General features: G+C 59.4%; 53 protein-coding genes, 6 tRNA genes and 1 pseudogene (1 of these 60 only partly in view). 35 read left to right on the forward strand and 25 right to left on the reverse strand.

Annotated elements, in window-relative coordinates; genetic code table 11:
- Nucleotides 1-207: 207 nt before the first annotated feature.
- Genes ACF8GF_RS18990 through ACF8GF_RS19000 form a run of 3 tightly spaced genes read left to right on the forward strand, consistent with a single transcriptional unit; the run spans nt 208 to nt 3,770 of the window.
- Nucleotides 208-867, forward strand: coding sequence for a paraquat-inducible protein A (locus tag ACF8GF_RS18990; RefSeq protein WP_209968147.1), 660 nt, complete (start codon nt 208-210; stop codon nt 865-867).
- On the forward strand, nt 854-1,477 hold the full coding sequence (locus tag ACF8GF_RS18995; protein WP_176685736.1) for a paraquat-inducible protein A: 624 nt from the start codon (nt 854-856) through the stop codon (nt 1,475-1,477). Before ACF8GF_RS18990 ends, ACF8GF_RS18995 begins: the two co-directional genes overlap by 14 nt.
- Nucleotides 1,470-3,770 (forward strand): MlaD family protein, encoded by a 2,301-nt coding sequence (locus ACF8GF_RS19000; protein ID WP_392488355.1) that lies wholly within the window; start codon nt 1,470-1,472, stop codon nt 3,768-3,770. Before ACF8GF_RS18995 ends, ACF8GF_RS19000 begins: the two co-directional genes overlap by 8 nt.
- A 247-nt stretch (nt 3,771-4,017) precedes the next feature.
- On the opposite strand, the gene rpsT is transcribed toward ACF8GF_RS19000, so the two are convergent.
- On the reverse strand, nt 4,018-4,296 hold the full coding sequence (gene rpsT / locus ACF8GF_RS19005; RefSeq protein ID WP_003247625.1) for a 30S ribosomal protein S20: 279 nt from the start codon (nt 4,294-4,296) through the stop codon (nt 4,018-4,020).
- Nucleotides 4,297-4,546: 250 nt separating this feature from the next.
- On the opposite strand from rpsT, the gene murJ reads away from it, so the two are divergent.
- The 6 genes from murJ (at nt 4,547) to ispH (ending at nt 11,882) form a co-directional block, all read left to right on the forward strand.
- Nucleotides 4,547-6,085: a murein biosynthesis integral membrane protein MurJ gene (gene murJ / locus ACF8GF_RS19010; protein ID WP_129933645.1), complete on the forward strand. Its 1,539-nt coding sequence runs from the start codon at nt 4,547-4,549 to the stop codon at nt 6,083-6,085.
- Between the two features lie 118 nt (nt 6,086-6,203).
- Complete coding sequence (ribF, locus tag ACF8GF_RS19015) at nt 6,204-7,154, forward strand: bifunctional riboflavin kinase/FAD synthetase (protein WP_392488356.1); 951 nt, start codon at nt 6,204-6,206, stop codon at nt 7,152-7,154.
- Nucleotides 7,151-9,982 (forward strand): isoleucine--tRNA ligase, encoded by a 2,832-nt coding sequence (gene ileS, locus ACF8GF_RS19020; protein ID WP_176685738.1) that lies wholly within the window; start codon nt 7,151-7,153, stop codon nt 9,980-9,982. The genes ribF and ileS overlap by 4 nt, the downstream gene beginning before the upstream one ends.
- A complete protein-coding gene (lspA, locus tag ACF8GF_RS19025; RefSeq protein ID WP_176685739.1) occupies nt 9,975-10,490 on the forward strand; it encodes a signal peptidase II in 516 nt (171 codons plus the stop codon). Before ileS ends, lspA begins: the two co-directional genes overlap by 8 nt.
- Nucleotides 10,483-10,920, forward strand: a complete 438-nt coding sequence (gene fkpB, locus ACF8GF_RS19030) for an FKBP-type peptidyl-prolyl cis-trans isomerase (RefSeq protein ID WP_010951871.1) — start codon at nt 10,483-10,485, stop codon at nt 10,918-10,920. The genes lspA and fkpB overlap by 8 nt, the downstream gene beginning before the upstream one ends.
- A 14-nt stretch (nt 10,921-10,934) precedes the next feature.
- Nucleotides 10,935-11,882 carry a 4-hydroxy-3-methylbut-2-enyl diphosphate reductase gene (gene ispH, locus ACF8GF_RS19035; protein ID WP_010951872.1) on the forward strand — a complete coding sequence of 316 codons (948 nt, stop codon included), beginning with the start codon at nt 10,935-10,937 and terminating at the stop codon, nt 11,880-11,882.
- Between the two features lie 76 nt (nt 11,883-11,958).
- Here ispH and ACF8GF_RS19040 read toward each other — a convergent pair whose 3' ends face one another.
- Nucleotides 11,959-12,441: a GspH/FimT family pseudopilin gene (locus ACF8GF_RS19040; protein WP_392461580.1), complete on the reverse strand. Its 483-nt coding sequence runs from the start codon at nt 12,439-12,441 to the stop codon at nt 11,959-11,961.
- A 109-nt stretch (nt 12,442-12,550) separates the two neighbouring features.
- Here ACF8GF_RS19040 and ACF8GF_RS19045 point away from each other — a divergent pair, with 109 nt between their 5' ends.
- Genes ACF8GF_RS19045 through thiO form a run of 5 tightly spaced genes read left to right on the forward strand, consistent with a single transcriptional unit; the run spans nt 12,551 to nt 15,378 of the window.
- Complete coding sequence (locus ACF8GF_RS19045; RefSeq protein WP_014589583.1) at nt 12,551-12,733, forward strand: prepilin-type N-terminal cleavage/methylation domain-containing protein; 183 nt, start codon at nt 12,551-12,553, stop codon at nt 12,731-12,733.
- A complete protein-coding gene (locus ACF8GF_RS19050; protein ID WP_392461579.1) occupies nt 12,730-13,374 on the forward strand; it encodes a PilW family protein in 645 nt (214 codons plus the stop codon). Before ACF8GF_RS19045 ends, ACF8GF_RS19050 begins: the two co-directional genes overlap by 4 nt.
- Nucleotides 13,371-13,835, forward strand: a complete 465-nt coding sequence (locus tag ACF8GF_RS19055) for a hypothetical protein (RefSeq protein ID WP_176685742.1) — start codon at nt 13,371-13,373, stop codon at nt 13,833-13,835. The genes ACF8GF_RS19050 and ACF8GF_RS19055 overlap by 4 nt, the downstream gene beginning before the upstream one ends.
- A 1-nt stretch (nt 13,836) precedes the next feature.
- Nucleotides 13,837-14,226 carry a type IV pilin protein gene (locus ACF8GF_RS19060; RefSeq protein ID WP_392488357.1) on the forward strand — a complete coding sequence of 130 codons (390 nt, stop codon included), beginning with the start codon at nt 13,837-13,839 and terminating at the stop codon, nt 14,224-14,226.
- A 54-nt stretch (nt 14,227-14,280) separates the two neighbouring features.
- Entirely contained in the window at nt 14,281-15,378 is a 1,098-nt protein-coding gene (gene thiO / locus ACF8GF_RS19065) for a glycine oxidase ThiO (protein WP_176685744.1), read from the forward strand.
- 144 nt (nt 15,379-15,522) lie between these two features.
- On the opposite strand, the gene ACF8GF_RS19070 is transcribed toward thiO, so the two are convergent.
- From ACF8GF_RS19070 to ACF8GF_RS19115, 10 genes are all read right to left on the reverse strand, one after another.
- The gene (locus ACF8GF_RS19070; protein ID WP_339444552.1) at nt 15,523-16,932 is read right to left on the reverse strand and encodes an amidase; all 1,410 of its coding nucleotides are present in this window, start codon (nt 16,930-16,932) and stop codon (nt 15,523-15,525) included.
- 1 nt (nt 16,933) lies between these two features.
- On the reverse strand, nt 16,934-18,211 hold the full coding sequence (locus ACF8GF_RS19075) for a Zn-dependent hydrolase (protein WP_392461573.1): 1,278 nt from the start codon (nt 18,209-18,211) through the stop codon (nt 16,934-16,936).
- A 152-nt stretch (nt 18,212-18,363) separates the two neighbouring features.
- Nucleotides 18,364-19,059, reverse strand: coding sequence for an ABC transporter ATP-binding protein (locus tag ACF8GF_RS19080; RefSeq protein ID WP_012051120.1), 696 nt, complete (start codon nt 19,057-19,059; stop codon nt 18,364-18,366).
- Nucleotides 19,059-19,811, reverse strand: a complete 753-nt coding sequence (locus tag ACF8GF_RS19085) for an ABC transporter ATP-binding protein (RefSeq protein WP_176685540.1) — start codon at nt 19,809-19,811, stop codon at nt 19,059-19,061. The genes ACF8GF_RS19080 and ACF8GF_RS19085 overlap by 1 nt, the downstream gene beginning before the upstream one ends.
- A complete protein-coding gene (locus ACF8GF_RS19090) occupies nt 19,811-20,830 on the reverse strand; it encodes a branched-chain amino acid ABC transporter permease (protein ID WP_176685541.1) in 1,020 nt (339 codons plus the stop codon). The genes ACF8GF_RS19085 and ACF8GF_RS19090 overlap by 1 nt, the downstream gene beginning before the upstream one ends.
- Nucleotide 20,831: 1 nt before the next feature.
- Entirely contained in the window at nt 20,832-21,692 is an 861-nt protein-coding gene (locus tag ACF8GF_RS19095) for a branched-chain amino acid ABC transporter permease (RefSeq protein ID WP_176685542.1), read from the reverse strand.
- A gap of 65 nt (nt 21,693-21,757) precedes the next feature.
- The gene (locus ACF8GF_RS19100; RefSeq protein ID WP_003247562.1) at nt 21,758-22,960 is read right to left on the reverse strand and encodes an ABC transporter substrate-binding protein; all 1,203 of its coding nucleotides are present in this window, start codon (nt 22,958-22,960) and stop codon (nt 21,758-21,760) included.
- 90 nt (nt 22,961-23,050) lie between these two features.
- Nucleotides 23,051-23,815 carry a FadR/GntR family transcriptional regulator gene (locus tag ACF8GF_RS19105; RefSeq protein ID WP_020192253.1) on the reverse strand — a complete coding sequence of 255 codons (765 nt, stop codon included), beginning with the start codon at nt 23,813-23,815 and terminating at the stop codon, nt 23,051-23,053.
- A gap of 267 nt (nt 23,816-24,082) precedes the next feature.
- Nucleotides 24,083-24,313, reverse strand: a complete 231-nt coding sequence (locus tag ACF8GF_RS19110) for a PP0621 family protein (RefSeq protein WP_014589594.1) — start codon at nt 24,311-24,313, stop codon at nt 24,083-24,085.
- Between the two features lie 92 nt (nt 24,314-24,405).
- Nucleotides 24,406-25,425: an outer membrane protein assembly factor BamD gene (locus ACF8GF_RS19115; protein ID WP_004577276.1), complete on the reverse strand. Its 1,020-nt coding sequence runs from the start codon at nt 25,423-25,425 to the stop codon at nt 24,406-24,408.
- 147 nt (nt 25,426-25,572) lie between these two features.
- Here ACF8GF_RS19115 and rluD point away from each other — a divergent pair, with 147 nt between their 5' ends.
- The 8 genes from rluD (at nt 25,573) to ACF8GF_RS19155 (ending at nt 30,891) form a co-directional block, all read left to right on the forward strand.
- Entirely contained in the window at nt 25,573-26,535 is a 963-nt protein-coding gene (gene rluD / locus ACF8GF_RS19120; protein ID WP_003247554.1) for a 23S rRNA pseudouridine(1911/1915/1917) synthase RluD, read from the forward strand.
- Entirely contained in the window at nt 26,532-27,272 is a 741-nt protein-coding gene (gene pgeF / locus ACF8GF_RS19125; protein WP_176685544.1) for a peptidoglycan editing factor PgeF, read from the forward strand. The genes rluD and pgeF overlap by 4 nt, the downstream gene beginning before the upstream one ends.
- A gap of 248 nt (nt 27,273-27,520) precedes the next feature.
- On the forward strand, nt 27,521-30,085 hold the full coding sequence (gene clpB, locus ACF8GF_RS19130; RefSeq protein WP_176685545.1) for an ATP-dependent chaperone ClpB: 2,565 nt from the start codon (nt 27,521-27,523) through the stop codon (nt 30,083-30,085).
- 362 nt (nt 30,086-30,447) lie between these two features.
- Nucleotides 30,448-30,523 (forward strand) — tRNA-Asn (locus ACF8GF_RS19135).
- 4 nt (nt 30,524-30,527) lie between these two features.
- Nucleotides 30,528-30,604, forward strand: a tRNA-Pro gene (locus tag ACF8GF_RS19140).
- A 6-nt stretch (nt 30,605-30,610) separates the two neighbouring features.
- Nucleotides 30,611-30,686, forward strand: a tRNA-Lys gene (locus tag ACF8GF_RS19145).
- A gap of 47 nt (nt 30,687-30,733) precedes the next feature.
- Nucleotides 30,734-30,810, forward strand: a tRNA-Pro gene (locus ACF8GF_RS19150).
- Nucleotides 30,811-30,815: 5 nt separating this feature from the next.
- A tRNA-Lys gene (locus ACF8GF_RS19155) sits at nt 30,816-30,891 on the forward strand.
- Nucleotides 30,892-31,078: 187 nt separating this feature from the next.
- On the opposite strand, the gene ACF8GF_RS19160 is transcribed toward ACF8GF_RS19155, so the two are convergent.
- From ACF8GF_RS19160 to ACF8GF_RS19175, 4 genes are all read right to left on the reverse strand, one after another.
- A complete protein-coding gene (locus tag ACF8GF_RS19160; protein WP_176685546.1) occupies nt 31,079-32,374 on the reverse strand; it encodes an NAD(P)/FAD-dependent oxidoreductase in 1,296 nt (431 codons plus the stop codon).
- A gap of 84 nt (nt 32,375-32,458) precedes the next feature.
- Nucleotides 32,459-32,632, reverse strand: a complete 174-nt coding sequence (locus ACF8GF_RS19165; protein ID WP_176685547.1) for a DUF3094 family protein — start codon at nt 32,630-32,632, stop codon at nt 32,459-32,461.
- A 132-nt stretch (nt 32,633-32,764) separates the two neighbouring features.
- The gene (locus ACF8GF_RS19170; protein ID WP_003247546.1) at nt 32,765-33,394 is read right to left on the reverse strand and encodes a DUF1780 domain-containing protein; all 630 of its coding nucleotides are present in this window, start codon (nt 33,392-33,394) and stop codon (nt 32,765-32,767) included.
- Nucleotides 33,395-33,449: 55 nt separating this feature from the next.
- Nucleotides 33,450-33,881, reverse strand: coding sequence for a hypothetical protein (locus ACF8GF_RS19175; RefSeq protein ID WP_209968122.1), 432 nt, complete (start codon nt 33,879-33,881; stop codon nt 33,450-33,452).
- An 86-nt stretch (nt 33,882-33,967) separates the two neighbouring features.
- Between ACF8GF_RS19175 and ACF8GF_RS19180 the strand changes: the two genes are divergently transcribed.
- Entirely contained in the window at nt 33,968-34,675 is a 708-nt protein-coding gene (locus tag ACF8GF_RS19180; protein ID WP_176685548.1) for an energy-coupling factor ABC transporter permease, read from the forward strand.
- A 193-nt stretch (nt 34,676-34,868) separates the two neighbouring features.
- Here the strand turns inward: ACF8GF_RS19180 and yacG are convergent, their stop codons facing one another.
- The 4 genes from yacG to ACF8GF_RS19200 are packed head-to-tail and all read right to left on the reverse strand — an operon-like array spanning nt 34,869 to nt 37,766.
- A complete protein-coding gene (yacG, locus tag ACF8GF_RS19185; protein WP_010951889.1) occupies nt 34,869-35,069 on the reverse strand; it encodes a DNA gyrase inhibitor YacG in 201 nt (66 codons plus the stop codon).
- A complete protein-coding gene (coaE, locus tag ACF8GF_RS19190; protein ID WP_004575721.1) occupies nt 35,066-35,689 on the reverse strand; it encodes a dephospho-CoA kinase in 624 nt (207 codons plus the stop codon). The genes yacG and coaE overlap by 4 nt, the downstream gene beginning before the upstream one ends.
- Nucleotides 35,689-36,555, reverse strand: a complete 867-nt coding sequence (locus ACF8GF_RS19195) for an A24 family peptidase (protein WP_176685549.1) — start codon at nt 36,553-36,555, stop codon at nt 35,689-35,691. Before ACF8GF_RS19195 ends, coaE begins: the two co-directional genes overlap by 1 nt.
- A gap of 2 nt (nt 36,556-36,557) precedes the next feature.
- Nucleotides 36,558-37,766, reverse strand: coding sequence for a type II secretion system F family protein (locus ACF8GF_RS19200; RefSeq protein ID WP_274149604.1), 1,209 nt, complete (start codon nt 37,764-37,766; stop codon nt 36,558-36,560).
- 216 nt (nt 37,767-37,982) lie between these two features.
- On the opposite strand from ACF8GF_RS19200, the gene ACF8GF_RS19205 reads away from it, so the two are divergent.
- From ACF8GF_RS19205 to ACF8GF_RS19250, 10 genes are all read left to right on the forward strand, one after another.
- Complete coding sequence (locus ACF8GF_RS19205) at nt 37,983-38,393, forward strand: pilin (protein WP_392460845.1); 411 nt, start codon at nt 37,983-37,985, stop codon at nt 38,391-38,393.
- A 71-nt stretch (nt 38,394-38,464) separates the two neighbouring features.
- A tRNA-Thr gene (locus ACF8GF_RS19210) sits at nt 38,465-38,540 on the forward strand.
- A gap of 161 nt (nt 38,541-38,701) precedes the next feature.
- Entirely contained in the window at nt 38,702-39,997 is a 1,296-nt protein-coding gene (locus ACF8GF_RS19215; protein WP_275966844.1) for an integrase arm-type DNA-binding domain-containing protein, read from the forward strand.
- Nucleotides 39,998-40,287: 290 nt separating this feature from the next.
- Nucleotides 40,288-41,244 carry a hypothetical protein gene (locus ACF8GF_RS19220; protein ID WP_108191150.1) on the forward strand — a complete coding sequence of 319 codons (957 nt, stop codon included), beginning with the start codon at nt 40,288-40,290 and terminating at the stop codon, nt 41,242-41,244.
- A gap of 46 nt (nt 41,245-41,290) precedes the next feature.
- Entirely contained in the window at nt 41,291-41,560 is a 270-nt protein-coding gene (locus ACF8GF_RS19225; protein WP_375135886.1) for a helix-turn-helix transcriptional regulator, read from the forward strand.
- The gene (locus tag ACF8GF_RS19230) at nt 41,557-42,150 is read left to right on the forward strand and encodes a hypothetical protein (RefSeq protein ID WP_108191148.1); all 594 of its coding nucleotides are present in this window, start codon (nt 41,557-41,559) and stop codon (nt 42,148-42,150) included. Before ACF8GF_RS19225 ends, ACF8GF_RS19230 begins: the two co-directional genes overlap by 4 nt.
- Nucleotides 42,151-42,702: 552 nt before the next feature.
- On the forward strand, nt 42,703-42,984 hold the full coding sequence (locus ACF8GF_RS19235) for a hypothetical protein (RefSeq protein ID WP_258229826.1): 282 nt from the start codon (nt 42,703-42,705) through the stop codon (nt 42,982-42,984).
- The gene (locus tag ACF8GF_RS19240) at nt 42,981-43,265 is read left to right on the forward strand and encodes a DUF3077 domain-containing protein (RefSeq protein WP_108191147.1); all 285 of its coding nucleotides are present in this window, start codon (nt 42,981-42,983) and stop codon (nt 43,263-43,265) included. Before ACF8GF_RS19235 ends, ACF8GF_RS19240 begins: the two co-directional genes overlap by 4 nt.
- Nucleotides 43,262-46,162 carry a DUF927 domain-containing protein gene (locus ACF8GF_RS19245; protein WP_392488358.1) on the forward strand — a complete coding sequence of 967 codons (2,901 nt, stop codon included), beginning with the start codon at nt 43,262-43,264 and terminating at the stop codon, nt 46,160-46,162. Before ACF8GF_RS19240 ends, ACF8GF_RS19245 begins: the two co-directional genes overlap by 4 nt.
- Before the next feature lie 88 nt (nt 46,163-46,250).
- Nucleotides 46,251-47,129: a hypothetical protein gene (locus ACF8GF_RS19250; protein WP_392488359.1), complete on the forward strand. Its 879-nt coding sequence runs from the start codon at nt 46,251-46,253 to the stop codon at nt 47,127-47,129.
- A gap of 137 nt (nt 47,130-47,266) precedes the next feature.
- On the opposite strand, the gene ACF8GF_RS19255 is transcribed toward ACF8GF_RS19250, so the two are convergent.
- From ACF8GF_RS19255 to ACF8GF_RS19270, 4 genes are all read right to left on the reverse strand, one after another.
- Nucleotides 47,267-49,651, reverse strand: coding sequence for a DUF4238 domain-containing protein (locus tag ACF8GF_RS19255; RefSeq protein WP_392488360.1), 2,385 nt, complete (start codon nt 49,649-49,651; stop codon nt 47,267-47,269).
- Nucleotides 49,652-50,165: 514 nt separating this feature from the next.
- A complete protein-coding gene (locus tag ACF8GF_RS19260) occupies nt 50,166-50,906 on the reverse strand; it encodes a hypothetical protein (protein WP_392488361.1) in 741 nt (246 codons plus the stop codon).
- A gap of 78 nt (nt 50,907-50,984) precedes the next feature.
- Complete coding sequence (locus tag ACF8GF_RS19265) at nt 50,985-51,212, reverse strand: hypothetical protein (protein WP_392488362.1); 228 nt, start codon at nt 51,210-51,212, stop codon at nt 50,985-50,987.
- Between the two features lie 452 nt (nt 51,213-51,664).
- Entirely contained in the window at nt 51,665-52,183 is a 519-nt protein-coding gene (locus ACF8GF_RS19270) for a helix-turn-helix domain-containing protein (RefSeq protein ID WP_392488363.1), read from the reverse strand.
- A 307-nt stretch (nt 52,184-52,490) separates the two neighbouring features.
- Between ACF8GF_RS19270 and ACF8GF_RS19275 the strand changes: the two genes are divergently transcribed.
- Complete coding sequence (locus tag ACF8GF_RS19275; protein ID WP_392488364.1) at nt 52,491-52,961, forward strand: hypothetical protein; 471 nt, start codon at nt 52,491-52,493, stop codon at nt 52,959-52,961.
- Between the two features lie 734 nt (nt 52,962-53,695).
- Here ACF8GF_RS19275 and ACF8GF_RS19280 read toward each other — a convergent pair.
- Nucleotides 53,696-55,105, reverse strand: a complete 1,410-nt coding sequence (locus ACF8GF_RS19280) for a hypothetical protein (protein WP_392488365.1) — start codon at nt 55,103-55,105, stop codon at nt 53,696-53,698.
- 481 nt (nt 55,106-55,586) lie between these two features.
- On the opposite strand from ACF8GF_RS19280, the pseudogene ACF8GF_RS19285 reads away from it, so the two are divergent.
- Nucleotides 55,587-55,707, forward strand: a pseudogene (locus ACF8GF_RS19285) (Fic family protein); its annotated part runs 17 nt beyond the window's last position; the annotation flags it as partial.

Raw genomic sequence — 55,707 nt, forward strand, 5'->3', positions numbered from 1 at the left:
GGGCCAAAAAATCTGGCCCTGCTCGAATCCCGGGAGCAGGCAGCTTCGTAGATGGCGCCGGCGTTGCCGGTGTTCGCGGGTAAACCCGTTCCTACAGGGAAGGGTGCAACGCCAGGCAGGGGCGCATACCCTCCAGGCCAACGTCGCCTCCCATAATTCGAGCCAGAACACTAGAATAGCCCCCACGCACCTATTCAGAAGCGCCCTATGTCCAATTCTGTCGAACCTGAAACCCTGGCCCAGCTGCCGTTGGACGAGCTTGTCGCCTGCCATGAATGCGACCTGCTGCTGCGCAAGCCAGTGCTGCAGCACGATGAGAAGGCCCAATGCCCGCGCTGCGGCTACGAGCTCTATGCCCACCGGCACAATGTGGTCAATCGCAGCCTGGCCCTGGTACTGGCGGCCCTTTTGCTGTTCGTGCCGGCTAATTTTCTGCCGATCATGCAGTTGCACCTGCTTGGTCAGACTTCGGACGATACCGTCTGGAGTGGCGTGCTCGGCTTGTACAACTCGGGAATGCGCGGTGTTGCCGTGGTGGTGTTGCTCTGCAGCATGGTCATTCCACTGGCGAAACTGCTCTGCCAACTGGCCGTCCTGTTGAGCATCCGCCTGAACTTCGGGCGTGACTACGGCCTGGTCTTCTACCGCATCTATCACCACCTGCGTGACTGGGGCATGCTCGAGGTCTATTTCATGGGGGTGCTGGTGGCCATCGTCAAACTGGTGGATCTGGCCGAACTCACCGTGGGCCTGGGGCTGTTCTGTTTCATCAGTCTGTTATTGATCCAGGTGTGGCTCGAGGTGGTGATGTCGCCCCACCAGATCTGGAGTGCGTTATCAGGGGAGGACCTGCATGCGGGCGATTGACGCAGGCATTCTTGTCTGCAATGAGTGTCACGAACTGAACAGGCGAGAGGACGGCAGTACTTCGCAAACCTGCACACGCTGCGGCGCTATTGTGCATGCACGCCGGCCGAACAGTATCGTGCGAACATGGGCGTTGCTGATTGCGGCGTCGATCCTTTACATCCCGGCCAACATACTGCCGATCATGACCGTGAGTACCCTCGGTCAGGGCAGTCCGGACACCATCATGTCCGGTGTCATCACCCTGCTCAAGCACGGCATGGTGCCCATTGCGGCTGTGGTGTTCATTGCCAGTATCCTGGTCCCCACCTTCAAGCTGGTGGGCATCGGCCTGCTGTTGTACTCCGTTCAGCGGCGGCAACCGCTTTCAGCCCGACAGCGGATATTGATGTACCGCTTCATCGAATTCATTGGGCGCTGGTCCATGCTGGACATCTTCGTCATTGCCATCCTGGTGGCAGTGGTGAATTTTGGCCGAATAGCCAGTGTCGAAGCCAACCTGGGCGCTGTCGCCTTCGCAACTGTGGTGATCCTGACAATGCTTGCCGCTTTAACTTTCGATCCCCGACTGATTTGGGATAACACGGAGTCGGATGACGACCATGAGTGACCTGCCAACGGCTAAAACCCGCCCAGCCTCGAACTGGTCGGCCATCTGGATCCTGCCTTTGATTGCACTGATGATCGGTGGCTGGCTCGCGTGGCAGGCCTACCGCGACGCTGGCGTGGAAATTGAAGTCCGCTTCGAGTCGGGAGAGGGTATCGTCGCCAACAAGACCGAGGTCATCTACAAGGGGATGCCAGTTGGCAAGGTGAAAAGCCTGGTGCTCGACGCCAAGGGCGACACGCAGGGGGTGATCGCCACCATCGAGATGAACAAAGCCGCCGAGCCCCATCTGAACAAAGGCACGCGTTTCTGGCTGGTGAAGCCGAGTGTCAGTCTGGCCGGTATATCTGGCCTTGAAACACTGGTGTCGGGTAACTACATCGCCGTTAGTCCGGGGGAGGGGGAGCGTACCAAGCGCTTCATTGCATTGGAGGTGGCGCCACCGCTCTCGGACTCGGAACCAGGCCTGCACCTGACCCTCAAGGCCGACAGGCTGGGCTCGCTCAACCGGGACAGCCCGGTGTTCTACAAGCAGATTCAGGTTGGCCGGGTGAAAAGCTACCGCCTGTCCGAGGACCAGAGCACCGTAGAGGTGAAAGTCTTCATCGAGCCGGCCTACGCCAGCCTGGTGCGTAAGCACACGCGTTTCTGGAACGCCAGCGGTGTCAGCATCGATGCTTCACTTTCGGGTGTGAAAGTGCGCAGTGAGTCGTTGTCGAGCATTGTGGCGGGTGGTATCGCCTTCGCCACGCCGGAGTACCGCAAGGACAGCCCACCCACCGATCCGAGCCTGCCGTTCCGCCTGTACGAGGACTTCGATGCCGCCCAGGCGGGTATCCGGGTAAAAGTGAAGCTGAACGATTATGAGGGGCTGCAGGCGGGTCGCACGCCCGTCATGTACAAAGGCATCCAGGTGGGCTCGCTGAAAGCCCTGAAGATGGAAGACAACCTGGCCAGCGCTTCGGCTGAGCTGACACTCGACCCGCTGGCCGAGGACTACCTGGTAGAGGGGACGCAGTTCTGGGTGGTCAAGCCGTCGATTTCCCTGGCGGGAATCACTGGCCTGGAAGCGCTGGTCAAAGGTAACTACATCGCCATTCGTCCAGGTGAGAAGGGCGCACGGCCAGAGCGTGAGTTCGAGGCGCGTGCCAAGGCGCCGCCGCTCGACCTCAAGGCGCCGGGCCTGCACATGGTGTTGTTCGCCGACACCTTGGGTTCGCTGGAAATCGGCAGCCCGGTGATGTATCGCCAGGTGAAGGTGGGTAGCGTGCAGAGCTATCAGTTCGCCCGTAACAGCAGCCGCATCCTGATCGGTGTGCATATCGAGAAGGAGTACGAGACGCTGGTCAATGGTTCGTCGCGCTTCTGGAATGTCAGTGGGATCACCCTGACCGGCGGCCTGTCGGGCATCAAGATCAAGAGTGAGTCGCTGCAAACACTGATGGCCGGCGGTATTGCGTTCGATACGCCACGGCCCGATGTACCGCTGAAGCGACACATTCCACGCTTCCGCCTGCATGACAGCCAGGAAGCGGTAAACCGTGCGGGTACGTTGATCACCATCCGTGTAGAGCGTGCCGATGGCCTGAAGCCGGGCACGGCCATCCGCTTCCGCGGCCTGGATGTGGGCAGTATCGAGAGCGTCGACCTCACCGATGACCTGCAGGCGGTGCTGCTGCGGGCGCGGATTACCGAAGCGGCGGATCGTATTGCCCGTGCCGGTACGCAGTTCTGGGTGGTCAAGCCGGCCCTGGGCCTGGTGCGCACTGAAAACCTCGACACCTTGATTGGTGGGCAGTACCTGGAAGTGCAGCCTGCAGCGAAGAACCGTGGGCCACAGCGCGACTTCATCGCTTTGGCCGACGCCCCGCAGGTAGCAGGGCCAGAGGTTGGCCTGCCATTGACGCTCAGTGCGCCACGCCGCGGCTCGATCAAGCCGGGTGTGCCGGTTACTTATCGTGAGGTCAAGGTGGGCAAGGTGACAGGCTTCGAGCTGGGCCAGAGCGCTGACCGCGTGCTGATTCATATCCTCATCGAGCCGCGCTATGCCGCCTTGGTGCGCAGCGGTAGCCGCTTCTGGAACAGCAGTGGTTTCGGTTTCGACTGGGGGCTGTTCAAGGGGGCTACAGTGCATACCGAGTCGGTGGAAACCCTGGTCGATGGCGGTATCGCCTTCGCAACGCCAGATGGCGAGCAGATGGGTAACCCGGCACGGCCGCGGCAGACCTTTGCCTTGTTCGACAAGGCCGAGGATGAATGGCTGCAGTGGGCACCGAAGATTCAGATTGCCAAGTGATTTAAAAGTAGGGCCGCCAAGCGCGGCCCCGCTTTTTTGTGGGAGCGGCCTTGCGTCGCGAAAGGGGCGCGTAGCGGCCCCTCGGTTTCAGCGCAGAAGCTGAGATTGCCGGGGCTGCTCCGCGGCCCTTTCGCGACACAAGGCCGCTCCCACAGAGATCGAGTCCCACATGGAGCTGTGCCTGCAAGCATAAATCGCAGGCAACAAAAAGCCGACCCTAGGGTCGGCTTTTCGACTTGCACGTCGCTTAGGCAGCTGCAGCTTCTTTCAGCGCCTTGATGTGGCCATTCAGACGGCCTTTGTGACGAGCAGCCTTGTTCTTGTGGATGATACCCTTGTCGGCCATACGGTCGATTACAGGTACAGCCAGAACGTAAGCGGCTTGCGCTTTTTCGGCGTCTTTTGCGTCGATGGCTTTGACTACATTCTTGATGTAGGTGCGAACCATGGAACGCAGGCTGGCGTTGTGGCTGCGACGCTTCTCAGCCTGTTTTGCACGTTTCTTGGCGGAAGGTGTGTTGGCCACCGTCGAGCTCCTCGAAAGACTTTAGGTAAATAGCAAACAAAATAGGCCGCGAATCATGCCGATCAGTCGAGCGGATGTCAAGGCCACCTGCAAGGTTCCGCCGAGCGGTGCGCCAACAGGTAGGAAAGATTCCTTTCTGCTGCGCGACCTGTACACTCGGGAATTTTTGGCTCCCCTGCGAAGGCGCGGGAGTATCGCACATTCGGACGCTGTCTGGCAGCGTCCTCTGTCATTGGCGTGAATCTTTTCGATGAACCTGCTCAAATCCCTGGCTGCAGTAAGCTCGATCACCATGATTTCGCGGGTGCTGGGCTTTGTTCGCGACACCATCCTGGCCCGTATCTTCGGTGCTGGTGTCGCTACCGACGCCTTCTTCATCGCGTTCAAACTGCCCAACCTGTTGCGGCGCATCTTCGCCGAAGGTGCATTCTCCCAGGCCTTCGTGCCGATTCTGGCCGAGTACAAGACCCAGCAGGGCGAGGAGGCGACGCGAACCTTCATTGCCTATGTCAGCGGCCTTCTGACCCTGGTGCTGGCCCTGGTGACCGCCATCGGCATCCTCGCTGCACCGTGGGTGGTGTGGGCGACTGCCCCGGGTTTTGTCGACAGCACCGAAAAATACGAGCTGACCACCGACCTGTTGCGGGTGACGTTTCCTTATATATTCCTGATCTCGCTGTCTTCCCTGGCCGGCGCGATCCTCAATACCTGGAACCGCTTTTCGGTGCCGGCCTTTACGCCCACCCTGCTGAACGTGGCGATGATCGCCTTCGCCGTGTTGCTGACGCCGTACTTCAACCCGCCAATCATGGCGTTGGCCTGGGGCGTGCTGGCGGGTGGCCTGGCGCAGTTGCTGTACCAGCTGCCAGCGCTGAAGAAGATCGGCATGCTCGTGCTGCCGCGTCTGAATCTCAAGGACGCAGGTGTGTGGCGGGTACTGAAGCAGATGCTGCCGGCGATCCTGGGGGTGTCGGTGAGCCAGATCTCGCTGATCATCAACACCATCTTTGCCTCCTTCCTGGTGGCCGGCTCGGTGTCGTGGATGTACTACGCCGACCGCCTCATGGAGCTGCCTTCGGGCGTGCTGGGCGTGGCCCTGGGCACCATCCTGCTGCCCACCCTGGCCAAGACCTACGCCAACAAGGATCGCGAGGAGTACTCCCGGATTCTCGACTGGGGCCTGCGCCTGTGCTTCTTGCTGGTGCTGCCCTGCACACTGGCTTTGGCCATTCTTGCCGAACCGCTGACCGTTGCTTTGTTTCAATATGGCAAGTTCAGCGCGTTTGATGCGGCAATGACCCAGCGAGCGCTGATCGCCTATTCCGTGGGCTTGCTGGCGATCATTCTGATCAAGGTACTGGCACCTGGCTTCTACGCGCAGCAGAATATCCGCACGCCGGTGAAGATCGCAGTCTTTACCCTGGTCTGCACCCAGCTGTTCAACCTTGCCCTGGTCGGCCCGCTTGCACATGCCGGCCTGGCATTGGCGATCAGCCTCGGTGCCTGCCTGAATGCCGGTTTGCTGTTCTGGAAGCTGCGCAGTCAGCAGCTGTTCGAGCCTCAGCCAGGCTGGGCAGTGTTCCTGCTCAAGCTTGTGTTGGCGGTGGCACTGATGTCGGCAGTACTGCTGGCGGGCATGCATTATATGCCGGCCTGGGAGCAGGGCATCATGCTTGAGCGCTTCCTGCGGCTTGGGGCGCTGATCCTGGCGGGTGTCGTGACGTATTTTGGCTGCCTGTACCTGTGCGGCTTCCGGCCCCGGCATTTCGCTCGCAAGGCCTTGCACTGAGGCTTTGGGCGGGTCAGGCGTCGGTTTTTCGCATTCCACGCCGCCCTTGGGCGCTGCTGCCTGTCACCAGCGCCCGGGTGTGGTTATAATCGGCCACTTTATGAGCAAGAAGCGCGTTATGCAGCTGGTTCGAGGTCTTCACAACCTGCGCCCCGAGCACCGGGGCTGTGTCGCCACCATTGGCAACTTCGACGGGGTTCACCGCGGCCACCAGGCAATCCTGGCGCGCCTGCGCGAGCGCGGTCAGGCCTTGGGCCTGCCGACCTGCGTGGTGATCTTCGAACCGCAACCACGCGAGTACTTCGCACCCGATACCGCGCCGGCACGCCTGGCTCGGCTGCGCGACAAGATCGAGCTGCTGGCGACCGAAGGCATCGACCGGGTGCTGTGCCTGGCGTTCAACCAGCGTCTGAGCAAGCTCAGCGCCGATGCCTTCGTCAAGGCCATTCTGGTCGACGGTCTGGGCGTGCGTCATCTCGAAGTGGGCGATGACTTCCGCTTCGGCTGCGATCGCGCTGGCGACTTCGCTTTCCTGGTCGAGGCCGGCAACGCGTACGGCTTTACCGTCGAGGCCGCCAACACGGTCATCCAGGATGGCCTGCGGGTCAGCAGCACCGAAGTGCGCAAGGCCTTGTCCGAGGGCGACTTCGAGCTGGCCGAACACCTGCTGGGCCGCCCGTACCGCATTACAGGCCGCGTGCTGCACGGCCAGAAGCTGGCCCGCCAGCTCGGCACACCAACCGCCAACATCCAGCTCAAGCGCCGCCGCGTGCCGCTGTCCGGGGTATACCTGGCCAGCATCGTGATCGACGGCAAGTCTTGGCCGGGTGTCGGCAATATCGGCGTGCGCCCCACCGTTGCCGGTGATGGGCGCCCGCACCTGGAGATTCATCTTCTGGACTTTGCCGGCGATCTTTACGGCCGGCGCCTGACGGTGGAGTTCCACCACAAGCTGCGTGAAGAGCAGCGATTCGCCTCCCTGGAGGCGCTGAAGTCGGCGATCGATGCGGATATCGCCGCCGCACGTGCACATTGGCACGCTCAACCGCTAACGAAGAGCCTGAAATGACCGACTACAAAGCCACGCTTAACCTTCCGGACACCGCCTTCCCCATGAAGGCCGGCCTGCCTCAGCGCGAACCGCAGATCCTGCAGCGCTGGGACAGCATTGGCCTGTACCAGAAGCTGCGCGAAATTGGCAAGGATCGTCCCAAGTTCGTCCTGCACGACGGCCCGCCCTATGCCAACGGCAAGATTCATATCGGTCATGCGTTGAACAAGATCCTCAAGGACATGATCGTCCGTTCCAAGACCCTGGCCGGCTTCGATGCGCCGTACGTGCCAGGCTGGGACTGCCACGGCCTGCCGATCGAGCACAAGGTCGAGGTTACCCACGGCAAGCACCTTTCCGCTGATCGTACCCGCGAGCTGTGCCGCGAGTACGCTGCCGACCAGATCGAAGGGCAGAAGACCGAGTTCATCCGCCTGGGCGTACTGGGTGACTGGGACAACCCATACAAGACCATGAACTTCGCCAACGAGGCCGGTGAAATCCGCGCCTTGGCCGAAATGGTCAAGCAAGGCTTCGTGTTCAAGGGCCTGAAGCCGGTGAACTGGTGCTTTGACTGCGGTTCGGCGCTGGCTGAAGCGGAAGTCGAGTACGCCGACAAGAAGTCGCAGACCATCGACGTGGCCTTCCCGGTTGCCGATGACGCCAAGCTCGCCGCCGCCTTCGGCCTGGCCTCGCTGGCCAAGCCGGCCGCCATCGTGATCTGGACCACCACCCCGTGGACCATCCCGGCCAACCAGGCCCTGAATATCCACCCGGAGTTCACGTACGCCCTGGTCGACACCGGCGAGCGCCTGCTGGTGCTGGCTGAAGAGCTGGTCGAGTCGTGCCTGAAACGCTACAACCTGGAAGGCTCGGTCCTGGCCACCGCCCAAGGTTCGGCGCTGGAACTGATCAACTTCCGCCATCCGTTCTACGATCGCCTGTCGCCAATCTACCTGGCCGACTACGTCGAGCTGGGCGCCGGTACCGGCGTGGTGCATTCCTCGCCAGCCTACGGTGAAGACGACTTCGTCACCTGCAAGCGCTACGGCATGGTCAATGACGACATCCTCACCCCGGTGCAGAGCAACGGCGTGTATGTCGATTCGCTGCCCTTCTTCGGTGGCCAGTTCATCTGGAAGGCCAACCCGGCCATCGTCGAGAAGCTGAGCGAAGTCGGTGCGCTGATGCACACCGAAACCATCAGCCACAGCTACATGCACTGCTGGCGCCACAAGACCCCGCTGATCTACCGCGCCACCGCGCAGTGGTTCGTGGGCATGGACAAGCAGCCGACCACCGGCGAGCCGCTGCGTGAGCGTGCGCTTAAAGCCATCGAAGACACCAAGTTCGTTCCGGCCTGGGGCCAGGCGCGCCTGCACGCGATGATCGCCAACCGCCCGGACTGGTGCATCTCGCGTCAGCGCAACTGGGGTGTGCCGATCCCGTTCTTCCTGCACAAGCAGACCGGCGAGCTGCATCCACGCACTGTCGAGCTGATGGAGGAAGTGGCCAAGCGTGTCGAGCAGCAAGGCATCGAGGCCTGGTTCAAGCTGGACGCCGCTGAACTGCTGGGTGCTGAAGCCGACCAGTACGACAAGATCGCCGACACCCTCGACGTGTGGTTCGACTCGGGCACCACCCACTGGCATGTGCTGCGTGGCTCGCACGACATTGGCCACACTACCGGCCCGCGCGCCGACCTGTACCTGGAAGGTTCGGACCAGCACCGCGGCTGGTTCCACTCTTCCTTGCTGACCGGTTGTGCCATCGATAACCATGCGCCATATCGCGAGCTGCTGACCCACGGCTTCACCGTGGATGAAAACGGCCGCAAGATGTCCAAGTCGCTGGGCAACACCATCGAACCGGAGAAGGTCAACAACACCCTGGGTGCCGATATCCTGCGCCTGTGGGTTTCGGCCACCGACTATTCCGGTGAAATGGCCGTTTCCGAGCAGATCCTGCAGCGCAGTGCCGACGCCTACCGGCGTATCCGCAATACCGCACGCTTCCTGCTGTCCAACCTGTCCGGCTTCGACCCGGCCCGCGACCTGCTGGCCCCGGAAGACATGCTGGCGCTGGACCGCTGGGCCGTGGACCGTACCCTGCTGCTGCAACGCGAGCTGGAAGAGCACTACAGTGAGTACCGTTTCTGGAACGTCTACTCCAAAGTGCACAACTTCTGCGTACAGGAGCTGGGCGGCTTCTACCTCGACATCATCAAGGACCGCCAGTACACCACCGGCGCCAACAGTGTCGCCCGCCGTTCCTGCCAGACTGCGCTGTACCACATCAGCGAAGCGCTGGTGCGCTGGATCGCGCCGATCCTGGCATTCACCGCCGACGAAATCTGGCAGTACCTGCCGGGCGAGCGCAACGAGTCGGTGATGCTCAACGGCTGGTACGAAGGCCTGAGCGAGCTGCCGGAAGGCACCGAACTGGGCCGCGCTTACTGGGACCGCGTGATGGCGGTGAAGGCATCGGTGAACAAAGAGCTGGAAAACCAGCGTACCGCCAAGGTCATTGGTGGCAACCTGCAGGCTGAAGTTACCCTGTACGCCGACGAAGGCCTGAGTGCCGACCTGGGCAAGCTCGGCGACGAGCTGCGCTTCGTGCTGATCACCTCGGCCGCCAGCGTGGTGCCATTCGCACAGGCGCCGGCCGAAGCCGTAGCCACTGAGGTCGAAGGCCTCAAGCTGAAAGTGGTCAAGTCCGGCCACACCAAGTGCGGCCGTTGCTGGCACTTCCGCGCCGATGTTGGCAGCCACCCGGAACACCCGGAAATCTGCGGCCGTTGCGTCGACAACCTGACCGGCTCGGGTGAGGTACGCCACTATGCCTAACCCTGCAGCGGGGCGCTTCGGGCGCCTTGCATGGCTGTGGCTGAGCTTGCTGGTCCTGGTCGTCGACCAGGCCACCAAGCTGTACTTCAACAACACCCTGACCATGTACCAGCAGATCGTGGTCATTCCTGACTACTTCAGCTGGACCCTGGCCTACAACACCGGTGCTGCGTTCAGCTTCCTGGCTGACGGTGCGGGTTGGCAGCGCTGGTTGTTCGCCCTGATCGCCGTGGTGGTCAGCGCGGTGCTGGTGGTGTGGCTCAAGCGCCTGGGGCGCAACGAGACCTGGCTGGCCGTGGCGCTGGCGCTGGTGCTGGGTGGGGCGATTGGCAACCTGTACGACCGCATCGTGCTGGGCCATGTGGTCGACTTCATCCTGGTGCACTGGCAGAACCGCCATTACTTCCCGGCCTTCAACGTGGCCGACAGCGCCATCACCGTTGGTGCGGTGATGCTGGCGCTGGATATGTTCAAGAGCAAGAAGTCTGAGGATCCGGTCCATGACTGACACCCGTATCGGCCAGAACACCGAAGTCACCCTGCACTTCGCGCTGCACCTGGAAAATGGCGATACCGTCGACAGCACGTTCGATAAAGCCCCGGCCACCTTCAAAGTGGGTGATGGCAACCTGCTGCCGGGCTTTGAAAACGCCCTGTTCGGCTTCAAGGCTGGTGACAAGCGCACCGTGGCAGTGGCCCCGGAGAACGCCTTCGGACAGCCTAACCCGCAGAACGTGCAGGTCATGCCGAGGTCCAACTTCGAAGGCATGGAGTTGTCCGAAGGGCTGCTGATCATCTTCAACGACGCCGCCAACACCGAGCTGCCGGGTGTGGTCAAAGCGTTCGATGACGACCAGGTCACCATCGACTTCAATCACCCACTGGCTGGCAAGACCCTGACCTTCGAGGTGGAGATCCTCGAGGTGAAGGCCCTGTAAGCCTGGAGCCGAGCATGCAAATCAAACTCGCCAACCCTCGCGGCTTCTGCGCCGGGGTCGACCGGGCGATCGAGATCGTCAACCGCGCGCTGGAAGTCTTCGGCCCGCCGATCTATGTGCGTCACGAAGTGGTGCACAACAAGTTCGTGGTGGAAGACTTGCGTAACCGCGGCGCCATCTTTGTCGAAGAATTGGACCAGGTGCCGGACGATGTCATCGTCATCTTCAGTGCCCACGGTGTTTCCCAGGCTGTGCGCCAGGAAGCTGCTGGCCGTGGCTTGAAAGTGTTCGATGCCACCTGCCCGCTGGTGACCAAGGTTCACATCGAAGTGGCCAAGTACAGCCGCGATGGCCGTGAGTGCATTCTCATCGGCCACGAAGGGCACCCGGAAGTCGAAGGCACCATGGGCCAGTACGATGCCAGCAACGGCGGCGCCATCTACCTTGTCGAAGACGAGGAAGATGTGGCCAACCTGCAGGTGCGCGACCCGGACCACCTGGCTTTCGTCACCCAGACAACACTGTCGATGGACGACACCAGCCGCGTCATCGATGCTCTGCGTGCGCGTTTCCCGAACATCGGTGGCCCGCGCAAGGACGACATCTGCTACGCCACCCAGAACCGCCAGGATGCCGTCAAGCAACTGGCCGGCGAGAGCGACGTGGTGCTGGTGGTGGGCAGCCCGAACAGTTCCAACTCCAACCGTTTGCGCGAGTTGGCTGAGCGCATGGGCACCCCGGCCTACCTGATCGACGGTGCCGAGGACCTGCAACGCGGCTGGTTTGACCAGGCCGCGCGGATCGGCATCACCGCCGGTGCTTCTGCGCCCGAAGTGCTGGTGCGTGGCGTGATCGAACAGCTCAAGGCCTGGGGCGCCACTGGCGCTGAAGAGCTGGACGGGCGCGAAGAGAACATCACCTTTTCAATGCCCAAAGAGCTGCGGGTTCGCTCGCTGATCTGACGGGCAGCACCACCGCCAATGCAGGGGCTGCTTTGCAGCCCCTTCGCGACACAAGACCGCTCCTGCAATGACCGCGCTAGCAGCGGTCATTGCTCTGGTCCTCCGTAAGCAACCTGACTCTGCCGCTTGATGCCAGCGCCACCTGATTTCGGCTGCGAGCAGCGGCGCGTTCGCATATTTCCAGTGTTGCGCCCAACCAGCCGTTGCCCGACATCATTGGCACGCCCAGCGCACTGAATTTGAACTGCTCACCGCGGTTGCTGGTTATTTTCAGCGGCTTTGAAAGGCGCTGTTCGCGCAGCACCTGCCGGTTATGCTCCAGCACTACCCGCCAACCATTCCCCCAATTACCGTCCAGCGCCAGCACCAGCACCGGCTGGCCTTGCAGCATGGCATGGCTGCGTGCACTGCGCAGCGCCTGCGCCAGATCACGGGCAGCCGCCGCCCGGTGTAGGTCATCGCTCATTCTGGCGTAGGCCGGCATGCCCAGTTGGGTCAGCAAGACCGCCACGGCCAAGGCCGACATCATTTGTATCAGTGTTACGCCGCGTTGCTTCACCGTGCATTCCTCCCTGGACGTGCTTGGCTATAGCTTCCTGGCGGCTGGACAAGAGGTCCAGTCGCCCAAGTTGAAAGCAATGACGGGAAAAGTCGCAGGAGGTGCAGGGATGCACGAAAGGCAAGGGGGCATGACGCTTCTGGAAGTGCTGTTGGCGGTTGTGGTCGTGGCCGTGGGTATGTTCGCCGCAGCGGGGCTGCAACTGCAGGCCTTGCAGGCTGTGGACAGTGCGCGTCGCAATGGGCAGGCGGCAATGGCGGCGCACAGCGAGCATGAACGGGGGCGTCGATGAGGCGCGGCCAACGTGGTTTGGGTTTGGTTGAGCTGATGTTGGCGCTGACGATCGGGTTGATGTTGTTGGCGGCCGCCAATCAGCTCTTTGCATCGGCTCACCAGGCCTGGCGCCTGCAAAGTACTGCGCTGCGCATGCAGGATGAGGCGCGGCAGGCGTTGCTGCGCATGGCCCAGGATATTCGCATGGCCGGCATGTTTGGCTGTTTGCGCCTGAGACCTTCCGATTTCGATGACCCGGCATTACAGCAGGTCTTCGCTCGCCCCTTGGTGATCGAAGCGTCCACCCTCAGCCTGATCGTGGCGGAGTTGCCTGGGCAAGCTGGCCGACCTGACTGGTTTCTGCACACCGATTGCCTGACCAAAGCGTCTGTCGATGCAGCGCGCAAGGCTGGGGACCCACTGGTGTACCCGGTCAGCAGGTATGTCTACCAGTTCCAGGGCGATAAGCTGAGGTTCAAACGCGGAAACAGCAAATTTCAACCGTTGGTTGATAATGTGCAGGCGATGCGTGTAGAGCGTGTGCAGATGGTGGGGGGGGAACGGGTGGATATCAGCCTGACGCTTTACGAACCCACGCTCAAGGTTCAGCAGCGCCATGAGTTGAGCGTCGCAATCCGCAACCCGGTCCCCGCTTCATGACTCACCAGCGTGGCGTGGTTCTTCTACTGGCCTTGGTCCTGAGCGTCCTGCTGGGCCTGCTTGCCACATCTGCCCTGCGCGACGCGCTGGTGGAAACGCGGATGACCGGCTACCTGAGCGATGGCCTGATGGCGCTGGAAGAGGCTGAGGCCACTTTGCTGGCTGGGGTACGCGAACTTGAACGGGCGCCCCCTGACGTTTGTATCGCGTGCCTGCCACCGCCCAGGCCGCACGATCTGGTTGGGCAGTGGCAAGGTACCCAGACCGGCTTTTTCCAACTGCAGAACCTGGGTGTCAGCACACGTGCCGCGCACATGCCCGAAGGGCAGCCGGTTAGCCTGTTCCGGATTACCGCCGTCAGCAAGCAAAGCCGCTCACGGCATGTGCTGGAAGCGGTCTACGCCGTGGCCGGCAATCAAACCCAACGCATCACCTGGCGGCAAAGATTGCGAGGAGACTGACATGCAGCAAGGCTTGAGCCTGATCGAGTTGTTGATTGTGCTGGCCGTGACCGGCATTCTGGCAGCCATTGCCTACCCCAGTTACAGCGACCAGCTTCGGCGAGCCGCGCGCAGCGAAGTGGTTGGCCTGCTGCATGATGCCGCCCTGCGCCTTGAGCGCCACCGCGTGCGCACTGGCCAATACGCCGAGGGCGACCTGGTCTTGCCCGAAGGTACCCGCTACTACAGCCTGCAGGCCCAGCGCGGCAGTGACACCTTCACGCTGCGCGCCCGGCGGCTACCGCATGGGCTGATGGCGCAGGATGGCTGTGGCGATTTCCAGCTCGACCAGGCTGGCGTGCAGCACAATCCGGGCGCCGTTGAGCACGGCCCGCACTGTTGGGGAAGTTGAAGGTTCAATGATGCCCGGTGCATCGCGGTTTTACTTCAGGTGTTGGATCGACAGATGAGCAAGCAAGTAGTGGTGGTTGGTGGCGGGGTGATTGGCCTGCTGACGGCATTCAACCTGGCAGCCAAGGTCGGCCAGGTGGTGGTGTGCGATCAGGGCGAGGTTGGCCGAGAGTCGTCCTGGGCTGGCGGAGGCATTGTCTCGCCGTTGTACCCGTGGCGTTACAGCCCCGCCGTGACCGCTCTGGCGCACTGGTCGCAGGACTTTTATCCACAGCTGGGCGAGCGTCTGTTCGCCAGCACCGGGGTCGACCCCGAAGTTCACACCACCGGGCTGTACTGGCTCGACCTGGACGACGAGGCCGAAGCATTGGCCTGGGCCGCGCGCGAGCAGCGGCCGCTGAGTGCCGTGGATATTTCCGCGGCCTACGATGCGGTGCCGGTGCTGGGCCCGGGCTTCAAGCACGCCATCTACATGGCTGGCGTGGCCAATGTGCGCAACCCGCGCTTGGTCAAGTCGCTGAAGGCGGCGTTGCTGGCGCTGCCGAACGTGAGCTTGCGCGAACACTGCCAGATCACCGGCTTCGTGCAGGAAAAGGGGCGCGTGGCTGGTGTACAGACGGCTGATGGCGTACTGGCGGCGGATGAGGTTGTGCTCAGCGCAGGCGCCTGGAGTGGCGACCTGTTGCGTACCCTTGGCCTTGAACTGCCGGTGGAGCCCGTGAAGGGCCAGATGATCCTGTTCAAGTGCGCAGAAGACTTCTTGCCGAGCATGGTGCTGGCCAAGGGGCGCTATGCAATCCCGCGACGTGACGGGCACATTCTGGTGGGGAGCACGCTGGAGCATGCCGGGTATGACAAGACCCCGACCGGGGATGCTCTGGAAAGCCTGAAGGCATCGGCAGTGGAGTTGTTGCCTGAGCTTGAAGGCGCCACAGTGGTGGCGCACTGGGCGGGACTGCGGCCGGGGTCGCCAGAAGGCATCCCTTACATTGGGCCTGTGCCGGGGCATGAAGGGTTGTGGCTGAACTGCGGGCATTATCGCAATGGGCTGGTGCTGGCGCCGGCTTCGTGCCAGCTGTTTACCGATTTGCTGACAGGGGCCGAGCCGATTATCGACCCGGCGCCGTATGCGCCAGAAGGGCGTTTGGGCTGAGGACCTCTTCGCGGGTAAACCCGCTCCTGCACGAGCGGGTTCACCCGCGAAAGGGCCGTAGAAGCCAACACAGATTTCAGCCAGTAATCGGTGCGTGTAGGAGCGGGTTCACCCGCGAAAGGGCCGCAGAAGCCAATACAGATTTCAGCCAGTAATCGGTGCTTGCAGGTGCCGGCTCGGATAATGCTGCTCATACACCTTGCACACCCGCAGCACTTGCTCATCGGCAAAGCGCCCGGCCACCACCTGCAGGCCCACCGGCAACCCTTCGCGGGTAAACCCGCAGGGCACCGAGGCTGCCGGCTGTTGGGTCAGGTTGAACGGATAGCTGAACGGCGTCCACTCCATCCATTGCGCCATCCCCGACCCAGGCGGCACGTTGTGTCCGGCTTCGAACGCCACCAACGGCAGCATCGGCGATACCAGCACGTCATATCGCTGATGAAATGCATTCATCTTCGCAATCAATTCTGCCCGTGCCTCAAGCGCCTGGGTGTATTCGCCAAGGCTGATCTGTGCACCTTGTTCGGCAATCCAGCGCAGCCCCGGGTCAAGCAACGCTTTCTGCTCATCGCTCAAGGCACTGGCCAACCGCGCCGCACCGGCAAACCACAGGGTATTGAAGGTTTCCAGCGGGTCGCTGAAGCCCGGGTCCACTTCCTCTACCTGCGCACCCAGCCGCGCCAGGCGCTGCACCGCTTGCGCCACCAGTGCCTGGATCTGTGGGTCGACCTGCACGTAACCGAAATTGGCACTGTAGGCGATGCGTAGGCCGCTCAGATCTTGCTGCTGGCTGAGCCACGGCGCCTGCCGGGGTGCGCCGGCCAAACCGTCGCGGGCATCGGGGCGCGCTACGCAGTCGAGCATCAGCACCGAGTCGTCCACGGTACGCGTCATCGGCCCCAGGTGCGACAGCACGGTCATGGCGCTGGCCGGCCATTGCGGCACATAGCCGAAGGTCGGTTTGATGCCGAAGGTGCCGGTAAATGCGCAGGGGATGCGAATCGAACCACCGGCATCGCTGCCCTGATGCAGCACCCCCAGATTTAGCGCGGCTGCTGCTGCTGCACCGCCAGACGACCCCCCAGCAGTCAGCCTGGTATCCCACGGGTTGCGGGTAATGCCGTACAGCGGGTTGTCGGTCACGCCTTTCCAGCCAAACTCTGGCGTGGTGGTCTTGCCCACCAGCACTGCACCGGCTTCACGCATGAACGCAGAGACGGGCGCATCGACCTCCCATGGCCCGGTACCCGAGGTCGTACGCGAGCCCTTGCGGGTAGGCATGCCGCGGGTCAGGGTCAGGTCCTTGATCGAGGCGGGTACGCCATCCAGTCGGCCACAGGGCTGGCCGCGCTGCCAGCGTTGTTCGCTGGCGCGGGCGGCGGCGCGGGCACCCTCGTCATCCACATGGCAGTAGGCGTTGACCGCCGGGTTATGCAGGTCGATGCGCGCCAGCACATCGTCGACCACCTCGACGGGTGACAGCTGGCGGCGCTGGTACAGTTCAAGCAGTTCGGCGGCGGTGAGTTCGCCAATCGCGGTTTTCTGGGTCATCTTAACGGGCTCCCGGGTTGGCGGCCTGGAACATGGCGCGCAACAGGACGTCGCAGCCATCGGCCAGGTCCTGGGGCGCGGCATTTTCGATTTCGTTGTGGCTGATGCCACCTTCGCATGGCACGAAGATCATCCCGGCCGGGCCCAGTTCAGCGAGGAAGATCGCATCGTGACCGGCGCCGCTGACGATATCCATGTGGCTCAGGCCCAGCGCGCGCGCCCCTTGGCGCACGGCATCCACGCACTGCTCGGCGAAGTACAGCGGCGGGAAGTCGGCTGTCGGGGTCAGCTGATAGCTCAGGCCATGTTTCACCGTGCTGGTTTCGATGGCTGCGCGCACTTCGCTGACCATGGCGTCGAGGTGCCCAGGGTCGAGGTGGCGCAGGTCGATGGTCATGTGCACCTGGCCGGGGATAACGTTGCGAGAGCCTGGGTGCAAGGTCAGGCAGCCGACCGTGCCACAGGCATGTGGCTGGTGCGCGTGAGCGACGCGGTTGACCGCAGCCACCACCTCGGCAGCGCCGACCAATGCGTCCTTGCGCAGGTGCATGGGCGTGGGGCCAGCATGCGCCTCGACACCGGTCAGTACCAGGTCGAACCATTTCTGCCCCAGGCAGCCCTGGACCACGCCGATGGTGGTGCGTTGGTCTTCCAGCACCGGGCCTTGTTCGATATGTGCTTCGAAGTAGGCGCCCACGGCATGCCCGGTAGGCAGGCGCGCGCCGGCGTAACCGATGCGCTGTAGTTCCGCGCCAACCGACAGGCCTTGGTCGTCTACCTTGTCCAGGGTTTCCTGCAGGCCGAACTTACCGGCAAACACGCCCGAGCCCATCATGCAGGGCGGGAAGCGCGAACCTTCTTCGTTGGTCCATACCACCACTTCCAGCGAGGCCTCGGTGGTCAGGTGCAGGTCGTTGAGCGTACGCATCACTTCGAGGCCGGCCATGACGCCGTAGCAGCCATCGAACTTGCCGCCGGTGGGTTGGGTGTCGATGTGGCTGCCGGTCATGATCGGCGGCAGGGCAGGGTTGCGCCCGGGGCGGCGTGCGAAGATATTGCCGATGGCGTCGACGCTGACCGTGCAGCCGGCCTCTTCGCACCAGTGGACGAACAGGTCGCGAGCCTGGCGGTCGAGGTCGGTCAGGGCCAGGCGGCATACGCCGCCCTTGGCAGTGGCGCCGAGTTGGGCCAGGTCCATCAATGATTGCCAAAGGCGTTCGCGGTTGACCAACGGGCCTTGGCCGAGCAGGTGCTGCGAGGGATCGATGCGGGTGTTCATGGTTCATCTCTCCTGAAATTACTGGGTTGCTTGTACTGGCCTATTCGCGGGTGAACCCGCTCCTACAAAGGCCTCGCAGGGCTGAGGGTGGTGACACCTTTGCAGGCGCGGGTTTACCCGCGAAAGGGCCGGTACAGGTAAGCACGGTCGGGTCAGGCGCTAAGGGCCAGGTAACGGTTCTTGATGCTCGGGTCCTCGCGGAACTGTGCCGCACTGCCCTGGTAAGCGACGCGGCCCTGCTCCAGCACATAGTGGCGATCAGCAAGGGCATCGCAGACCATCAGGTTCTGCTCTACCAGCAGGATCGACAGCCCTTCGTCCTTGATCCGTCGCAGGATCTTCACCAGTTCATCGACAATCACCGGGGCCAGGCCTTCGGTGGGCTCGTCGAGGATCAGCAGCTTGGGGCCGTTGAGCAGGGCGCGGGCGATAGCGAGCATCTGTTGCTCACCACCGGACAGGGCAAAGCCACCGTTGCGGCGACGCTCCTTCAGGCGCGGGAACATGCTGTACACGTCCTCCAGCTGCCAGCGACTGGCCTTGCGCACGGCAATCTTCAGGTTCTCCTCCACGCTGAGCTGGCGGAAAATGCCGCGGTGTTCCGGCACCAGAGCAATGCCGAGCCGGGCGATATCGAAAATTTCGCGGCCGACCAATTGCTGGCCGTTGAAGCTGATCTGTCCCTGCCGTGGGCGGACGATGCCGAGGATGCTGCGCAAGGTGGTGGTCTTGCCTGCACCGTTGCGCCCCAGCAGCGTTACCAGTTCGCCTGCCTCGACCTTGAGCGAGACACCTTCGAGCACATGGCTCTTGTCGTAGTAGGAATGGATCGAATCGACGTTGAGCATCAGGCGGCCTCTCCAAGGTAGGCGGTGCGTACGCGCTCGTCGTTGCGCACCTGTTCAGGGGTACCCTCGACCAGGATCTGGCCGTGACTCATCACCGTGATGCGCTGGCTGATCGACATGACAATGCTCATGTTGTGCTCGATCAGCAGCACGGTATGGTCGCGGCCAAGGTCGCGGATCAGGTCGGTCATCACCGGGATGTCGTCGATGCCCATGCCCGAAGTGGGTTCGTCGAGCATCAGCAGGGTGGGCTTGGCGCAGATCGACATGCCCACTTCCAGCACCCTTTGCTGGCCGTGCGACAGCTCGCCCGCCAGGGTTTCGGCACGGGCGCTCAGTTTCAGGCGCTCCAGCACCTGGTCGGCGGTGTTCCAGTGGCTGCGCTTGTGCTCGACACTACGCCAGAAGTTCAGCGCGCCCAGGCCATCACGGCCTTGGGCGGCCAGGCGCAGGTTCTCGCGCACTGAAAGGTTCTGGAACAGGCTGGTGAGCTGAAACGAACGCGCCATGCCAAGCGCCACCCGCCCGTGGGACGGCTTGCGAATGATGTCCTGGCCATTGAACAGGATCTTGCCGGCCGTGGCCTGACGCTCGCCGGTCAGGCAGTGGAACAGGCTGGTCTTGCCGGCGCCGTTGGGGCCAATGACGGTGTGGATGGTGCCGGCTCGCACTTTGAGGTCAACGCCCGCGACCGCCTTGAACGGCCCGTAGGCCAGCTCCAGGTGGCGGGTTTCCAGGAGGTAGTCGCTCATCACAGGGTCTCCTTGGTCTTGGCCTGGGGTTTGTCATGGGCATTGCGGGTGGCCAGCAGGCGCTTGCCCAGTTCGGTCAGGCCGCCCCACAGGCCGCCACGCATGAACACCACCACCAGAATCAGGATCACCCCCAGCAGCATCAGCCAGCGTGGCCAAAGCTCCGACAGCACGTCACCCAGCAGCACGATGGCGCCGGCGCCCAGCAGCGAGCCGAACAGTGAGCCGGTGCCGCCGACGATGGTCATGATCAGGATGTTCTCGCTCATCATCAGGTCGATGTTCGACAGCGGCGCAAAGTGCAGCAGCATGGCGTACAGCGCCCCGGCGATGCCGGTGATGGCGCCCGACAGCATGAACACCAGAATCTTGAAATGGCGGGTGTCGTAGCCGATGGCGGCGGCGCGGGTCTCGTTTTCGCGGATGGCCAGCAGGGTGCTGCCGAATGGCGAACGGATCACCCGCAGGGCTGCGGCGAAGATCAACAGGAACAGCACCGCGACGAATCCATAAAAGTGCCGCGGGTCGGCCAGGTCGACCAGCACATGGCCGGCGATTTCGATATTCGGCCGTGGCACATCGAGCAGGCCGTTGTCACCCCCGGTCCAGTCGCTGAGGGTATAGGCCAGGAAGTAGGCCATCTGGCTGAAGGCCAGGGTCAGCATGACGAAGTAGATGCCCGTGCGACGGATCGCCAGTGCGCCCACCAGCAGCGCGAGGAGGGCGCCGAACACAGCAGCGCCAAGCAGCGCGGCGAACATGCCCCACTGCAGGTGGATCATCAGCAGCGCTGCGCCATAGGCGCCCACGCCAAAGAAGATGCCCTGGCCGAACGACAGCAGTCCGGTGTAGCCGAGCAGCAGGTTGCAGGCCAGTGCGGCCATGGCAAAGATCAGGATCTCGGTGGCCAGGGTGGCCGATGGCAGCAACAGCGGCAGTGCCACCAGGCTGGCAATTACCAGCGACAGCAGTGCCGGGGCGCGGCCCTTGGCGACTGGCAATGGGTTTTTCTCGCTCATCTCAGGCTCTCCCGAACAGGCCGTAGGGACGGACCAGAATCACTGCTGCCATGGCGCCATAGATCATCAGGCTGGCGCCTTGCGGCCAGAGACTGGTCATCATGCTTTGCACCACACCCACCAGCAGGCCGCCAACCAGCGCCCCGCCGAACGACCCCATACCGCCAATCACCACCACCACGAAGGCAATGCCGAGGATCTCTGGGCCGACGAAGGGCTGGGCGCCCCGTAGCGGCGCGAACAGCACACCCGCCACACCCGCCAGGCCCACGCCCAGGGCGAATGTCAGGGAGAACAGGCGGAAAATGTTGGTGCCCAACAGCGACACGGTTTCGGTGCTTTCGCTACCGGCCCGCACCAATGCGCCGAAACGGGTGCGTTCCAGCAGCAGCCACAGGCCAATACCGATCAGCGCTGCGAAGCCGATCAGGAACAAGCGGTAGTAGGGGTAGATGAAGTCGCCGAGTATCAGCACCCCGCGCAGTTCGGGTGGCACGGCAATGCTCTTGCCCACCGGGCCCCAGATCAGCACCGACGCTTCCTGGATGATCAGCGCGATGCCGAGGGTGACGAGGATCTGGAAGGTGTGTGGCAGGTGGTAGATGCGTTTGATCAACAGGCGCTCGACCGCCCAGGCCAGCGCGGCCACCACCAGTGGCGCAATCAGCAGTGCCAGCCAGAAGTTGCCGGTGACGGCCACGGCGGTGTAGCACAGGTAGGCGCCCAGCAAGAAAAACGCGCCGTGGGCGAAGTTGACGAAGTTGAGCAGGCCGAAAATGATCGTCAGGCCCACGGCGATGAGGAAGTAGATCATCCCCAGGCCCAGGCCGTTGAGCAGTTGGAACAGGTACAAATCGAGCATGAGCGTGCCCTCGACAGCGCGCTGGGCGGCTGCCTGTACAAGTGTTTGTGACTAACGCCGCAGCTTCAGGCCAGGGCGCAACCGGTGTGATCGACCTCGACGAACGAGCGGCCCGAACTGATGACTTCGGCCAGGTCGTCCTCGTCGCGCATCTGCCCCTGGGGCTTGCCTCGCAGCAGGTAGTAGTCCTTGAGCACCTGGTGGTCACCCGGGCGGATCAGTTCTTCGCCGGTCGGGCCCTGGAAACGCATGCCCTGCAATGCCGCAGACACGGCGGCCCCGTCCAGGCTGCCGGCCTTGACGATGGCCTCGAGCATCACCTTGGTGCCGATGTAGTCGGCGGCCAGCGGGTAGTTGGGGTTGATGCCATAGGCCTTGCGGGTGGCGGCGACCAACTGTTTGTTCAGCGGGGTGTCGACCTGGTGCCAGTACTGCGCGCCCAGGTACACGCCCTCGAGCACGTCGCTGCCCAGCTCCTGGAACTGGTCGAGGCCGGCAGACCACACCATCAGCACTTTCATGCGGTCCTTGATGCCGAAGTTGACTGCCTGGCGCAGGGCGTTGGAGGCCTGGCTTCCGAAATTGAGCAGCACCAGCACGTCGGGCTTGGCGGCGATGGCGTTGGTCAGGTAGCCGGAGAATTCCTGCTCCTGCAACGAGTGATAGCTGTTGCCGATGTGTTCTACGCCGAGCTCGGCGAACACTTTGCGGGCGTTGTCCAGCAGGGCATCGCCGAATACGTATTGCGGGGTGATGGTGTACCAGCGCTTGGCCTGGGGCAGTTGGCGGCTCATCGGCACCAGGGTTTCGCGGATGGCACCATAGGTGGGCACCGACCAGCGGAAGGTTGAGGCATTGCAGTCCTTGCCGGTGATTTCATCGGCGCCCACAGGCGTCATGAACACGCCGCCGGCTTTGTGGATCTCCTTGGACACCGCCAGTGCCGAAGACGACAGGGTGCAGCCCTGGAAAAAGCGTGCGCCATCCTGGCCGATGGCTTCCTGTACCTTGCGCACCGCCTTGCCGGCGTTGCCTTCGGTGTCGATGACTTTGTATTTGAGCGGGTGCCCGAGCAACTGTGGGTGCTCGGCGATGGCCAGGCGCGAGCCCATGTCGGCGTACTTGCCGTAGCTGGCGAAGGCGCCCGACATGGACTTGAGCCCATAGAAGGTCAGCGGTTGGTCGGCGAATGCTCGGTGTGCCCCCAAGGGGAGGCTACCTAAGGCACCCAGGGCAAGGCCTGCCTTGAGCAGGGTACGTCTTTGCATGAGTAACTCCTTGTTTGTGGTTATTAGGCAGGAGTGGCAATGACAAAGCGGGTACGGCCGGGCCTGTGTGCAGGCCTCTTTACAGGCGCATCAGTGGTGGTGATCGAACTCCAGCAGGAAGTTACGGGCAACCTCGCCTTCCAGCGCGGTCATATGGTGCTCGGCGTCGCACATGTGTTCGTGCATCAGCCGGCGTACGGCGGGTTCGTCGCTGGCGCGCAAGGCGGTCAGCAGTTGCTTGTGGTAGTCGATGTTGGCGGCGGCGAACTGCTGGCGCTTGGGCAGGTAGGCCTTTTTCAGCACCACCAGGTCGCGCAGCAGGTCGTTGAGGAACACCGCCATGAAACGCAGCAACGGGTTGGGGCAGCGATTGGCCAGCAGGGTGTGGAATTCAAGCTCCGCCAAGCGCTGCTCACGCTGGCCTTCTTCGCTGTCTTCCGGCGCGCTGCAGAAGTCGATGTTGGCCTGCAGCGCGGCGTAATCGGCTTCGCTCAGCTTGCCCATCACCGACACCGCCAGTTCTACCTCGATGACTTTGCGCAGCTGATACACCTGCTCGCCGTCCAGGTGCTGGAAGTGCAGGTAGTTGCGCAGCGCGCGGCTGGCTGGCTCGGTGCCCACTTCGTTCAGGTAGGCACCCCCGGTCGGGCCGGTGCGGGTGCTGACCAGGCCTTCTACCTCCAGTGCCTTTAGCGCTTCGCGGGCGGTGCCCTTGGAACATTCGAAATGCTCCATCAGCTCCCGCTCGGTAGGCAGGCGGTCGCCGGGGTGCAGCGCTTCGGTGACGATCGAGCGCTTGACTGATTCGACGATCACATCGGACAGCTTCTGGCGCTTGCGTTTGGGTTTGAGCATTTCGCTATTTTTCATATTTATGCGGATAAATAGGATTTAGCGAATTTTGGCCGGACGGGTCAATGCTGGCCGGGGGGGAGGGGTCGTAAATGGTGTTAAAGGGTCGGGGAGGGATATGTGGAACACGAAATTGCAGATAAAAACTGTGGGAGCGGGCGTGCCCGCGAACACCGGCGAAGCCGGTGCCATACACCGTGGTGCCTGCTTCGCGGGCAAGCCCGCTCCCACAGATTTCGAATTGGTTTCAGGATTGAACAGGCATCGTGTTCAGCCTTGGTGGCCAGGGCCCTGCTGCAGGTGGGCCTGGCTGCAATACCACTCATTACCCTGCTGCAGCGCCCGGTCGTTGGGCAGGTGCACACCGCAATGGGCACAGCGCACCATCTTCAGCGGCGCATCCAGCTTCGCCTCGGGGTGCGACTGCTGGCTGACTTTGTATTTGCGCCACAGCCAGAACGCGGCGGCGATCAGGGCGATCCAGAAAAGTAGGCGAACCATGATGTCCAGCTTGTCGGTTGAAGAAGCCGACAGTCTAGGACGCGGCCATAAAAAAAGGGAGGCCTGGCCTCCCTTTCATTTACCGCTGTGGGTCAGTCGAACAGACCGAAGGTCATGTAGCTGAACCAGGAACGGTCTTTCTCGGCTTCTTTCGGGCCTTCCGGCACGATCGGGTCACCGTTCTCGTCTTTAGGCAGCAGCTCTCGCGGCATCTCGTCGCGCGCGTCCTGGAACTGCTTGACCACGTCCTGGTTGGCGCGGGTTTCGCCTGGTGGCAGCGGGGTATCGGTTTCGATCAGGCCCAAGGTGGCCTTGGACAGCCAGCCGCGGCCGTCAGACTCGGTCTGCTTGGGCTGGAACTCGCCATCGACCAGGCTCGGGTGGTCCGGGTAGTTGAGCTTGAGGGTTTCCAGGCTCGTGGCGGCCAGTTCGTCCAGGTGCAGCTTCTGGTACGACTCGACCATCACCGCCAGGCCGTCACCGACGGACGGGGTTTCCTGGAAGTTTTCCACCACGTAACGGCCACGGTTGGCAGCCGCTACATAAGCCTGGCGGCTCAGGTAGTAGTCGGCCACATGGATTTCGTAAGAAGCCAGCAGGTTGCGCAGGTAGATCATGCGCTGCTTGGCGTCTGGCGCGTAGCGGCTGTTGGGGAAACGGCTGGTCAGCTGGGCGAACTCGTTGTACGAGTCGCGGGCGGCGCCCGGGTCACGCTTGGTCATGTCCAGCGGCAGGAAGCGCGCCAGCAGGCCACGGTCCTGGTCGAACGAAGTCAGGCCCTTGAGGTAGTAGGCGTAATCGACGTTCGGGTGCTGCGGGTGCAGGCGGATGAAGCGCTCGGCGGCCGATTTGGCTGCCTCGGGCTCGGAGTTCTTGTAGTTGGCATAGATCAGCTCGAGTTGCGCCTGATCGGCATAGCGGCCGAACGGGTAGCGCGACTCCAGGGCCTTGAGCTTGTTCACGGCGCTGGTGTAGCTGGAGTTGTCCAGATCAGCCTGGGCCTGCTGGTACAGTTCGGCCTCGCTGAGGTTCTCGTCAATGACCTCTTTATTAGAGGAACAGGCCGCGGTAAGCCCGAGGATGGCGATCAGCAGCAGGTGTTTCACTCGCATGGCGGCTTGCGTCCCTTTGACGGCCGCTGTCTTGGGCGGTGCCGTCCTGTTATGATGAGCGCCCCGGCCAACCCCGGGACAAAAGAAGCCGTATTTAACCACAAGCTCGCAGCCGAAACCAAAGGCTGTGCGCCCGCCGAATCGAGCATGTCCGAGATCATTCAACTTAGCGCAGAGGTACCGTCCGAACTGGGCGGCCAACGCCTCGACCAGGTCGCCGCCCAATTGTTCGCCGAGTACTCGCGTTCGCGGCTAACTTCGTGGATCAAAGAGGGCCGCCTGACGGTCGATGGTGCAGTCGTGCGCCCTCGAGACCTTGTTCATGGTGGTTCTCTGCTTGCCCTGGAGGCCGAGCAAGAGGCCCAGGGCGAGTGGATCGCAGAAGATATCGAACTGGATATCGTCTACGAAGACGACCACATCCTGGTGATCAACAAGCCTGCCGGGCTGGTTGTGCACCCGGCGGCCGGGCATGCCAGCGGCACCCTGCTCAACGCGCTGCTGCACCATGTGCCAGACATCGTCAACGTGCCGCGCGCCGGTATCGTGCACCGCCTGGACAAGGACACCACCGGCCTGATGGTGGTGGCCAAGACCCTGCAGGCGCAGACCAAGCTGGTCGAGCAGATGCAGGCCCGCAAGGTCAGCCGCATCTACGAGTGCATCGTGATTGGCGTGGTGACTGCCGGTGGCAAGATCGATGCGCCCATCGGCCGCCACGGCGGCATGCGCCAGCGCATGGCTGTAACCGACGGCGGCAAGCCGGCGGTCAGCCACTACCGCGTACTCAAGCGCTTCCGCTCGCACACCCATGTGCGGGTCAAGCTGGAAACCGGCCGTACCCACCAGATTCGCGTGCACATGGCCCATGTGGGTTTCCCGCTGGTTGGCGACCAGACGTACGGCGGGCGCTTCCGTATTCCGCCCGCTGCCAGCCCGACCATGGTCGAGGCGGTCAAGACCTTCCCGCGCCAGGCGCTGCATGCGCGTTTCCTCGCCTTGGCCCACCCGATTACCGGTGAAGTCATGAAGTGGGAATCGCCACTGCCGGATGACTTCGTCTGGTTGCTGTCGCTGTTGAACCAGGACCGCGAGAGTTTCATCGGATGAGTGACCTGACGCAGGCGTTGCTATTCCCCGACTGGCCGGCCCCGGCCTCGGTTCGCGCCTGTGTCACCACCCGTCAGGGCGGCGTCAGCCTGCCGCCCTATGAAACCTTCAACCTCGGCGACCATGTTGGGGATGACCCTGCCGCAGTCGCCGAGAACCGCCGCCGCCTGAGCGAACAGTTCGCCATCCAACCGGCCTGGCTCAAGCAGGTGCATGGCCTGGTGGTGGCGGATGCCGACCCGGCCGTGGTGGCCGAGGCCGATGCCAGCTGGACCCGCCAGCCAGGCATTGCTTGCACCGTGATGACCGCCGATTGCCTGCCTGCGCTGTTCTGCGACCGCGCGGGCACCCGCGTGGCGGCGGCACATGCGGGCTGGCGCGGGCTGGCGGGTGGCGTGCTGGAAGCCACGCTGGACCGGCTGGCGCTGCCGCCAGAAGAGGTGCTGGTGTGGCTGGGGCCTGCCATCGGCCCGCAAGCGTTCGAAGTGGGGCTGGAAGTGCGTGATGCCTTTACCGCCGTGCACCCGCAAGCAGCTCGGGCATTCGCCGACGGCGAACGGCCAGGCAAGCTGTTGGCGGATATCTATGAGCTGGCGCGTATTCGCCTGGCTGCCCGTGGCGTGACTGCTGTTTATGGCGGTGGCTTGTGCACGGTCAGTGATGCACGGTTCTTCTCCTATCGCCGTACCCCGCAGGGTGGGCGTTTTGCATCGTTGGTCTGGCTGGACCCGCGCTAGCCGGTACCGGCCTCTTCGCGGGCATGCCCGCTCCCACAGAGATGCCATAAACGTTGAAACCGGTGGTGTACCTGTGGAAGCGGGCATGCCCGCGAATGGCCCCATTAATCCAACAGGTTGACTTCGGTCAACCCCGCTAAGCTTGAATCTTCCAGAATCAGCCTTATCTATAAGGTCATCTCAGGCAGGTTTCTTCATAAACAGGCGCTGTCCATCGCTCCGACCTGCCCTTTAAAGGAAGGTACACCATGCGAATAGACCGTTTGACCAGCAAGCTGCAACTTGCAATATCCGATGCCCAGTCGTTGGCCGTTGGCATGGACCACCCTGCCATCGAGCCCGTGCACCTGTTACAGGCGCTGCTCGAACAGCAGGGCGGCTCCATCAAACCGCTGCTGATGCAGGTGGGCTTCGACATCAATAGCCTGCGCCAGGGGCTGGTGAAAGAGCTCGACCAACTGCCAAAAATCCAGAACCCTACCGGCGACGTGAACATGTCGCAGGACTTGGCACGCCTGCTTAACCAGGCAGACCGTCTGGCACAGCAGAAGGGCGACCAGTTCATTTCCAGCGAGCTGGTGCTGTTGGCCGCCATGGACGAAAACAGCAAGCTCGGCAAGCTGCTGCTGAGCCAGGGCGTGAGCAAAAAAGCGCTGGAAAATGCCATCAACAACCTGCGTGGCGGCGCGGCAGTGAATGACGCCAACGCCGAGGAATCGCGCCAGGCGCTGGACAAGTACACCGTCGACCTGACCAAGCGTGCCGAAGAGGGCAAGCTGGACCCGGTCATTGGCCGTGACGATGAAATCCGCCGTACCGTGCAGGTGCTGCAACGCCGTACCAAGAACAACCCGGTGCTGATCGGTGAGCCTGGCGTGGGTAAAACCGCCATCGCCGAAGGCCTGGCCCAGCGCATCATCAATGGTGAAGTGCCGGACGGCCTCAAAGGCAAGCGCCTGCTGGCGCTGGACATGGGCGCGCTGATTGCCGGTGCCAAGTACCGCGGCGAGTTCGAAGAGCGTTTGAAAAGCCTGCTGAACGAACTGTCCAAGCAGGAAGGCCAGATCATCCTGTTCATCGACGAACTGCACACCATGGTCGGCGCCGGCAAAGGCGAGGGCGCCATGGACGCCGGCAACATGCTCAAGCCGGCCCTGGCCCGCGGCGAGCTGCATTGCGTAGGTGCCACCACGCTGAACGAGTACCGCCAGTTCATCGAGAAGGACGCCGCCCTGGAGCGCCGTTTCCAGAAGGTGCTGGTCGAGGAGCCGAGCGAGGAAGACACCATCGCCATCCTGCGTGGCCTGAAAGAGCGCTATGAAGTGCACCACAAGGTGGCCATCACCGACGGTGCAATCATCGCTGCGGCCAAGCTCAGCCACCGCTACATCACCGACCGCCAGCTGCCGGACAAGGCCATTGACCTGATCGACGAAGCGGCCAGCCGCATCCGCATGGAGATCGACTCCAAGCCGGAAGTGCTCGACCGTCTTGATCGTCGCCTGATCCAGCTGAAGGTGGAGTCGCAGGCGCTGAAGAAAGAAGAAGACGAAGCGGCGAAAAAGCGCCTGGAGAAGCTGACCGAGGAAATCGAGCGGCTGGAGCGTGAGTATTCCGACCTAGAAGAAATCTGGGCTTCGGAGAAAGCTGAAGTGCAGGGCTCGGCGCAGATCCAGCAAAAGATCGAGCAGTCTCGCCAGGAGCTGGAAGCCGCCCGTCGCAAAGGCGACCTGAACCGCATGGCCGAACTGCAGTATGGGGTGATCCCGGACCTGGAGCGCAGCCTGCAGATGGTCGACCAGCACGGCAAGACCGACAACCAGTTGCTGCGCAACAAGGTCACCGAGGAAGAAATTGCCGAAGTGGTGTCGAAGTGGACTGGCATTCCTGTGGCCAAGATGCTTGAAGGCGAGCGCGAGAAGCTGCTGAAGATGGAAGAGTTGCTGCACCAGCGCGTGATTGGCCAGGGCGAAGCGGTAACCGCCGTAGCCAACGCCGTACGCCGCTCGCGTGCCGGGCTGTCCGACCCGAACCGGCCAAGTGGTTCGTTCCTGTTCCTCGGCCCGACCGGTGTGGGCAAGACCGAACTGTGCAAGGCGCTGGCCGAGTTCCTGTTCGACACCGAAGAGGCGATGGTGCGCATCGACATGTCCGAGTTCATGGAGAAGCACTCCGTGGCACGCCTGATCGGTGCACCACCAGGCTATGTCGGGTACGAAGAGGGCGGTTACCTGACCGAGGCCGTGCGGCGCAAGCCTTACTCGGTGGTGCTGCTGGATGAGGTGGAAAAAGCCCACCCGGATGTGTTCAACGTGCTGCTGCAGGTGCTGGAAGACGGCCGCCTGACCGACAGCCACGGGCGCACCGTGGACTTCCGCAACACCGTGATCGTGATGACCTCCAACCTGGGCTCGGCGCAGATCCAGGAACTGGTGGGTGACCGCGAGGCACAGCGTGCGGCAGTGATGGATGCAGTGGGGGCGCACTTCCGTCCGGAGTTCATCAACCGCATCGACGAAGTGGTGGTGTTCGAGCCATTGGGCCGCGAGCAGATTGCCGGTATCACCGAAATCCAACTCGGCCGCCTGCGCAGCCGCCTGCTGGAGCGCGAACTGTCGCTGAGCCTGAGCCCAGAGGCGTTGGACAAGCTGATTGCCGTGGGTTACGACCCGGTATACGGCGCACGGCCGCTGAAACGGGCGATCCAGCGCTGGATCGAGAACCCGCTGGCGCAGCTGATTCTGGCCGGCAAGTTCCTGCCCGGTACGGCGATCACCGCCAAGGTGGAAGGCGACGAAATCGTCTTTGGCTGATTGCGTTGCACCATGAGCCCCGCGTTTGCGGGGCTTTTTCTGCCTGTTGCCAATGCCGGCACAGCCCAGCTATTTCGGGCCTTTGCGCCAACCCCGGATAACCGCCTGAAATTTTTGAAATTTTTGCTTGCATCAAATTTAGAGTGCCCCTAATATACGCCGCGTTGTCAGGCACTAAGCGAATCACCAGCAACATCAGTGATCGCAAAACAACTTACAAATCAGTAAGTTGAATGAAAAAAAGTGGTTGACAAGCAAAACGAAGAATGTAGAATAGCCGGCCTCAGCAGCGACAACGCGAAAGCGAAGAAGCTAAAGAGTCCGAAGCGAACACAGTCTTCGGAGTTGTACCGAAGTTCAGTTCCGCGATAGCTCAGTCGGTAGAGCAAATGACTGTTAATCATTGGGTCCCTGGTTCGAGTCCAGGTCGCGGAGCCAATCTCGGGGTGTAGCGCAGTCCGGTAGCGCGCCTGCTTTGGGAGCAGGATGTCAGGAGTTCGAATCCCCTCACCCCGACCATTTTCCGGGTCGTTAGCTCAGTTGGTAGAGCAGTTGGCTTTTAACCAATTGGTCGTAGGTTCGAATCCTACACGACCCACCATGTAGAAAAGGGCATCTCCAAAGAGATGCCCTTTTTTTTGAAACACTCGGGGTGTAGCGCAGTCCGGTAGCGCGCCTGCTTTGGGAGCAGGATGTCAGGAGTTCGAATCCCCTCACCCCGACCATTTTTGGGTCGTTAGCTCAGTTGGTAGAGCAGTTGGCTTTTAACCAATTGGTCGTAGGTTCGAATCCTACACGACCCACCATGAACAAAGGGCATCTCGCATGAGATGCCCTTTTTCATTTGCCCTGAATAAATGCGCCCATCGGTGCAAATCCCACCTGTTTGCCACACCGCCCCTTTGTAGGAGCGGGTTCACCCGCGAATGCGGCAGTGCAGCCACCATCGCATTCACAGGTAAACCCGCGCCATACAGGGCATGGGGGCGCCTGCTAGTGCAGCTTCAGGCGCGGCTCGGTACCCCGGCCAATCTTGCTGCCCAGCATCATCAACGCCGTGCGGAAGAACCCGTACAGCGCCATCTGGTGCATGCGGTACAGCGACACATAGAACATCCGCGCCAACCAGCCTTCCAGCTTCACGCTGCCCATCAGGTTACCCATCAGGTTGCCCACCGCCGAGAATCGCGACAGCGAAACCAGCGAGCCGTAATCCTTGTACTCGTAAGTGGGCAGGGCCTTGTTCTCCAGGCGCGCCTTCAGGCTTTGCGCCAGCATCGAAGCCTGCTGGTGCGCCGCCTGTGCACGCGGCGGCACGTTGCGGTCGCTGCCTGGTTGCGGGCAAGCGGCGCAGTCACCGAAGGCGAAGATGTTGTCGTCGCGGGTGGTCTGCAGGGTAGGGCGCACGACCAGCTGGTTGATGCGGTTGGTTTCCAGGCCATCGATGTCCTTGAGGAAACCTGGCGCGCGGATACCGGCTGCCCACACTTTCAGGCTGGCCTGGATCACTTCACCGTCCTTGGTTTTCAGGCCGTCCTCGGTCACTTCACTGACTGCGGCGTTGGTCATCACCTTCACCCCGAGTTTTTCCAGGGTCTTGTGAACCGGGACGCTGATGCGCTCCGGCAGCGCCGGCAGAACGCGCGGGCCCGCCTCGATAAGGGTGATGTGCATGTCCTTGGGCTGGATGCGGTCCAGGCCATAGGCCGCCAGCTCGTGAGCCGCGTGGTGCAGCTCGGCCGCCAGCTCTACACCGGTGGCACCGGCGCCGACAATGGCAACGCTGATTTTCTCGCTGGCCACGTCGCCGGCGTGGGCACGCAGGTAGTGGTTGAGCAGTTGCTGGTGGAAACGCTCGGCCTGCTTGCGGGTATCCAGGAACAGGCAGTGCTGCGCTGCGCCCAGGGTGCCGAAGTCGTTGGTGTTGGAGCCCACGGCCATGACCAGGGTGTCGTAGCCCAGGGTGCGCGCGGGCAGCAGCTCGCGGCCCTCTTCGTCGAGGGTGGCTGCCAGTTGAATCTGCTTGCCTTCACGGTCCAGGCCGCTCATGCGCCCCAGCTGGAAATTGAAGTGGTTCCACTTGGCCTGAGCCACGTAGTTCAGTTCGTCTTCCGAGGAGTTCAGCGAGCCGGCGGCCACTTCGTGCAGCAGTGGCTTCCAGATGTGCGTGAGGTTGGTGTCGACCAGGGTGATTTCGGCCTGCTTGCGCTTGCCCAGGCTTTTACCCAGGCGGGTCGCCAGTTCCAGGCCGCCGGCGCCGCCGCCGACAATCACGATGCGATGAGTCATGGGAATATCTCATAAGGTTTACGGAATTCGTGGCCCTGGGGGCCGGCCGCAAACTGCACGAGGGGAGGGCGAGCGCGAAGCAGCTCATAGCACCAGTCCACTCAGCAGGCGGCTGAGGAGACCCAACCCGATGGTCACGGCCAGCACCAGCACAAGGAGCAGCCACGGCCGGAAGGGCCTGCGCTCGACTTGGTGCTGGGGGGCTCGCAGATACTCATCGACACGACGCTGATCTTCCGGGTTCAGGCGGCTGGTCATGGTGGGCCTCGTCAGGTAGACGTTTGTGACTGTGCAAACGCTACAGCGTTCGCGCAGGCGCTTGAAACAAATGATAATGCTTTCTATCCCTGGCGCCGAGTGTACGCCATCGCAAACAGTCGCTGCACTGGATCAAAGACTGATGCCTACGTCGAAGACGATGCTGCGGCCCAGGTTGCCGCGCAGGAAATCTGGCGCATCGGGGTGGGCAAACAGTACCCGGGCAAAGGTTGGCCCGACCAGCGACAGCGAGCGCCAGCCTTGGCGCAGGTATTCGGTAGGCGGCGGGAAGTGGGTGTTGAGGTCGAGCACTTCGCGCTTGAGGCTGGAGAACGCGATGATGTCCAGCTCGTTCAGCTCCAGCCCGCGTTCCCGGTAATTGTGCGCCTTCTTGCGCAAGGTGGGCGCCAGGCGCCCCAGCAGTTCGGTGGCACTGATGCGCCGTGGGCGTGCTTCGCGGCGTACCAACTGCGCCAAGGAAAACGCACTGCGCCGCCGCTGCAGCTCCTCGCGCCATTCATCGTTCAGCCGGCGGCCCTCGTCGAGCACGAAAAACACCTCGAAGGCGGCGTCACGGAACAGCACGTCTGGTGGCTCCTGCCCGGCCGGGGTGAAGTCCTCGCTGCGGTAGGGAATGTTCAGCCCCTGCAGCAGGCGCTGGCACACCCATCGCTCCCGCTCCCACTTACGGGCGTTGGAGAGAAAGGCATTGGCTTGTTCGGCCTGGATGGTAAGCAGGCGCAGGTAGTCTGAGTCATCCATGCAGACAAGCTTAGCCGCTAATCGATGACGGTAAGATGCTGTTTAAGCGTGAGAATCAGCCCAGCACCGTCCACTGCTGCACCAGCCCGACCAGATGCACCAGGCCAAAGCCCAGGCAGATCAGCGAACTGACCACGATAAAACGCTGCGAACGCCCGGTGCCCGCCAGCAATACTGGACCCAGCAGACCGCGTAGCAAATACACCAGGGTGATCAGGCAAATGACTGGTAGCAGCAAGGGCAGCCGCCCGATCGCCCCGGCAGCCGACAGCGCATAGGCCGACCAGGCCAGCAACACGCAGGCGATGGCGGCGGTGATCAGCGCCGGGTAGCAGCGGCCCTTTTCGGCGGCCACCGCCATGCGCTCGCCGGCCCCGAACAAACGGTACCAACGCGGCCCCACGGCGATGATGGCCAGGTGAATTACACCGATGATGGCGTTGAGTGCCGCTGCCAGTAGCAGGGCGGGGTTGGTTCCTTCCAGCATGACCAATGCTTCCTGCATCGAATGGAAGCGTCAGCCTACCGCAGCCGAAGGCAGGGGAGAATGGGTGTAGACTCGGTTTTATCCACATGGCTGCAAAGGGTATTGTTCAGGTGATCAGCGCGCAGGTGTTATCCGGCACCACCCTTACCCTTGGCTGGCTGGGTTATGTGCCGTTGCTGATCTGGGCGGTCAGCCAGGTTCGCTGGGTTGAACTGTTTACCGACCGGCGCCGCCAGCATTTGCTGTTTGGCACGGTGTTCTGCCTGTTTGCGCTGTGGCTGGTGCGGCGCGACTTTGATACCGGGGTGTCGTACCACTTTATTGGCATGACGGCGGTCACCCTGTTGCTGGACTGGCCGCTGGCGGTGCTGGGTGGGTTCATGGCCCAGCTCGGCTTGCTGGCGCTGGGGCGTCAGGACCTGGCGGCGCTGGGGTTGAATGGTTTGTTGCTGGTTGGCTTGCCGGTGCTGATTACCGAGGTGTGCGCGGTATTGGTGGAGCGTGCCCAGCCCCGCAACCTGTTCGTTTACATCTTTTGTTCGGGTTTTTTTCCGGCCGCGCTGACTGTGCTGATTTGCGTCCCCGCAGCGCTAGGGGTGTTGTGGCTGGACGGGCGTTTTGCCCTGCCGGAGTGGCTCAGCGACTTTGTGGGCTACCTGTGGCTGATGATGTTCCCCGAGGCGTTCATCAACGGCATGGTGATCAGTGCGCTGGTGGTGTTTTGCCCCGAGTGGCTGGAAACCTTCAACCGGACGCGGTACCTGCAGGCGCCGTGGAAGGAAGATGAGCGGTGAATGTGTGGTGGCTGTGCCGGCCTCTTCGGGGGTAATGCACAGCACTCAGAGGTTGCACTCTCACTGTGGGAGCGGGCATGCCCGCGAACACGGGCGAAGCCCGTGCCATCCACTGCGCCGCCTGCTTCGCGGGCTTGCCCGCTCCCACAGGTACCGCGCGGGTTGTGGGCCCGCGTTGTATTTGTGGATCAGCTCAATGCCGCGGCTCCAGGTCCCCCGAATACAGCTCATCTTCGGACTCTTCCGACCCCGCAATCTTGTGCTCCTCAGCCGCCCAGGCGCCCAGGTCGATCAGCTTGCAACGGTCCGAACAAAACGGTCGGAACGCGTTTTTTTCGCTCCATTCCACAGGCGCGCCGCAAGTTGGGCAATCGACGGTCAATGGCTGGCTCATGGCTGGCCTCCTTTCAAAGTCAGGTAAAAGTGGTGCAGGCGGTCAATCTGCTCATGCAGCGCGGCCAGGCCGCCGTCGTTGACCACCACATCATCGGCATGGCGCAGGCGATCCTCACGGGCCAGCTGCGCCTGCAAAATGGCCTGCACGTGCTCGGCACTGGTGTTGTCCCGCGCCAGGGTACGGGCTATTTGCAGGTCTTGCGGCGCATCGATCACCAGCACACGTTGGGTCTTGTGATGCTGGCCCGATTCGATCAGCAGCGGCGACACATAGACCGCATAGGGCGACTGCGCCTTGGCCAGATAGCTGAAAATCTCCTGACCGATCAGCGGGTGCAGCAGTTGCTCCAGCCATTTGCGCTGCGCCGGATCGGCGAAAATCAGCTGGCGCAGGGCGGCGCGATCGAGCTGGCCGTCGCCCTGCAGCACGCCCGGGCCGAAGCGCTCGACGATGCTGGCCAGAGCCGGACGACCAGGTTCGACAACCCAGCGCGCCGCCTGGTCGGCATCGACCAGGTGCACGCCAAGCTCGACAAAGCGCTCGGCAGCGGCGCTTTTGCCGCTACCAATGCCGCCGGTCAGGCCGAGAATCCAGGGGGTAAAGGCCGCAGTGGTCATCAGTATCCAAGCAGTTGCATGTATGAGGCGTATATTTCATCACCCCAGAGCACGGCAATCCACCCCGCAATTGCCAGATAAGGGCCAAACGGGATAGCCGTGCCCAAGGCATGCCGGCGAAAACGCAGCAGGCACAGGCCAAACAGCGCCCCCACCACCGACGACAACAGCAGCGTCAACGGCAGCACCTGCCAACCCCCCCACGCCCCGATCAGCGCCATCAGCTTGAAATCGCCATAGCCCATGCCCTCCTTGCCGGTGACCAGCCTGAACACCCAGTACACCGTCCACAGGCTGAGATACCCGGCCACTGCGCCCCACAGTGCGTCGGCCAGGGCTACATGGATACCAAAGGCATTGACGATCAGCCCTAGCCACATGGTCGGCAGCACCAGCACATCCGGCAGCAGCTGGTGGTCCGCATCGATCAGGCTCAGCGCCAGCAGGCACCAGGTCAGCGGCAACGCCAGCAACGCCTCTACCGAAGCGCCAAAGCGCCAGGCCACTACCAGCGACAGCAGCGCGCTGGCCACTTCCACTACCGGGTAACGCAGGCTGATGCGGTTTTTGCAGGACGAACAGCGCCCGCCCAAGGCCAGGTAGCTGATGACTGGAATGTTCTCCCACGCACGAATCCGGTGCGCGCAGTGTGGGCACCGGGAGGCGGGCAGGCACAGGTCGAAGCGCGCGTGCTGCGTGGTCGGCAGCCCCAATACCTCTTGCGCCTCACGCTGCCATTGCCGCTCCAGCATGATCGGCAGGCGATACACCAGCACGTTGAGAAAGCTGCCCACCAGCAGGCCGAGCACCGTGGCGAAAGTAAGGAAGTACGCTGGTTGTTCAGCCAGCAAAGCCCATAAAGTCATGTTCAGATCAAACTACCCAACTGGAAGATCGGCAGGTACATCGCCACCACCAGGCCACCCACCAGCAAGCCCAGGATCAGCACGATGGCCGGCTCCAGCAGGCTGGTCAACTGGTCCAGCGCCTGGCTGACCTGTTCCTCGTAATGGCTGGCGGCTTTTTCCAGCATCTGGTCCAGCGTGCCGCTGGATTCACCGATGGCCGTCAACTGCACCAGCAACGGGGGAAACAGCGGTTCACCGGCCATCGCCTGGTTCAGCCCTTGCCCATTGGCCATGCCTTGGCGCAGCCGCAACACCGCCTGCTCGTGCAGGTCGCCACCCGTTACCCGCGCCACCGTCCCCAGCGCATCCAGCAACGGCACCCCGGCGCCGTAGGACGTTGCCAGACTGCGCGCAAACCGCGCCAGCGCGGCCTGCCCCAGCAGCTTGCCAAACACCGGCAAGCCCAGCACCCGCCGAGATATCCACAGGCGCGCTGGCGCGTGCTGCCGGTAAAGCTGGCGCACGGCAACACCCATCACCAAGCCCATCACCAGCAGCAGCGGCGCAAACCGGCTCAGCCCTGTGGACAAGTTGATCACCCATTGGGTAAATGCCGGCAACGCCGCGCCCATGCCCGAGAACATGCTCTCGAATTTAGGAATCACCTCCAGCAACAAGATCGCCGACACCCCCAGCCCGGTCAGCAACAGCAGCAGCGGGTAGATCATCGCCTTGCGCACCTTCTTGTGCAGCACCCGACGCTGTTCCAGCATGCCGGCCAGCTGCTCCAGCTGGCGGTCGAGCGTACCGGACTGCTCGCCCACCCGTACCAGGTTGCAATACAGCGCATCGAACCATGCCGGGTGACGCTGCAACGCATCCGCCAACCCCAGGCCCGAGGCCACATCCTGTTTCAATCTTTCCAGCAACGCCGCCTGCGCCGCATCGCAACCACTGCGGCCCATCACCTCGAACGCCTGCAGCAGCGGCACGCCGGCCTTGAGCAACGTCGCCAACTGCCGGCTGAACCCCGCCGGATCTGCCTTTTCGCGCCGCTTTGGCAAGCTGAACGCCAGCCCGCTGGCCGGCCGCAAACTCGCCACCGTGATGCCCTGGCGAATCAGCCCGGCGCGCACATAAGCCGGGCTGCGCCCGGGTGTTTGGCCGCTGACCGGCGCGCCATTGGCGTCGGTGCCGTGCCAGCGGTAGAGAAGTGAAGATGAAGTCATGCAAAGGTCCTTGTTCAGCCCCGGCGACAAGCCTGGAAACAGCTTGCCGCATCCATGCAAGGGCACGCGTCCGTGATGCTCACTAGAGTAGTTCAGCGAAGATGACGCCCGTGCGGGCAGGGGTGACAAAAGGTGTCTGTTCAGGCCTACTGCGCCGCTGCCGGTTGGGGCGCAACTGACCTCAATGTGTAAGCGAATCAAAAAGGAACTACGTTCATGAAAGGGCAACGCGGTATCACCCTGATCGAACTGATGATCGTCGTCGCGATCATCGGCATTCTGGCGACCATCGCCTTACCGATGTACACCAACCACCAGGCACGCTCCAAGGCCGCGGCCGGGTTGCTGGAGATCAGCGCCCTGAAGACGGCGATGGATCTGCGGCTGAATGATGGAAAGGATGTAGCGGATGTAGCCGCGCTGGGTGGCCAGCCGGCGACGGCGCATTGTGCGATCACGGCGAGCGGCAAGGCCGCGGATGGTAGCGGCAGCATTGTCTGCACCCTGGTGGATGCGCCGGCCAACGTGCTGGGCAAGGCCCTGACCCTGACGCGTTCGGCCAGCAGCTGGGCGTGCACGACCGACATCGAGGAAGACCTGGCGCCCAAAGGGTGCAAGGGGGCTTGAGGGCAGGGCAATAAACCAGCGGAAACAGGGGTTTGCGTTACGGGTGTGAGCAGTGGTACGTTGCGCTACACGCCGGTGTAGCTCAGTCGGTAGAGCAGCGCACTCGTAACGCGAAGGTCGCAGGTTCGATTCCTGTCTCCGGCACCAGAGACCAGTTTCCAGAAGTCTATGACTGTCTACGAAACACACCGCAAAGCCCGCCTAGAGCGGGCTTTGTTGTTTCTGCCTGTCTCGTTTTGTATCTGGGCATCTACGCGATTTAGGGATATGGTTAGGGATATCTCGGTTCGACAAGGAAACGTATCCCTATGGCGCGTACAGTGGTGCCTCTCACCGATCCCAAATGTGATGCGGCCAAGCCTCGGGAGAAGGATTACAAGCTGTTCGATGGCAAAGGCCTCTACCTGCTGGTGAAGCCGTCAGGGGTCAAGACCTGGCGTATGAAGTACACCAAACCTGATGGCCGTGATGGTTTAGCTACGTTTGGCAACTATCCGGCGCTCGGCTTGAAAGCGGCCAGGGAGCGACGCGCTCAGGCGCTTGAACTCCTTGCTGCTGGGAAAGACCCCATCGAGCAAGCGCGCTTGGACAAACAGGAAGCGGTCAATGCCCGAGCGAATACCTTCCGTTTGCTTGCACAGGAATGGCATGCGGCCTGCGCTCGTAAGTGGACACCTGGTCATGCCTCCACCGTTTGGCGACGCATTGAATCCCACCTGTTGCCCACTCTCGGTGATCGTCCGGTCGCGGAGCTGAAAACACGGGATCTGCTTGTTCCGCTGAAAGCGGCGGAAAAGCGGGATACCTTGGATACGGCTGCACGCTTACGCCAGTACATGACGGGCATCCTCCGTATGGCGGTTCAGCATGGCCATCTAGATTTCAACCCTGCGATCGATCTTCAAGGCGCCACGGCTACCCGCAAAACAGCGCACCGGCCTGCTTTGCCATTCGAGCGCTTACCTGAGCTTCTCCAGCGGATAGATGCCGACAGCGGGCGCGGCCTGACCAAGCTCGCGGTGCAGCTGACCTTGCTGGTGTTTATCCGCTCTAGTGAGCTCCGATTCGCTCGCTGGGGTGAGATCGACATGGGAAGGTTGATGTGGGAAATCCCTGGTGAGCGAGCGCCCATCGAGGGCGTAAAGAACTCCCATCGCGGTTCGAAGATGAGCACACCACACTTGGTACCGCTCAGTCGCCAGTCAGTTAGTGTCTTGGAGCGAATCCGCGATCTCACCGGCCGATTCGACTTGGTGTTTGCAGGTGATCACCATCACTGGAAACCCATGAGCGAAAACACCGTCAACAAGGCCCTGCGACGCATGGGGTATGACACGAAGTCAGAGGTGTGCGGCCACGGCTTCAGGACAATGGCTTGTTCAGCACTAGTTGAGTCGGGGTTATGGAGTAAAGACGCCGTCGAACGACAGATGAGCCATCAGGAGCGAAACACGGTGCGCGCAGCGTATATCCACAAAGCAGAACACATTCAGGAGCGAAGGCTCATGGTGCAGTGGTGGGCAGATTATTTGGACGCCAATCGAATGGAAGCGATCACCCCATACGACTTTGCTCACCGAAATGCCGTCGCGAGGGACGTTTGAGACTTCAAGAAACGCTTAAGGCATCGAGACCCTGCGATGCATTACGGTCGTCACTGCTCGTGGATCGCAGCCACCTATCGGGGGTGTTTCATGTGTAACTCGTGTTTCGGCGACGGTGGAACCGTTGAAAATCCTGGACTCCGAACTGGAAACACATCGCTGGCCCACGCGGACAAGCAGGTGTATCAAAGCTATAGGGTGTTTCGCACCACTGTTGCCTGTCAGCCCTGTCGGCAGCTTAGCGATCATCTATCGCGCAGGCTCATTTTTCGATCAAGGGGGCGTGGGGTGTGATCTGGTCCGAAAATGAGGTGGAGCAATTCACGTTCGAGCTTGCGAATACTGACATCAGTAGCCTGCTCGATGAGATCCAGATGATGGAGGATGCTGTAGCGGAAGTTGCACTTTTCCCTGAGTTTCGTGAGCACTTTTGCCAGGCATTTGATGTGATAAACGAGGCAGCTGCATATTGGCTCGAGGAAGGCTTGGAGTATTCCAGTCAAGCAAGGCGGGTAATCCATGAGACGTTCAGGCAGCGAGATCTCATTTACGAGCGATTGTGCTATGCCCAGTCGTTTTCGCTGCCGGATGTAGTGCGTCAGGTGCTAGGTCAAGCTGAAGCTATTTCTAGCTCTCGAATGGCGGCGAGCTACGCCTTCGCGCAAGCGCTGGACGCTGTTCAGATGCTTGCTGGCTGGTTGGGGAATGTTGAGCTCAATGTGTACGACATTAACCCTGACTTAGCCGAATTCCTAAGGCTGAATGATCCCGAGTTTTTTCACACCATGGTTGAGCGCCAACGCCGTACCCAACCAGGCAGGGAAGCTGAGGTCAGAGAGACCTTTGCCCAGTGGGTGGCTGAATCGGAAAAGGTTTTGATGCTTGCTGACCTTCATCGCCAGTCTGAAGTCGCGTTGAGCTCTGGTACGCTTCAGCCAGGTAGTTTTTTTCCAACGATGATCGACAAAATCTACACCGTGAAAAGCTCCGAGAGGGCGCGCTTGGCTGGCAAGGGAAACAGTCGGCCAGGTACCGCTACTCAAGATGGAAAGGCGAAGAAGCGGGAGCTCACTCGGGCCGCCGTTGAGCGTATCAAGAAGTCCTATCCTGAAATTGAACCTAAGGCACTGCTGTCCAGGTTGGTCGGCATAGAGGGAATCGGAACTCGCGACACGATAAGGGAAAATCTCAGAGCGCTGGGAGAGTACGGCCCGAGGAAAAAAAGAAAAACGAGCGGACCGTGTTGATTCGTTTTTGAGTTTTTAGTCTGTGCCTGTCTCTGTAGATATAGGCATGACTATGACCACTCTCTCCGCAGCAAACACCCTCCACTCTGGGCGCGACCCGCAGACCACACTGATACGCATCACTGAAGTGATGGCCATCGTCGGGTTGGCCCGCCCCACGATCTACAAGCTGATGCAGCAGGCCGAGAGTGGCTTTCCGCTGCCGGTGAAGCTGAGCAACAGCACCGCCCGGGGTGCCCCGGTAGCCTGGGTTCTTTCCGAGGTTCAAGCATGGACGCGTAGCCGCATTCAGGCTCGTGATCGGGTGGCAGCATGAGCGTGCGCCGCTATCACTTCACTGGCCCATTCCATGATCCATATGGCGCAGCGTTCTGCCTCTACAAACAGGGGGATATCAACTGGCGCCACAGGATCATTGCTGGCGTGAGTTGGAACGGCCAGTCACAGGAGGCGTTCTTTTTCAACCCAGATGGCCTAGCCATTCCGCTCCGGGCGAACCCTTGGGAAATGCCCGCGTTCATGCGGAAGCATGGAATCCGTCGCGAGTTCTCCACCATCGTGGGAGAAGGGCCGTTCGCAATGGACAAACAGCGTCGTTTGGCTCTCACGGCAATTCAACTGGCTGAATGGGTAACCTACTGGTTCACCGATGAGAGTTATCTCTATTCGAATGATGTTGAGGTTTGGGAGGGCTGGGTAGCGAACGATCTGGAGGAGGAGCAGGCCAGTAGCGAACAAAGTCATGCATTTGGACGAGACCAGACAGACCTGGATACTTTCGTAACCGAGTGCGTTGCAAAGCGTGAAGAGTGGCTCGCCGAGGAGTACAGCCGTAGGTGCAGGGAAGATGCGAGGATCTTCGCCTGGCTGAAAGGCGAAGCGCCCTCACTGACATCCGGCAACTGACTGCTCCGGCCCGTACCGCTCAAACGAAAACGCCCCCGGCGGCTACCGAGGGCGTTGAGGTAAGTCTTCATGCCTGCTCAATCTAATCTTGCATTCGCACTTATGCAAGTAAGTGCAACTGTTGCGCTTCTGATCACTCACGTTTACTCTGTAGCCGTCGCTGCAAATTCAGCGACCGACCTTGGCCGGTCGAACTACTCAAGGCGCACAAGCGCCCACCATACGATTGCAGGCGCTTTTTTTGTGCCCGCAGTTTCGTGTTATGGCGGCTGTGCGTGGGACACCTTCGGGTGTGCCGGGTGCCTTGAGTCCCGGTCGGCCAACCCGCGTACAGCCGTCACCATTCCTTGCTTGGCCGCAAGCGGTGATGGCTCCTCAACTCAAGGAGCAACACCCAATGCACGCCCTCCGTCCGTCCAAAATTCGCGCCGCTGCCCATCGGGCATTGGCTCTCGCCGCACTTCACGCCGACTCCAGCCTTCGTACTCGCCTTGCCCGTTACAACGACCACATGGCCAAAGCCCGCGCCCTGGAAAATACAGGGGGTGCGCAATGAGCACGTCTCTGACCATGGCCCTTCCCGAAGACATCCTCGCTGTTCCTAAACAGACCGATGTCGGTATTCCAGTCGATGCCATCACTTGCGCAGTAGAGCGTGCGAACGCTGTTCTGCTGCTGCTAGAAGATCAGTTCGAATGTGACGCCCCTCGCTTGGCGAACCGCGTGATCGCCGCTGCCCTGTGGGACGTACGCGGGACGCTGGGGCTGATTCGCACGCTGGTGATTCATGCTGACGAATCAAGCCGTCGCTCGGTATCTGGAGGTGCGCAATGAAGACCTCCTTGGAGATCAACACCGCTGGCGGCGCCACCTTTGCCAATTGCAACTCGCAGGGTTCACCGCTGTTTCGTGTTAATGCCGGCATTTCTTGTGAGGAAGCGCTTGAGCAAGCCTCGCTTCTGATGGACTGCATCAATAAGCTCACTCTGCGGGGCGGGATGGAAAATGAGAATGGTACGGTCGTTTGGGCTGCTCATTACCTCGGGGAAATGGCTAAAGCCCTCATCGATGACGTCGCCACAGGGCTTCAAGTTGCCCAAGGCGGTGGCGCATGAGCGGAACCAAAGTTAACAGCCGTCGCCCCACCTTTGCGCAGGTCAAAGCTGAGGCGCTGTGTCAGATTGATCGGGTGCTCTCCCACTGGCTGCCGAACGGGAAGCGTGTAGACGGTGGCAAGGAATACACCGCACCAAACCCTACACGAAATGACAAGCACGCCGGCTCTCTGAAGATCAGCATGACCAAGGGCACGTGGGCTGACTTTGCAACGGGTGACAAAGGCGGCGATCTGATCGACCTAGTGCGCTATCTCGAAAGCTCGTCTGACGTTGATGCATGCCAGAAGCTGGTCGAGTTTCTGCGTATTGATCCTCGTACCGCGATCCCGGCTCAGCCGGTTAAAAAGCCAGTAACTGCTGAATGGCAGGCGGTATTACCGATCCCCGCTGAGGCGATGACCAAATGCCCAAGCAAGCACCGACAGCATGGGGCTCCGTCGAAAGTTTGGTGTTACCGCAATGGCCAAGGCGAGCCCTTGATGGTTCTCTATCGATTCGATGTCGCCGGTAATTCAGAAGAACCAGCCAAGAAGGTATTTGCGCCGCTCACGTGGTGCATGCGTGGTCCGCAGGGTCCGGCTCAGTGGCGCTGGCAGGGGCTAGCTGACCCACGACCATTGTTACGCCTGGACGAGCTGGATAAGAAGCCAGACTCTCCAGTGATTTTGTGCGAGGGCGAGAAGGCCGCTGATGCAGCGCAGGTGCTTCTGCCCAGTCACGTGGCCACCTGCTGGCCAAACGGCTCCAACTCTTGGCACAAGGCGGACTTCACCCCGTTGCAGGGACGTGAGGTGCTCTTGTGGCCCGATAACGACGACAGCGGCGCCAAATGCATGCAGGCGATAGCCACCAAGCTGGCGGAAATTGGTTGTGTAGTTCAAACCATTGAGCTAGCGGTGTTTAAGCGCAAGCCTGTGCTCAAGGGCGAAACACCGAGCTTCACCAAAGGCGGCCGATGGGGTGACGGTGATGACGCCGCCGACGCACTGGAGAAAGGGTGGACTGCTGCGCATTTCGCATTGCTTGCTAGCACCGGAGAGCTGGTCGGCGGGTCGAACCAGAGTGCTCAATCGGTTGAGGAATTGGTTGATGCGAGGCCAAGCAAAGCGGAGAAAGTGAAGTCTCACCATAGTCGGGAACTACTCCCGACTGGCTTCCGCTTGACAGAAGAAGGCGTGTTCTACGCCACTGAAGATGGTGAGGCACGTCCCGTATGTTCGCCCCTTGAGATTCTCGCGCGCACCCGCGACGAGAAGGGACACAACTGGGGACTTCTGGTCGAGTTCGACGACCCCGACGGTGAAAAGAAGCGTTGGAACATCCCGGCGCGCACTATGACCGGCGATTTCGGCAAAGACGTGTTGGGTCCACTGGTCGACATGGGGCTGCGCCTAGCCGGCTCTAGGTCAGGCAGGCATGCGCGTAACGACCTGCAGAGCTATCTGCAGGGTTTTGATAGTTCGCAGCGCGCTCGACTGGTTACCCGTTTGGGCTGGCACAACAACGCATTCCTGCTGCCTGATCGTCAGATCGGTCAGCATGGCGAGCACCTGCATTTCTATGATGCTGGAGCCCAGCTACCGCCAATCAACGAGTCGGGCACCCTAGAGCAGTGGCAGAGCCAGATAGGCGCTCTCTGTGTCGGTAATCATCGCTTGGCGTTTGTTGTCAGCACGGCCTTTGCCGGCCCCTTGCTTCATCTGTTGGGACATGAGTCCGGCGGTTTTCACCTTTACGGTGACAGTTCCGGCGGGAAGACCACGCACTTGCAAGTGGCCGCCTCAGTATACGGCGGACCACGATTGGTACGGTCTTGGCGGTCCACCGACAACGCATTGGAGTCAATCGCTGCGGCGCACTCTGATGGACTTCTGATCTTGGATGAAATCGGCATGTGCGACGCTCGCATTATCGGCGAGACCGTCTACATGCTCGGCAACGGCACCGGCAAAGCCCGGGCGAATGATCGAGGGCAAGCAGGCCGTACCGTACAAGAATGGCGACTGCTGTTTCTTTCGACCGGTGAAAAGACGCTGGCGCAGCACATGGCCGAAGCCAACAAAGAGCTCAAGGCTGGTATGGAGGTTCGCATGCTGGCGGTACCGGCGAACGCCAGCAAAGGGTTAGGAATGTTCGACACCCTGTGTGGATTTGATGATGCCGCAGCGCTCTCAGATGCGCTCAAGCTGCGGGTGAGCAAGTTTTACGGTACGCCGCTCACAGCATTCCTGGAGGCCCTGTGCGCTCCCGGCAAGCTTCCCGGTCTGGTGAGCATCATGCGCCGTACTGTAGAGCAGTTCATCGCACAGAACCTCCCGGCGTCAGCAAGTGGGCAGGTCCAGCGTGCTGCTCTGCGCTTCGGACTCGCAGGGGCTGCGGGCGAGCTCGCCACTGCCTTGGGCGTGACTGGCTGGCCAGATGGCGCTGCGCTCACGGCAACTCGTGTTTGCCTGCACGCCTGGCTGGCGGAGCGGGGCGGTGCTGGGAACATGGAGGGGGAAGCCATCATGGCGCGCCTGCGCCAAGTCATTGAGCGCTTCGGTGAGAGCCGGTTCACGCGGTGGGAGTCCATCGCCGCGAAGATCGATGAGCACGGCCCACGCACGATCGACCGTTTGGGCTTCCGCAAAACCATGGAGCATGGCATGGGTGACACCATGCATACGACCATTACCTATTACGTGCTTCCGGAGGCGTGGCGTTCTGAGGTGTTCCGAGGAATGAACATCACGGCCGTTAACCGCGAGTTGATAGAGCGAGGGATTTTACAGAGTGGTAAGGACGGAAAAGCGTCCTGCACGGTGAGGCTGCCTGGCATGGGAATGCAGCGCTGCTATGTAGTGCTGAGTGAGCCGAGCACCGAGGCCACGCTGGCTGAGGCGACGGCTGCCTAAACGCAGCTCTTGCACATGAGGCATACGCCGGCGCGTCCGGCCTCGCCAGCCGCTCTACCCATAACCTCAACTCTAGGATGACTGATCAATGAAAAGCCTTGAACAACTGAACACTGAACGCAACCAGTACCTTGCGGATCTCAAAGAGCTGGAACAGCAAATCACCCAATGGGAGGCGCATCTGGCTAACCCAGGTTTTGCAGAAGCGCAGACCGGCCAGAGTCTTCAGACATCTATCCGAGAGACGAGATCGAAAGTTGATAACATCGAATACAAAATTTCCGTAATCGATCAGGACATTGCATGGTTTAACCGTAAAGCTAATTCATCCGAACTGATGGCTGAATATAAAGAGACCATGAAAAACTGGGCCACTGACAAAGCTGATCTTGAAGGCAAGCGTAAGGTGCTAAGCACTCGGTTAGCTGCAACCAAGGACGAGTCCGAGAGAATAATTGCCGAAGCTCGTCAGGCTGAGGAGGAGGCCGCTCGGGCCTATGCCCAATCGGTTGCCTGGAGCGACGTTGAGGGTGAGAAAAAGGCCGCTGAAGCTGCGCAGAAGGCGGCAACGAATTTGAGCTCGGCGATGGAAAGTCAGCGTCGCCAAAGTTTGATAATAGCTGCGATGGATCAAGAAATTGAAACTATTGATGCGCACATCGAAGAAGCTGTTCAAGAAATAATGAAGGCAGAACGCTCAGCGGTTGTAGTGGCTCTTGAGCGTTTGGAAGAACAGTGGGATGAGTCGGTAAAAGAACTTCTAAATTTGGGATCCAAGCTGTATGCGGCGAAGCGTTACATGGGGCGTGAAGGAATGGCATTTCATCGGTTCCACGTGAGTAGCCAACTCGAAAGCTTCACGCACTGGGGTGAAGGAGATTTGATAACGATGAGCTATAAATATTCTGCTGAGCAGATTATTGATATTAAACTTCCGGATTTAGATCAGATGAACAAAGCTGCGTGATTGAACCCAAGCGCATCATGTGTACTTCATTTCGTGATGCGCTTGGTGTCAAAAGACTGACGAGAGGTCCCTGCTTCGAGTGGCTAATGCTTTCCCCCTAAAGATTAACTATGTATGGTAAAAAGTTACCTGCGAAGCTAAGGTTGGCCTGGTATGCCAATGCCATAGATAGACCTCACTTGATTGTCGTACCGTGGGCAATTGGATCTTGCTAGGAGTCTTTGGACGTTAGTGTCATAGAGCCCGCCTTCAGGGCTTAATATATTCAGTGAGCAATGATTGTTATGGTTAGTTGTGTCTTTTATTAGATTCATAAAAGCTGTTGCTTGGTCGGAAATAGACTTGATTTTTTCTGCATTTCGATCGTTCGACAAAATCATGCAGTCGGTCGTTCTCATTAGTTGCCTAAGTGTGGCGAATGGTCCTTGTGTCTTTTGAAGGTTTTCGAGGAGTCGGTAGTCGAGCGGGGTCGAATGTATTTGCTGAAGGGCACTATGCCACGGATAGTTAACGATTCCCTGATTCGTGTGCTGCGCTTTCAATAACTCTTGCCATCTCGAACCACTGTCAGTTATTAGTACTGAGCCGGTAGCTTGTGCTGTTAATAACGAAAGTTCGTAATTTGGAGCCATTTTGAATTGGAGGAACTGACCCTCCTGGCCGGACTCGAAACGTTGTAGCATCATGAGTGGCGAGGATTCTGCCTGGCTTTCTAAATCGGAAAGCGCTCGTTTTGCATCTTCTTCGGTTAGCCCAAATTGTTGAGTCAGTGCTTTTATTTTCACGGTTTGCGGCAGCGTTGCAATTGTATTCAGTAGGTCCTCGGTTGCCAATTCAAAACAGCGCTTCCTGTCTAGTTTGCATATATTTCTTGTTGGAGTTCGCGCGGCAGCAATTTCCATGGCGGCCTCCATTAAGTCAGCATCGAATTCCATCAAGCTGGGGATCAGGTTTACAAGGTTAAGTCCAATAAATGGTTCTATTTCTAGCATGAATAGAAAGTCTTTCAAAGCTTGGTATTTGAACTTGGAAGGTGAATTTACGGGACTGAACTCTGGCTTGACATTGTTTGGGTTTTGTATTGGTGATTCTATCAGGTAGTCGTCAAATAAGGATGCCATAGGCAGGGCGCGTAGGCTAATTGTTCGAGGGTCTATAATTCCAGTGTATAATGCTCTTAACTTTCCATCTGGCTTGGGTAGCAGTGAGTATATGTCGGTGTCACGTGGCCACAAGGCTGAATAAAATCCATAAATTTCTGAAACTTGATTGTCTGTTAATTCGCGCCTGACGTCAGTCCAGGTTTTGCCACTGTCTAGGCCGAGTACGCTTCGGATACAGTTGCAGAGAGCAAGGTTTCGCTCTCGAATGCTTGCTGAATCCCAGCTTGTTCGCATATCGGCAGGGATGTTGCGGCAGCAGATTTTATATTTCTTTCCGCTGCCACAGCCGCAGTAATCATTGCGGCCTATTTGAGATTCGTCAGTGCTTTTACGTAAGAATTCGTTCGGCGGATCTGCACGGCCGAATGCATCCTGATAGTGAACGGAACCATCGTCAAATTGGGCGTATATTTCACCACCGAATCCAAGAGTTTGATTGGGGGGTGGTAGCAGTACGTGCTTTAACTCAGCCCAGTCAAAAGCAGCGTGGCTTTCAGGGTAAAGCCATTCCTCTCTACCAGCGGCAATGCAAGAGTGTGATCTGCTTTTAATGATGTGGTTTATTTTAGTCACTTCTTCTGATGTAAGCTTGCGGCAGTTTATAAAATCAATCGTATTTACCATGCTATAGCGTACCCGTTTCGCATTAGTTCGCTGCGAGAGCGGGTTGACATTTTCGGGGTCTTTGGCGTACTCAAGATTTGTTAAGATCAAGCAGCGATTTTTGCTTAGCGGGAATATTGTTTGTGATCCCTTTAGTGCAATATCAGGGTCGTTTGGATATTTGCATAATTCTGAGTTAGGAGGGCACGCATAGTTGTAGATGGTTACAGGGTGGTCAGATATTATAAATTTAATATCTGAGTCTTCGGCGGATACAAGCTCCCGAACGCCCTCGGCCCAAAGTGTGCAGTGTATAGATCGTAGTGATTGCATTTCCATCATTAGCTGAATTTGGCTCAACTCTGGATATTTGCTTCTGATCCAGGCCAATCCTTTTGGTGTTCTTAGCTTTTGTGCATCGAGATAGATGAAGAAATCCTGGAAGTGTTTATGCCACTCTCCGTGGTCGTCAGTTAGGAACGCTTTAACAGATTTTGAGCCGTTGTCATCAATTGGGCCGAATAGTTTTCTTTCAATATCATCGTTAATGTCGGTTCCAAAAAAAGTCGAATATAAATCTTTTTCATAAAGCTTTTGAGCGGTTGTGTGCCATTTTTTTGAATGTATTGTGTTTTGCTCTCCGTTTTTCAAGGGTATGTTACGTTTCGTGAGATAACAGAGTTGTTTGTCACGCGCATCCATAAAACCTTCTTGATACCATTGTGCTACGTAATGATTATCTCTAGTCTTTTTCATTTTGTTTGTCGTCAGGTATTGAAGGGCTTTTTGCGATTGAATTCTTCGAAAGCCTATGAGCCTTCAGTTGAGTGTTGTTCCCGAGCCAATAGCAACGTATGCATGGTCATATGGTTTTTGCTGATGGTCCGGCGAACCGGGTCGAGTAGGTTAGCGATGTTACGATTCGGCCAAGCCAGCACTGTATTCATAGCCTAGCAAGTGTCCAAAATTGGCGATCTGTTCGTCAGTAACCGAAGCGATACTGAGCCTTTGGCTATATAGAGTGAAACCGTGCATCTAAGTTGAATCTGTCGCTTGCTTGGCACCCCTCTCATCATTCTGAAGCTTGAGTAACAGCGAGTGATGCAGAGGCAAAATTCTAAATGGGTATTCAGGGCGCTTACTTCGGCGTCAGTCATATCAGTGGGCTCCGAGTTTCTGATTTTGGCGCGAAACAGCGCCCGCTATCTGCTGACTTCGCCCAGGTTTTTAAACAAGGGGCTGAGGGTGCATGTGAAAATTTGCAGCAAAACTAGCGAGTGTTATTAACGAAACCGAAGCTATAATCGCGAATCATGTCTACGGTTTTTTGAGCCCGTTCAGGGATAGGGGTGAACTTCGGTATCAGCTGCTCGAAATATTTTTTTGTGACATTGATAAAGTGCTCGGGTAGATCAGGGTGTGCCAGGTTCTCGAACATTCCACCTCGCTTGAAATGGCGTTCAAGGTACATCCCGACTCCATGTAGCTTGGACTGCCATGAATAGGGATAAACGTCTTTCATGTCTTCGGTCATTTTTACTGTCGGCTGGATCAAGGCCGTACCATGAGCAAGCACGTTTCTCAAAGTAAATAACACGTTAATTCCTTCCTTTACGTCTTTGTCGACATCGGAGTCAAGCGCGCTTCCGAAGTACGAGATACCAGCTGATTTGACGAGATTGTCCCATCCCCCGGAACTCTCCAGTTCAATTAGAAATTTTTGCAGAAGTCGGGTGGGCGAATCATGTTCAGTGCGGCCTGCGCGCTTTCCCCTTTCTACAGCTTCGTCCAAATCAGCTTTCACCTTCTCTGTGAGAATTGTTCGAACAGTCCCCTCGACAAAGGAAGCATTGAGGATGAGAAGGCCGAAAGTATGCATGTAACTGTAATAGGCATGCGGCTCAACTCCATCGGCACTAGCCCTGCGTAAAGTCGATCGATGGGCAAGTGCCATGCTTTCGTAACTGAGTAGCAATGAAGTAGCTGTTTCCAAACCCAGGTAATGTGCCATGTTTTGTCCTTACTCATGCTTGAGTCGAAAATTGCGAGCTCGAGAATTTAGCCCAGCGCACGGCTGGGTTTTAGTTTCCTATAAGAACTCGTTATCCTCGCGCGCCTCACAACGTTCTTTTATCATACGCATAGTCTTCTCGGTATCGCTGATAACTTTGCCTAAAACATAGCAGGTAAAGGCTTGGCTTTTTGTTGCATCGAATCCAGAGGCAATAGCTAGAAGACTCCAGCCTTCGGCTAGGCGCTTATTAACGGAGACTGGATCACGCTCCTCAACGACTTCTTCGACATTTTCAAATGACATTCCACCATTCCTCGTATCGAGGCGCCAGGAAACGCGCCTTTACTACGGGCTTAGCCCGCACTTTGGCGGGCTTGCTGTTGCTGGCATCCAGCTCGAAGCTGTAGTTTAGCGAAGCGTAGCCTATCCCTTCGGAAGCTGCCTTCTCGATGAATTTGCGTTAGTCAGCGCCTGTTTTTCGCTGGGCAATTTAAGGCTAATGCGAGCGCAGTATTTTCCGTCAATCATGATCCAGCAGTGAGTGGAGCGTTCTTAAGCGCAATTAAGCATATTCGCAGTCCTGAAGGTGACAGGCCGACCGGATATGACCTTCTGTTCACGTAGTGCAGAGACTCAACTTTCATGCGTTTCCACATTCCGCAGACCATGCCGTGATTGCTTGCAAATGGACGATCGCTAATAACGATGCTAGATACGGGTGCACAATCGCATGCCTAGACGATCACTCCTAGAGTTTAAGGCTCTACCTTCGTGACCGTGGTCATGCGTTTTCGGCGGCGCTCATGGCCAGCATTTCGTTCTTCTAGCTCCTGAACCGCATGTGGTTCGAGCAGGTCCCGCAAGAGTGTCAGATCGTAGAGATTGGTTTCACTGCGATCCTTTTCTCGCCGGCGTTCGATGCGCCTCAACAGCCCTCCCGCTTCCATAGCGCGGATACGACGTTGGATCGTTGAAGCTGAGACAGCCATGGCTTGTGCCAAGGTTTCTTTCGAAGGATGCGGGTGATTTTCGTCCTCCCACCAGTAGCTCAGCAGATGCAAAAGGATGTTCAGATCCAGGGCATCTATTCCCAACGTTCTTTGCCGTCGGATCAAGATGTTGGGAATGCCGGTCCATCCTGCCCTCGTGATTGGGGCCCCCCATTTGGCTTCAATCGAGCGCTTTGTAGGCACCACAACTGCCGGAGTATTTGAAGCTTCAGACACAGCGGATGAATGGCTTGCGTTTGCTGGGGGAGGAGGTGGTGTAGTCATAGACGCCTCAAGGGATCTGGATGGCCTAAGGCTATGAGAGGCAGAGGTGGGAAACAATCGTTTCCTGGCTGCCCCCTGGGGTGCAGCAGCACCTCCCACGTTATCAAGTATATGTTCTCGTGTTGTTCGACGATGGGTCTTCTCGGCTGGATGTTATTCGGTGTTCAGCAGCGCGCTCCACTGGGAGCTTCCCTTGCTCACCAGTGGGGTGCATCAGAGCCCCCCAGGCAAACGACTTACGCCCTTCTAAAGCGCCTCTGGCTCGCCTTAAGCTTCCAATATGACGACAAGTGAAGGGGTGCCGCTAGTGGACAGCGATCGAAATTTTAAGACCTTGGTGGGGGTCGTTCTGCAAGCGGAGGCAGTAGGCCGGCCTCGTAACGAACTGCTTTTGGAGCTTGGCGGAACGCCAGAATCCATTATCGCATCTGGAGGAGAAATCTATAGCGGTCTGGACCTCGTCGTAAAAGGCAAAACCGTGGGGAAAATGCACTTCGACCATGGTATCCCGCGCGGGGTGATCGAACGGCTCCCGCAGATAATGAATGCGCCCCGGGCAATCTATCGCTCAGCCAATCAAGCCGTGCAAGGTGGCGGAAGCATCGTTTTGATGACATTTGAGACCCATCGAGGCTATCCGCTGATAGTGCCAGTGCATGCAAGAAAGCAGATTGGACGCGGACGGTTCTACAACGAAGTGGCAAGCATGTATGCGAAGGAAGGGCCTAACCCGGAGGCTAAGTGGAAAGCGGCGGGGCTGCTACTGTGGGAATGCTGAAAAAACAAAGCCCCAAGTGACACGACATTTCAGCTCTAATAGCTTGGTGTGGGACGTCACAATGGGGCTTACACCTCTTATGGTAGGCGATCACACCGTCAACAAGCAATAACGCCTTGCGGGTAGCGGGGAAGCTACGGGCAAAGGTCAGCTGTTTCATCCAGCACCACTTACGTAGAACCGTGATTCCCCCAGCAGGTATCGCCTTGTCCACGAGGGCTGCCAGTAAAACCCCACCTGCTGTGCCTCAGGCCTGCCCGATAGTCACAAAAACCGATCACCTCGGTTACACCGATTTTTTCGTTACACCGCTAAATTACCGTGGCAAAGTCGAGGTGTAACTGATTATTGTCCTTTAAAATCAACTACTTCCCGATGACGTTACACATTTTACACCTGTTACACCGCTTTGCAGGACTGGTTAACTACGCCCCCCATTCCCCTATTCGCTCGTGCCTTCAGCGGTGAAAACGGTCCTCGCCACTCCCGTTTCTAGTCGCCGGGGGACCCTGAGAGATGGGGTCAGATACGGGGCAGGAAACCCGCAAGACTTAGTTAGCGGCAGGCTTCCCAGCTTAGTGAACTGGTTAATCCGGTGAACTGGGTGAATTGTGCAGCTTCTTAAACGCTACCTCCCTTCCTTACCTAATCCGTAAGAATCTGTGACTTGTCCACGGGCGATGATTTTGGTGAATGATTGATCGCCTGCTAGCAGTCAGTGAACAAAAACTCAATCACGATGATTCAACGTCGTCAGGGTTTTTGGTGATCTGGGCTAGCATCGCTTCTTCGTTTTTATCGGCCCACTTCATATACGCACCAAACCACTTGGCTAACTGGTCAGATCTGAGCCGTCCGTGACGTAAACCTTCTACTCCAAATGCTTCTATGGCTCTAGTTAATGCCATTTCGGCGACCTGGCCAGCATTAAATGCACCCTCTTCAAGATCCAGTGCCGCTGGTGATATAGATCCATGAACTAATCGCGATCTAAGGTCGTAAGCTGCTTTAGCTCTATTTAACCACTCATCCCGTCTCAACTCAGGGGAATAACATAAGGCGGCCACTCGTTGCGAAACGAGCGAGGATATATCGTCTCGCTCTTCAGTCATCAGCATTCTTTCAAGAGAGGTCACATACTTTACGATTTTCGTTGCCTGGCTGGTATCACGCGCCGCCTCGCCAAACCACTGTGCGGCATCGATAAACCTCCTGCTGATAGGACGGTCACAGTCCGGATCTGTTGTCACCTCAAGAGCTACATCAAATAAGTTCTTCCAATAAAGCGTACTTGGCGTAGACAACAACTCTGACCACCCGTCTCGGTATATAACCTCGCCCATATACGCGAAGGATAATGAAGGTTCGAGTACGCCGTCTTTATCAATGGTTAGTTTTGCTCTGCTATCCCCTTTGACGTTAAGGCCACCTAGTTGCATTCGACTCGAGTTCGCGACGCCCAATAAAAGATGTAAGCAGTTGAGGGCCGATGTAACAGCTTCCTCTGCAACTCTACCCGAAGTCGGATGGTCGCATTCTGAAATAGTTATCTCTGCCACCCAGCGGAAATTGCGGTAATACCGAATTGCTTTAACCAGCAGGTAGCGTTCGTGCCTACCTTGATCCGTATCTTTTGCACATGTATTAGTGGAGCGGTTGCTTAAAATTTTTCGAGTGATGCTTAGTCGGTTGTGGAATGTCACCGGGCCGAGGGTGAATGACCCAGGTTCCTTTGAATTCATAAGGTGGCAAGGGATTAAGTGAGTGATGCTCTCTAAGAGGGTTTTGGAAGCTTTTACTGTAGAGTTAAATAAGCGATCAATTTGTTTGGTGTCAATTTCTCGCTTTTCCTTGAAGAATCGAAGTACGAATAATTCCGCCAGCTTCTTCCGTACATTATTCAAAGTCACTCGCTTCGATAAGCCGCCTCGTTTTGCTGCCTCCTGAGCAAAACGAGTAATTATCTTTGCTGCGGCAGCTCCGCAAATCATCTCTCCATAACCCTTAGGATGAGGCAATGATGCCATATGGTCGATTCGCTCGATCGTTTTGAAGCCGCCGAGATTTACCAGCTCCTGGAAGCGGATGCACTCTGAGATCACGAATTTTGCATCATCAACTAGCTTCTCTTTGTTGTTACGCATTTCACCTATCGTCCATGTTGGGTAAGGGAGTTTTATTGGGTTAGGTTAATGCCCCTGCGGTCTGTCCGGTAGGGGGATTCACTGGCAGATTTTAGGAACAGGTGACGAAGGCGAGCGAGGGTGAAAATTTTTTTAGGGATACATTTAGGGATACGCTCGCTTGAATTTTATCTTGGGGTCCAGCTTTTATTGGGTTTTTGTGGGTATATTCGATTCCTGTCTCCGCACCAGAATCAGTTGGCCTATGGCGATTTATCGCTACCTGGCACCAATAGAAGCCCGCCTTGTGCGGGCTTTTTTGTTCCCGCTTTTTTCCCCACGGATCTGCGTGTTTTTGACTTAACGGTTCGCAGTTTTCCACTTAGCGTTGGACGTATTTTTAGATAATGGTTAGCTGTCGATCAGGTTTTGGCCAGTGTTTACGGGGTGAGAACCGAAATTTTTCTAGATAATGATTTTCCCGTTTAGAGAAAATTTTGAGATGCCCCAGTTTTCGCACCACGACCTGCAGCTACTGAACCCGTCCTTTGACTCGCCGCTGGTTGACGTTCTGGCCGAGCTCGAACTTCTGCGCAGGCTGAGGCTGGAAGGGGACGACGGCT

It is taken from the genome of Pseudomonas sp. yb_5, from assembly GCF_043103865.1.
GTDB classification, from domain to species: Bacteria; Pseudomonadota; Gammaproteobacteria; order Pseudomonadales; family Pseudomonadaceae; genus Aquipseudomonas; species Aquipseudomonas putida_Y.

Bases quoted from the DNA above. Each gene is read 5' to 3' on its own strand.
- ACF8GF_RS18990 (WP_209968147.1), top strand. From the start codon at position 208: ATGTCCAATTCTGTCGAACCTGAAACCCTGGCCCAGCTGCCGTTGGAC.
- ACF8GF_RS18995 (WP_176685736.1), top strand. From the start codon at position 854: ATGCGGGCGATTGACGCAGGCATTCTTGTCTGCAATGAGTGTCACGAA.
- ACF8GF_RS19000 (WP_392488355.1), top strand. From the start codon at position 1,470: ATGAGTGACCTGCCAACGGCTAAAACCCGCCCAGCCTCGAACTGGTCG.
- murJ (WP_129933645.1), top strand. From the start codon at position 4,547: ATGAACCTGCTCAAATCCCTGGCTGCAGTAAGCTCGATCACCATGATT.
- ribF (WP_392488356.1), top strand. From the start codon at position 6,204: ATGCAGCTGGTTCGAGGTCTTCACAACCTGCGCCCCGAGCACCGGGGC.
- ileS (WP_176685738.1), top strand. From the start codon at position 7,151: ATGACCGACTACAAAGCCACGCTTAACCTTCCGGACACCGCCTTCCCC.
- lspA (WP_176685739.1), top strand. From the start codon at position 9,975: ATGCCTAACCCTGCAGCGGGGCGCTTCGGGCGCCTTGCATGGCTGTGG.
- fkpB (WP_010951871.1), top strand. From the start codon at position 10,483: ATGACTGACACCCGTATCGGCCAGAACACCGAAGTCACCCTGCACTTC.
- ispH (WP_010951872.1), top strand. From the start codon at position 10,935: ATGCAAATCAAACTCGCCAACCCTCGCGGCTTCTGCGCCGGGGTCGAC.
- ACF8GF_RS19045 (WP_014589583.1), top strand. From the start codon at position 12,551: ATGCACGAAAGGCAAGGGGGCATGACGCTTCTGGAAGTGCTGTTGGCG.
- ACF8GF_RS19050 (WP_392461579.1), top strand. From the start codon at position 12,730: ATGAGGCGCGGCCAACGTGGTTTGGGTTTGGTTGAGCTGATGTTGGCG.
- ACF8GF_RS19055 (WP_176685742.1), top strand. From the start codon at position 13,371: ATGACTCACCAGCGTGGCGTGGTTCTTCTACTGGCCTTGGTCCTGAGC.
- ACF8GF_RS19060 (WP_392488357.1), top strand. From the start codon at position 13,837: ATGCAGCAAGGCTTGAGCCTGATCGAGTTGTTGATTGTGCTGGCCGTG.
- thiO (WP_176685744.1), top strand. From the start codon at position 14,281: ATGAGCAAGCAAGTAGTGGTGGTTGGTGGCGGGGTGATTGGCCTGCTG.
- ACF8GF_RS19070 (WP_339444552.1), bottom strand. From the start codon at position 16,932: ATGACCCAGAAAACCGCGATTGGCGAACTCACCGCCGCCGAACTGCTT.
- ACF8GF_RS19075 (WP_392461573.1), bottom strand. From the start codon at position 18,211: ATGAACACCCGCATCGATCCCTCGCAGCACCTGCTCGGCCAAGGCCCG.
- ACF8GF_RS19080 (WP_012051120.1), bottom strand. From the start codon at position 19,059: ATGCTCAACGTCGATTCGATCCATTCCTACTACGACAAGAGCCATGTG.
- ACF8GF_RS19085 (WP_176685540.1), bottom strand. From the start codon at position 19,811: ATGAGCGACTACCTCCTGGAAACCCGCCACCTGGAGCTGGCCTACGGG.
- ACF8GF_RS19090 (WP_176685541.1), bottom strand. From the start codon at position 20,830: ATGAGCGAGAAAAACCCATTGCCAGTCGCCAAGGGCCGCGCCCCGGCA.
- ACF8GF_RS19095 (WP_176685542.1), bottom strand. From the start codon at position 21,692: ATGCTCGATTTGTACCTGTTCCAACTGCTCAACGGCCTGGGCCTGGGG.
- ACF8GF_RS19100 (WP_003247562.1), bottom strand. From the start codon at position 22,960: ATGCAAAGACGTACCCTGCTCAAGGCAGGCCTTGCCCTGGGTGCCTTA.
- ACF8GF_RS19105 (WP_020192253.1), bottom strand. From the start codon at position 23,815: ATGCTCAAACCCAAACGCAAGCGCCAGAAGCTGTCCGATGTGATCGTC.
- ACF8GF_RS19110 (WP_014589594.1), bottom strand. From the start codon at position 24,313: ATGGTTCGCCTACTTTTCTGGATCGCCCTGATCGCCGCCGCGTTCTGG.
- ACF8GF_RS19115 (WP_004577276.1), bottom strand. From the start codon at position 25,425: ATGCGAGTGAAACACCTGCTGCTGATCGCCATCCTCGGGCTTACCGCG.
- rluD (WP_003247554.1), top strand. From the start codon at position 25,573: ATGTCCGAGATCATTCAACTTAGCGCAGAGGTACCGTCCGAACTGGGC.
- pgeF (WP_176685544.1), top strand. From the start codon at position 26,532: ATGAGTGACCTGACGCAGGCGTTGCTATTCCCCGACTGGCCGGCCCCG.
- clpB (WP_176685545.1), top strand. From the start codon at position 27,521: ATGCGAATAGACCGTTTGACCAGCAAGCTGCAACTTGCAATATCCGAT.
- ACF8GF_RS19160 (WP_176685546.1), bottom strand. From the start codon at position 32,374: ATGACTCATCGCATCGTGATTGTCGGCGGCGGCGCCGGCGGCCTGGAA.
- ACF8GF_RS19165 (WP_176685547.1), bottom strand. From the start codon at position 32,632: ATGACCAGCCGCCTGAACCCGGAAGATCAGCGTCGTGTCGATGAGTAT.
- ACF8GF_RS19170 (WP_003247546.1), bottom strand. From the start codon at position 33,394: ATGGATGACTCAGACTACCTGCGCCTGCTTACCATCCAGGCCGAACAA.
- ACF8GF_RS19175 (WP_209968122.1), bottom strand. From the start codon at position 33,881: ATGCTGGAAGGAACCAACCCCGCCCTGCTACTGGCAGCGGCACTCAAC.
- ACF8GF_RS19180 (WP_176685548.1), top strand. From the start codon at position 33,968: ATGGCTGCAAAGGGTATTGTTCAGGTGATCAGCGCGCAGGTGTTATCC.
- yacG (WP_010951889.1), bottom strand. From the start codon at position 35,069: ATGAGCCAGCCATTGACCGTCGATTGCCCAACTTGCGGCGCGCCTGTG.
- coaE (WP_004575721.1), bottom strand. From the start codon at position 35,689: ATGACCACTGCGGCCTTTACCCCCTGGATTCTCGGCCTGACCGGCGGC.
- ACF8GF_RS19195 (WP_176685549.1), bottom strand. From the start codon at position 36,555: ATGACTTTATGGGCTTTGCTGGCTGAACAACCAGCGTACTTCCTTACT.
- ACF8GF_RS19200 (WP_274149604.1), bottom strand. From the start codon at position 37,766: ATGACTTCATCTTCACTTCTCTACCGCTGGCACGGCACCGACGCCAAT.
- ACF8GF_RS19205 (WP_392460845.1), top strand. From the start codon at position 37,983: ATGAAAGGGCAACGCGGTATCACCCTGATCGAACTGATGATCGTCGTC.
- ACF8GF_RS19215 (WP_275966844.1), top strand. From the start codon at position 38,702: ATGGCGCGTACAGTGGTGCCTCTCACCGATCCCAAATGTGATGCGGCC.
- ACF8GF_RS19225 (WP_375135886.1), top strand. From the start codon at position 41,291: ATGACTATGACCACTCTCTCCGCAGCAAACACCCTCCACTCTGGGCGC.
- ACF8GF_RS19230 (WP_108191148.1), top strand. From the start codon at position 41,557: ATGAGCGTGCGCCGCTATCACTTCACTGGCCCATTCCATGATCCATAT.
- ACF8GF_RS19235 (WP_258229826.1), top strand. From the start codon at position 42,703: ATGAGCACGTCTCTGACCATGGCCCTTCCCGAAGACATCCTCGCTGTT.
- ACF8GF_RS19240 (WP_108191147.1), top strand. From the start codon at position 42,981: ATGAAGACCTCCTTGGAGATCAACACCGCTGGCGGCGCCACCTTTGCC.
- ACF8GF_RS19245 (WP_392488358.1), top strand. From the start codon at position 43,262: ATGAGCGGAACCAAAGTTAACAGCCGTCGCCCCACCTTTGCGCAGGTC.
- ACF8GF_RS19250 (WP_392488359.1), top strand. From the start codon at position 46,251: ATGAAAAGCCTTGAACAACTGAACACTGAACGCAACCAGTACCTTGCG.
- ACF8GF_RS19255 (WP_392488360.1), bottom strand. From the start codon at position 49,651: ATGAAAAAGACTAGAGATAATCATTACGTAGCACAATGGTATCAAGAA.
- ACF8GF_RS19260 (WP_392488361.1), bottom strand. From the start codon at position 50,906: ATGGCACATTACCTGGGTTTGGAAACAGCTACTTCATTGCTACTCAGT.
- ACF8GF_RS19265 (WP_392488362.1), bottom strand. From the start codon at position 51,212: ATGTCATTTGAAAATGTCGAAGAAGTCGTTGAGGAGCGTGATCCAGTC.
- ACF8GF_RS19270 (WP_392488363.1), bottom strand. From the start codon at position 52,183: ATGACTACACCACCTCCTCCCCCAGCAAACGCAAGCCATTCATCCGCT.
- ACF8GF_RS19280 (WP_392488365.1), bottom strand. From the start codon at position 55,105: ATGCGTAACAACAAAGAGAAGCTAGTTGATGATGCAAAATTCGTGATC.